Here is a 57,671-nt window from a genome sequence, read left to right as displayed (position 1 = left end):
TTCTGGCGAGAGCTGCCCGCCTTCAGGCTCGCGCAGGTTCGCGTGCAGGCCGACAAGAAAGTGTACGAAGGCCCGGCCTTCCAGGTGGTGGTCGGGAATTGCCAGTTCTACGGCGGGGGGATGCGGATCTCCCCCCGGAGCTATCCGGGTGACGGCGTGCTCGACACGCTCGTGTTCAAGGGGCCGAAGTCCGAAGCCTTCACGATCCTCCCCAAGGTCTACAAGGGCGACCATCTGCCGCACGACCACATCAAGGAACTCCGCTCGAAGATCGGCGTCAAGGTCGAAGCCGACCGCCCGCTGCCGATCGAGGCCGACGGGGAGGTCTTGGGAACCACGCCGGCGACCTTCACGGTGATCCCGCAGCGGATCCTGATGAAGTTGTGAGCCACCCCGAGCGCCTCGCTCGTGCCGCCGGCGACCTCGCGAGCTCGGGGCTCGACGCGATGATCGTGGCGCCATCGCCGGACCTGTCCTGGCTCATCGGCTACGATCCGCCTCCGCTGGAACGCCTGACCGCCCTGGTCGTGCGTCCCGGCACCGACCCGGTCCTCGTGGTCCCCGAGTTGGAACGCGCCTTGGCCGCGGACGCGACCGCAGGCTCCCCGACGGACCTGATCGGCTGGCGTGACGGCGAGGATCCGTATGAGATCGTCGCCGACCTCACCGGAGGCGCCTCCCGTGTGGCGCTCGCCGACCGGACGTGGGCCTCGCACACGCTCGCCCTCCAGCGAGCGGTTCCGACGGCGAGGTTCGAGGCAACGTCCGAGGCGCTGCCCTCCCTGCGCGCGATCAAGGACGACGCGGAGGTCGACGAGCTGGCGAGCGCCGGTCACGGGGCGGACACGGCGTTCAGCGCGATCGTACGCGAGCCGTTCGCCGGCCGAACGGAGCGACAGATCGCGGCCGGCCTCGCACACCTGCTCCGCGAGCACGGTCATCGCGAGGTGACGTTCACGATCGTGGGGAGCGGTCCGAACGGTGCGTCCCCGCACCACGAAGCGACCGACCGCGTGATCGGTCCGGGGGACGCGGTCGTCCTGGATTTCGGGGGCCGGGTTCCCGCGGGCTACTGCTCGGACATCACGCGCACGGTGCACGTGGGGGAGGCGTCCGCCGATGTCGCCGAGGTGCATGCGATCGTGCTGGCGGCCCAGCAGGCCGCGTTCGACGCGGCTGGCCCGGGCGTGCCCGCCGAGGATGTCGATCGGGCGGCTCGCGCGGTTATCGAGTCTGCGGGCTACGGGGAGCGGTTCGTCCACCGGACCGGCCACGGCATCGGTCTGGAGGAGCACGAGCCCCCCTACATCGTGAGCGGGAACGCGACGCCGTTGCAGGCCGGGATGTGCTTCTCGATCGAGCCGGGGGTCTACCTCGAGAACCGTTTCGGCGTGCGGATCGAGGACATCGTCGTGGTGACCGACGACGGTGCCCGGCGCCTGAACAAGGCTCCTCGCGAGCTCCTGCGGGTCGACTAGAGCGCCGGGTCAGGCGCGGGGCCGGACCTTGGTTCCCTCGGGGGAGTCCATCACCTCGAGGTCCATCGCGGTGAGCCGGGCGCGGAGCTCGTCGGCCTTGGCGTAGTCCTTCGCCGCACGGGCCTGGTCACGCTCGCTCATCAGGGCGCGCATCTCGGCGTTCGGCTCCCATGTCCGAACGGCTTCTCGCTCGAGGTCGAGTCCGAGCACCGCATCCCAGGAGGCGAGGAGCTGGTACTTCTCGCCGTCGGCAAGCCCGTCGCTGCGCACGGCCTCGTTGAGGACCACCAGGGCGCGCGGCATGTCGAGGTCGTCGGCGACCGCATCGCGGAAGTGCCGGTCGAACCCCGCGGCGACCTCGGTCGGCACGTCAGGACGGTCCGCCGTCGCCCAGCCCTGCATCCGTTGACGGAGCTGCTTCACGCGCCGGTCGGCGACGTCCATCGCCTCGTCGGTGAAGTCCATCTCGCTCCGGTAACGCGTCTGGAAGGTCAGCAGGCGGAACGCGAGCGGGTCGTATCCCTGCGTGGCGAGATCGATCACGCGGGTCACGTTTCCCGTGGACTTCGCCATCTTCTGACCGCGCATCCGCAGGTGCCCACCGTGGACCCACGTCGAGATCACCCGATGACCCACGGCGCCGTCGGACTGGGCGATCTCGTCCTCGTGGTGCGGGAAGATCAGATCGGCGCCGCCCGTGTGGACGTCGAACCGGTCGCCCAGGTAGCGCATCGACATCGCCGAGCACTCGACGTGCCAGCCCGGAAACCCTTCTCCCCAGGGAGAGTCCCATTTCATCAGGCGCCCGGCGCCCGCCTTCTTCCACAGGGCGAAGTCGGCATGGAACCGCTTGTTCGGGTCGATCTCCAGCTCCTGCCGGTGCCCGGATCGCAGCTGCTCGAGGGTGTTGCCCGACAGGGCCCCGTAGTGCGGGAAGCTCGTGACGTCGTAGTAGACGCTGCCTCCCGTCTCGTAGGCGTGCCCGCGATCGATCAGCAGCTGGGTGATATCGAGCATCTCGGGGATGTGACCGGTCGCCGTCGGCAACTCGTGGGGAGGAAGGATCCCGATCGCCGCAGCGTCCTCGAGGAACGCCTCCGTGTACTTCGCGGCGATCTCCAGCGGCGCCAGGCCCTCGTCGGCCGAGGCCAGCTGCATCTTGTCGACGGCCTCGGCCGAACTCTCGTCGACCATGTGGCCGACATCGGTGATGTTGATCACCTGCGTGACCGCCAGTCCCTCGAACTCCGCCGCGCGCCGGACGAGATCGGACAGCAGGAACGTTCGCAGGTTGCCGATATGCGCGTAGCGATACACGGTCGGACCGCACGTGTAGACCTTGAGACGGCCGGGCTCGACGGGAACGACATCGTCGACCCGGCGGGTAAGGGTGTTGTACAGGCGCATCGAGGGGAGCATACCGTCGGCCCCCGACGGCCCGTCGTCAGGGCTGGAGCGGACGATCCTCGAACGGCGTGGAGAGCACCACGGTCGTTCGGGTGTGCACGCCGGCCTTCTCGCGCAAGCGGCGGATCAGCTCCTCGAGCCCTTCGGTCGTTCGGGTGCGGACCTTCAACACGTAGTTCGACTCGCCGGCGACGCTGAGGCAGTCCTCGATCTCACGGAACTCCTCGACCCGTTCGGGGAGGTCGTCGGGCTGGCCGGCGTCGAGTGGGCTGACGGCGATCAGCGCGGTCACGAACAACCCCACTGCCTCCGGATCGACGATCGCCCGATAGGCGCGGATCACGCCTCCCTGTTCGAGCTTGCGGACCCGATCGTGGACCGACGAAGGCGACAGGCCGACCCGGCGCGCGATGTCGGCGTAGGTGGCGCGCGCATCGTCCTGCAGCGCTGCGATGATGTCGAGATCGCGTTCGTCCAGCATGGGCCGCATGCTACCCGCTTGCACCCCGTGAACGCCCCTGAGGAACGGCCCGGGGGATGGGTTCGACCGGATCCGGCCGATTGCGGTCCGGGGCGCGGACCGGATACAACCACCGTTCCGGCGATGCGGTCGCCCGGCGAGTGACGGCCCACCTCCTCTCCCGAGGGCTATGAGAGGAGAGTGTCCGTGTCGATCGAGATCGAGCACGTGCCCAAGCCCGGGGGCGGGTCCCGCACGATCGTGCGACCCTCGCCTGACCTCCGCCGGGCCTTGACCGCCGCGATCGCTCCGCACACCGAGCGCATCGAGGCCGCCCTCGGGCCCGAGGCCCACGCGAACCGCGCCGGCGGGCACGCTCGGGTCTTGGAGCCATGGCGACCCGCACGCGCCCGGTTCGAACGGGCGGCACGACGACTCGTGGCCGACGTGGCTTCCGCCGCCGGCACAGTGGCGGTCACCGACGTCCGTCGTTGCTACGCCTCGATCTCGCCGGAGGTGGTGGAGGCGCGGCTGCGCGCCCTGCGGATCGAGCCGGCAGAGGTGTTGCGGCGGCTCGCGCCGTTCGAGCGGGCGGGAGTGCCGGGACTGCCGGTCGGCCCGGCGGCGTCGGCGATCATCGCGAACGCCGTCCTCGCCCACGTCGACGACCGGATCCGGAGCCCCGACGTACGCCACCTGCGGTGGGTCGACGACATCGTAGTGGTGGCTCGCAACCCCGGCGCCTTCGGTCGGGCCCTCGACCGCATCGAGGATGCGCTCGGCGAGCTCGGCCTGACCATCGCCGAGGAGAAGACCGCGATCGCCACCGGGCCCGGAGCGGCACGACTCCTCGCGTGGTCGCGCAGGTCGGGCACGGGTACTCCACTATGATCGGCCGGTGAGAACGCTCTATCGGGCGTCGATCGTCCACACCTTCTCGCTCCCGCCGGCGGGGGAGTGGCTCCTCGTCGACGAACGCCACATCCAGCGCGTCGGGGTCGGCGATCCGCCAGATGCCGACCGCATCGTGGAACTCCCCGGAGCCACGATCCTGCCCGGGTTCGTCGACACCCACGTGCACCTGACGGGATCGGGGATCGCGTCCGCCCATCCGGAGGTCGCCCGGACACGGTCCGCTGCAGCGTTGCTGGAGGTCCTGCGAACCATCGTCGACCGGGAACCGGGGGCGATCTTGGTCCACGGGTTCGATGAATCGACCTGGCCCGGAAGCGCGTCGGGCGTACGGGTGCCCACGGTCGCGGAGCTGGACGAGGTCTCGTCGGATCCGCTCGTCGTGGTCCGGGTCGACGGCCATCTGTCGATCGGGAACCGGGCAGCACTCGAGCCCTCGGGGGCACTCGAGGAACAGGGCGTCGATCGCGACGCGGCCGACGCCCCGACGGGCGTCCTGACGCGCCGAGCGAACGAGCGACTGAAGCGCTGGCTCGCCTCCACGCTCTCGGAGCACCGGATCCAGCAACTGCAACTGTCGGCGGCGGCGACGGCCGCCTCCCGGGGGGTCACGAGCGTCCACGAGATGTCGCTGCCGGCCGAGCGAGGCCTGCGTGATCTCGAGGTGTTGCTCGCGCACCGCTCGAACCTGCCGGTCGACGTCGTCACGTACCTCGGAACCCTCGATGTCGCCCAGGCGATCGAACTCGGGTTGCCGCGCGTCGGGGGCGACCTGCCGGTCGACGGCTCGCTCGGAGCGCACACGGCGGCGTTGAGCGCTCCCTACGAGGATCGGCCGGGCGAGTACGGGGTCTTGTACCACGACGATGAGGGGCTCACGCGATTCTTCCGGGCCGGGCATGCCGCCGGACTGCAGGTCGGGGTCCACGCGATCGGAGACCGGGGGATCGAGCAGGTTCTGGCCGGATGGGAACGGGTCTACCAGGGCCTGGATTCCCGGGAGCGCAGGCATTTCCGAGCACGGCGCCACCGCGTGGAGCACTTCGAGATGGCGACGGCCGTGCACGTGGAGCGTGCCGCGATGCTCGGGCTGGCGATCTCGTTCCAGCCGGCGTTCGACACGGCCTGGGGGATGCCGGGCGGGCTGTACGAGCAGCGGCTCGGCGCGCTGCGGACGCGCCCGATGAACCCGTTCCGCTCCTGTCTCGAGCGGGGGATCGAGCTCGGCGTCGGATCGGATGCGCCGATCACCCCGCTCGATCCGATGGCCTCGATCGTCGGGCTCGAACGCCACCACGACCGCGAACAGCGACTCACGCGCGCGCAGGCGCTGCATCTGTCGACCTATGGCGGCGCGCGGCTCGCGCGTCAGGACTCCAAGAAGGGCTACCTTGAGCCGGGGATGCACGCCGACTTCGTCGCGTTCGATGTCGACCCGGCGACCGAACCCGACTTGGACGAGGTCCGGCCGATCCTCACCGTGTCGCTCGGCCGCGAGGTGTTCGCGAGCTGACCGCGATCGACACGGCGGCGAACGCCGATCGAACGGGAGGCATCCTCCTGCGCGTTTGACGCGCGCTCGCGGGCCGCCCTAGAGTGGCGCTCGCGTCACCGCCTCGGCGGAGGCGCATGGAGGACCCAAGAGGCTGAGTAGAGAACGCAGCGCCCCGGCGTTGCGGCCCCAAAGGTCTCTTGGGTCCTCTCCTATTCCTCCCTCTCCCGCCACCCATCGCGGCCTCCGGCGACGAACACGCTGCCGACTCGTCTGCTCCGGGGCATGAACTCGGGAATACTCCTGCGGCCGGCGATGTTCCACGGGCCGGTACGCGCCTGCGTGGCCCGTGCCGACGGCTTGGTTGCGAGCGTGGCAGCAGGCAGTATGATGCGGCGCTCGTGGTTTCGAATCGACGATACGGACGGACCGGACCCCCCACCACGCTGCGAGCATGCCGATGAGCGCGACGGACGACACAGACCAAGAGCTGGACGAGGACGGGCCCGACGCGGCCGGGGACAGCGACGCGTCGGAGGCCTCCGACGACGCCCCCGCGACGCCCCCGAACCGGGCACGTTCGACCGGCGACGAGGACGTCGAGTCGATCGACCAGATCGTCAAGAAGGAGGCGCGCGCCGGCGGCGACGAGGAGGACGATGCGTCGCTTACGCTCGGACGCGAGGAGAAGCTCGAACCCCTCGCGGTTAAGGTCGTTCCGCCTCAAGAGACCGAGTTCGTATGCAAGAAGTGCTATCTGGTCAAGCACCGGAGCCAGCTGAAGGACGCGAAGCGGAAGCTCTGCCGGGACTGCGCGTAGGCGCTCCGACTCCACCTCTGTCCGTCTCCCTGGTGATCGCCGCGCTGGGCGGGTTCCTGCTCTCGCTCGCGTTCCCTCCGGTCGGGTTCTGGCCCGTCTCGCTCGTCGCGCTCGCACCGTTGCTATGGCTCGCGCGCGACGCTCGGCCCCGTCGCGGCTTCCTGCTCGGGCTCGTGTTCGGCCTTGCGTTCTTCGGCACGACGCTGGACTGGATCGCGCTGTTCGGCGAGTTGGCGTGGTTCTCGCTCACCCTGGTCCTGGCGCTGTTCGTGGCCCTCTTCTCCGGACTGCTGCCGCTGGTCTGGCGGTTCCGGCGTCCCGGGTGGTCCGCGGTCGCGGCCGCCGCCGCGTGGGTCGTAGTCGTGGAGTGGGTGCGAGCAACGGTGCCGCTCGGTGGGTTCGGGTGGGGGAGCCTGGCGGCCCCCCAGGTCGACGGCCCCCTGCTCCCGATCGCCTCGATCGTCGGCTCCTGGGGCATCGCCTTCGTCGTGGCACTGGTGAACGGGCTCGTGGTCGCCACGATCGACGCCCTCACCTGGGATCGGCATCCGGTTCGGCCGATCGTTGCGCTCGCGGTCGCGGTTGGCCTGCTCGTGGTGCCCGTCGCCGTCCCCTCCGCCCCCGAGGATGGCGACCCTTTGGAGGTAGCCGCGATCCAGGTCGACGTGCGTTCCGCGGAGCAGCTCGATCGGGTGGGGGAGGACCGCGCGATCGCACGCCTGCACACCGACCTGCACCGGACCCTGGCCGTCGACCCACCCGACCTCGTCGTGTGGGGTGAGAGCTCGCTGGACCCCGGCGCGGTGGACGAGGCGACACTCGCGCAGGTACGCGAGGCCGTTGTCGACGTGGCGGCCCCGACGCTCGTCAGCACCACGCAGCCCGGCGCCTCCGGAGGTCTGGAGCGACAGGCGAACCTGCTCGACGCGACGGGGGAGCAAGTCGACAGCTATTCCAAGGTTCGTCTCGTTCCGTTCGGCGAGTACGTGCCGTTCCGCGGTGCTCTCGATTGGGTGACAGCGCTCCGACAGATCCCCTACGACCTGACCCCGGGAACGCGGGTACACGCCCTTCGGGGCGCCGGACTGCCTCCGCTCGGCGTCTCGATCTGCTTCGAGAACACCTTCGAACGCGTACAGCGCGAGCTCGTCGCCGACGGTGCCGAGGTGCTCGTCGTGACGACGAACAACGCTTCCTACGAGGACACGGCCGCGTCGGCCCAGCACGTCCAGATGAGCCGTCTCCGTGCGGTCGAGACGGGTCGTCCGCTGGTTCACGCGGCGATCTCGGGGATCGGCGCCGTCGTCGATGCGAACGGTGCGGTGATGGATCGCATCGGACTGTTCGAACCGGGTGTGCTGCGCTCCACGGTGACGACCGGCGACCACCGCACGCCCTACGTACGATTCGGCTACCTCGTCCCGTGGCTGTTCCTCGCGCTCGTGATCACGGCGATCGCGCTGCCCCGTCGCCGGCGTCGGGAGTGGCCCGAGCCCGTCCGGCTGGCAGACAGGCCCCGCACGCTCGTCGTGTTGCCCACCTACGACGAGCGGGACACGATCGGAACGGTGATCGAGGAGCTCCTGTCGCTGCCCGAGCACGTCGAGCTCCTCGTGATCGACGACTCCTCGCCCGACGGGACCGGCGAGCTGGTGCGTGTCCGCGCGGGAACCGAGCCGCGCGTTCGTCTGCTGGAGCGGCCCGGTAAGGCCGGACTCGCGAGCGCCTACCTCGATGGGTTCCGGACCGCGCTCGAGGAGGGGTACGACCTGATCGTGGAGATGGACTCGGACCTGTCCCACCAGCCGGAGGAGCTCCATGGGTTGCTGGCGGACGCAGACACGCATGACCTGGTTATCGGCAGCCGGTACGTCTCGGGCGGCTCGGTGACCAACTGGAGCCGGACCCGCGTCGCCCTGTCCAGGATGGGCAACCTCTACGCGCGACTCGCACTCGGCCTTCCGGTCCGCGATGCGACGAGCGGGTTCCGCGTGTACCGCCGGGCGCTGCTTGCCGAGCTGCTCTCCCGGCCGATCACCTCGGAGGGCTACGGGTTCCAGATCGAGCTCGCGTTGCGTTCCTGGGCGCTCGGAGCGTCCGTGGGGGAGGCACCGATCAGCTTCCGCGAACGCGAGCACGGACACTCGAAGATCTCCCGCCGGATCGTGGTCGAGGCGTTGTGGCTCGTGGCGGTCTGGGGGTTCCGGGCGCGCCTGCGGGGCGATCCGTTGCTGGCCGACCGTCCGCTCGGCGACGCCAAACAAGGAACGGGGACGTCCGCATGAAGATGGGCGTGGCCAGGGCTCGATATCTGGCGACCGCGGACGTGGCCGTCGAGCTGATCGTGGCCGGCGAGGTCGCCCCCGCCTGGGATCGGCCGAGCGTGTTGGACGAGCTGCCGACCGGGGGGTTGGCGGCGCACCTGGCGCGCTCCGTCCTCCAGGTGGAGTGGTACTTGGATGCTCCCGTACCCGACCGGGACCCGATCACGGCGGCCGCGTACTACGCGCGACTGGAGGGGGCGAACGATCTGCGCTCGCCACTGAACACCGGGGTGCGAGAGCGCAGCCTCGAGACGGCGGAGGAGGGCCCGACGGCGCTCGCCCGCAGGACCCGCGAGGCCCTCCAGCGGCTGCGACAGCGTCTCCTCGCAGAGCCAAGCGACCGGCGCCTCGAGGCGTTCGGACGGATCCTGTTGCTCGACGAGTACCTGCGAACCCGACTCGTCGAGCTCGTCGTCCACATCGAGGATCTGGCGCTGTCGCTCGGCGTGGACCCGCCCGACGTACCGCCGGACGCGCAACGCGATGCGATCGCGGTACTCGTCGACGCCGCGGTCCTTCGCCACGGAGCTCCCGAAGTCCTACACGCCCTGACACGCCGGGAACGAGACCCGTTCGAAGCTCTGCGTGTGCTCTAGGGAGTCCCCGAACCCCTTGCGTGTCTCCATTCCCCTAACCCCCGATAATGTACGTTATGTAAAGTGCGCACGAAACTCGGACCACTGGCCAATTACGCAGAACCGTCCGAGGGACGGCCCAGGGTGCTCCCCCGGACCGTCCCTTCGCCGCACGGGTCGGTCAAGCGACCTTGATCGTTCCGATCATCCAGGGATGGATGAAGCAGATGTACCGCACCCGCGTCCCCGCAGGGGCGGAGACGACAGAGGTGATCTTCGCGCCGGGGTTCAGCCACAGGGAGTCTCCGGGCCCGTCGAGCCCGAACTCGCCGTCGTCGTCGTCCTCGACCTTGCGCACGAGGCCACCACCCGCGAAATGACCTTCCGCGGCCTGGTCACACGAGGCGCATTCACCGGCGAAGACCTCACCGATCGACTCGGGCACTTCCGAGGCCTTCACGATCGTGATCGAGTGCGGGTCCGGGTCCGAGTCTCGGTGCACCCAGCGGACCTGGTCCCCCGACTCCACGACGATCCGACCGGTGCCGAATCGCAAGGTGCTCACGACGTTCGCGTTCGGCTCGAACGTCGTGGCCCCCTTCGTCGCGACCGCATGTCCCGCCCCGATATGGTCCCGAGGCCTCGTCTCCGCGACCGAGCCGGATCCTGCCCCGACCAGGCTCGCGACCACCAAAGAGCTCACCGCGACCAACATCCATGTGCGTCGCATCCCACTCCTCCTCCCCTGCGCGGGCCCTCGCCCGCGCTCGCCGATCCGGCCCCTTGCCTACCCCGCCGGATGCTCGGGGCGCAAGGGGGGAGCCCGATCTTCGTCCGTTTGCCTGTTGCTGATCGAAGGGGGCGGAGGTGCTCCTACACTCACGCCCGTGCTCGGATGGACCGGGCGATCGACGATCTCGTCGGGAGTGACGGGATGCATCCGCCGATCGCCTCCAGCGTTGACGGCCGGTCAGGACCGGGCCGGATGCCATCCGGACATGGAAGAGGCCCCGGACGCACCCGGGGCCTCTCGCCGTTCCCACGGGGGGAACGCACGCGTCGATCGCGCGAGTTCAGCCGTAGAAGATCAGCGTCACCCAGTGGTTGCCGCGCCTGTCGACGTCGAAGCCGATACCGACCTTTTTGAACGAGCGATCCAGGATGTTCCGCTTGTGCGGCTTGCTCCGCATGAAGGCCCGGTAGAGGCCATCGATGCTCGGGCCCACGCCGACGTTTTCGCCCACCACGCGCCAGCGCACCCCGCGGACCTGACGAGCGAGTGGATCCGAGTGGTAGAGGCGGTTCTTGCGGTCCATCGCCCGGCTGTGTCCGGCAGCCCGGCGCGCGACGATGGATTTCACGTCGAGGCGCCGCACATCGCGGTTCGTGCGAGCCTTGTTGAGCAGCGAGAGCATCTGATCGCGGCGGCCGTGCTTACCCGCGGAGGCGGGCGCCGTCCCGAGCACCCCGAGCCCCAGCGCCAGCACCAGGGTCGAGACGAGGACGATGCGGGTCGCCCCTACGCTCCTGGTCGTTCGCATGTCTCCCCTCCCCTTCGAGGGGCCCCGATCAAAGCTCCAGAACCGGTGGTCGATCCTGGTCCTTCGGTAGCTCGGCCGCCTTCGCCGCCGCGACCTTCACGAGGTCGTCGGAGCGGTGAGGCCCGATGCTTTGCGTCCCACCGTTCCCGGTGGTTAGCCCTTCTCGGGACCGCTATGTCGTTCCTCCCACACGCACCATCGGCGCGAGGGCGATGGAACTTGAGTGGAACTGCCCATTCCGTAGTAGCCCGTGCTGGCTACCCCGTACCCACCAACCGCCGGATAGGATCCTCCCGGTGCGGCCGCCCGGGGTGGCCCCCTGCTCCTACCAGCGCAAGCGGAGGTTCCGAGCTGCGCGGGCCTCGTCGAGCCGTCGCACGGGGGTGGTCACCGGCGCTTCATGGAGCAGGTCCGGGGCGGTTGCGGCTTCCTCGGCGACCTGGCGCAAGGCCGCGGCGAAGGCCTCGAGGGTCTCCTTGGTCTCGGTCTCGGTGGGTTCGACCATCATCGCTTCGTCCACCACCAGGGGGAAATACACCGTGCTCGGGTGGTAACCGAGGTCGATCAGACGCTTGGCCACATCCATCGCGCGGATGCCGTGCTCCTGTTCGAGCGGGAGGGCGGTCGCGACGAACTCGTGCATCGGTGGGAGATCCGGGTACGCAGGAGGGAACACCTCCTCGACGAGCCGCGCCAGGTAGTTCGCGTTCAGCACCGCGCGTTCGCTCACCTGACGGAGTCCGTCCCCCCCGTGGAGGAACACATACAGGTAGGCGCGGACGAGGACACCGAAGTTGCCGTGGAACCCGTGCATCCGCCCGATCGAGTCCGCGGCGTCGTGTTCCAGCCGGAACGTTCCGGTGTCCTCGTCCCGCTCGACGCGGGGAACGGGCAGGTACGGGACCAGGCGCTCGATCACGCCCACGGGACCGGCGCCCGGACCTCCCCCGCCGTGGGGGGTCGCGAAGGTCTTGTGGGTGTTGATGTGCACGATGTCGAAGCCCATGTCCCCCGGCCTGCACCATCCGAGGATCGCGTTCAGGTTCGCCCCGTCGTAGTAGACGAGCCCGTCGACCTGCTTGACGATCCGCGTGATCTCCTCGATGTCGCGCTCGAAGGCGCCGAGCGTATTGGGGTTCGTGAGCATCAGACCGGCGACCTCGTCGTCCACGAGGCCGGAGAGCGCCTCCACGTCGACGAGCCCACGATCGTCGCTCGGTACCGAAACCGCCTGGAACCCGGCGAGCCGCACACTCGCGGGGTTGGTCCCGTGCGCCGCATCCGGGATCAGCACCTTGGTCTTGTGGCTTCCACGGTCCCGGTGGTAGGCGCGCATGATCAGCAACCCCGTCAGCTCGCCGCACGCGCCCGCCGGCGGCGTCATGCTCGCGCGGGACATCCCCGTGATCTCGCAGAGCGCCTGTTCGAGGCGCCAGAGCAGCTCGAGGGCCCCTTGCGCCGTCGCGTCGGGTTGCAATGGATGCATCCGGCGGAAGCCGGGAAGGGCCGCCGCCTCCTCGGCGGACTTCGGGTTGTACTTCATCGAGCACGACCCCAGCGGGTAGAACCCGGTATCGACCCCGTAGTTCATCTGCGCCAGACGCGTGTAGTGCGTGACGAGATCCCGTTCGGCAACCTCCGGGAGCACCGCCGGTCGCCCGCGCAGGTGTTCGTCGGGCAGCACCGCGTCCGGCACGTCCAGCTCGGGGAAGCTGCTCGCTCGCCGGCCCGGGCGGGAGTGCTCCAGGATCGTGCCCTCGTGCACCGGCGGTCCCTGACGGCGCACGGGAGCACCGACGGGCGCCGGGACGCGGGGAGGTGCTTCGGCGGCGGGATCACTCACCCGGTTCCCCCGGACACCACGTGAGCCAATCCGGCGGCGAGCGCATCGATCTCTTCGCGCGAGCGGCGCTCGGTGACCGCAACCAGGAGAACGTCCTCCCCGGCGCCGCTCAGCGGCACGCCCGCGAGGAACCCGCGTTCGACCAAGGCGTCACGCACCTGCTCCGCGGGCACGGGCAACCGGAGCGCGAACTCCTTGAAGAAGGGCGCATCCGGGTAGAGCAGCTCGACCCCGGCGACCGCGGTACACCGCTCGGCCGCGTACGACGCCTTCGCGGCGCTCTGGGAGCCGACCTCTCGCAACCCTTGGGGTCCGAGCCACGACAGGTACACGGTCGCCGCCACAGCCATGAGCGTCTGGTTCGTACAGATATTGGAGTTGGCCTTCTCGCGCCGGATGTGCTGCTCTCGGGCCTGCAAGGTCAGCACGTAGCCCGTTCGGCCGTCGGCGTCGATTGTCTCACCGACGATGCGCCCGGGCATCCGACGAACATCGGCTTCGCGTGCGGCGATCAGCCCGAGGTAGGGTCCACCGAAGTTCAGGTGGTTGCCGAGCGCCTGCCCCTCCCCCACCGCGACGTCGGCGCCGAGCTCCCCCGGGGGCGCCAGGACGCCGAGCGACATCGGATCGAAGACCTGGACCGCGCGCGCTCCGCCAGCATGCGCCGCGTCGAAGATCTCCCTGGCCGGTTCGAGGATCCCGAGCACGTTGGGATGCTGCACGATCACGCACGCCACATCGTCATCGACCTCGGGGACGACGGCGCGCCCTCCCGATGATGCGAACGGCTCCGGTTCGTAGCCCGCCCCCGTGCCGTACGCGCGCAGGGTGTCGATCGCCCGCGGGTCGACGGTGTCGGCCACGAGGACGCGTCTGCGGCCTCCACTCCGCGAGAGGTTCACTGCCTCGACGAGCGCCGTCGCGCCGTCGTAGAGGGACGCGTTGGAGACCTCGAGCCCCGTGAGCGAACAGATCATCGACTGGAACTCGAACAACGTTTGGAGCACGCCCTGAGACAGCTCCGGCTGATAGGGCGTGTAGGAGGTCTGGAACTCCGACCGTCCCGCGAGCGCCCAGACGACGCTCGGAACGTAGTGGTCGTAGGCCCCGGCTCCCGCGAAGCACACGAGGCCGTCGACGTCCCGATTGCGTCCCGCGAGCCGGGCGAGGTCGTCGAGGATCTCCATCTCGGACACGCCGAGGGGCAACGCCAGCGGACGCTCGAGGCGAACCCCGGGCGGGATCGACGAGAACAGGTCCTCGAAGGACCCCACCCCGATCCGGCCGAGCATCTCGCGGACGTCGTCCTCGGTGTGCGGAGCGAATCGCATCGGCGGTCAGTCTACGGTCCGCGCCGGGGGCCCCGTGCCGGGGGCCCCGTGCCAGCGGGCGGCCGAGCGCTCAGCCCGTCAGATCCTCGAGTCCGTACTTGGTGACGAGGGAGAGGTAGTCGCGCTGGTAGAAGATCTTGCACTTCACGTCGGGGTACAGCTCCCGGAGCCGACGGACCTTGCGGTTCTTCTTCGTGACGAGCTTCTGGTTGAGGGTCGTGATCTCGATGTAGAGGTCGTATTGGGGCAGGTAGAAGTCAGGAGTGAATCGTTGCGTGACCTTTCCTGTGGCGTCCCAGTCGATGTCGAACGAGGTGGGCTCGTAGTCCCAGGCGATCTGATAGAAGTCCAGCAGCCTCGCGAACTGCCGTTCGCTCGCGTGCGCGAAACCGACCGTGTCGCTCTTGAGAACGGTCGGATCAGCCGCGGCCGGTGGAGCGGCCGCGGCCTCGGCGGGGCTCACGCGCTCCCGGCCCGTGCTTCCTTGGTCCGAGTGCTCCCCTTCGCCACGGTTCCCTCGAGATCGGTCCATACCTTGTCGACGGCGATCGCGAACACGCCTTGGCCACCGGAGAGAAGGTCGACGACTTCCTCGCGCGACGACGCCTCGTAGATCCGGTTGCCGTCGGACATCAGGGTCAACGACTGGGGGGCCTTGCGCAGGCCGCGCAGGTGCTCGACCGCCTTGCGGACCCGCTGCAGGGAAACCCCCGTGTCGAGCAGGTTCTTGATGACCTTCAGGGAGACGAGGTCTTGGAACGAGTAGAGCCGCTGGCTCCCCGACCCCTGGGCGTCCTTGATCGAGGGACGGACGAGACCCGTGCGCGCCCAATAGTCGAGCTGGCGGTAGCTGATGCCGACCAGCTTGGTGACTTCCGGGACGCGATAACCGACCTGTTCAGTCATGACAACTCCGTAATTACGGGGACGTGAGCACCCTAGCCGAGCGGGCCCCGCGGGGTCAAGGATGCCTCCCCCCTGGGGCGTCCCGAGGGGGTTGGGGAGATCTTTCTATGAGAAAGTTCGGAACCCTCAGACACCGCCTCTGAGCTGCTGCTTCGGTGGGCTTCCTGGTGCTTCCATGGCTCACCTGCGGGTTCGCGTGGGCCCCCGAGGGCCATGCCGAGGGGGTTCCGGACCAAATCCCCACGGGCGCGAAGGGGCCTTGGTAGGGTGCGCCGCATGCCACGAACCGGGAAGCCCGCTCGGGCGATCCTCGCGGCGATGCTCATCACCCTCACCCTTGTCGCATCGACCTCGTCGTTCACCCCTGCCTCCGCCTCCGCCCTTCGGAGCCGCATGCTCCGTCAGATCAACGAGATCCGCGACCGCAGAGACGTCCGGACCTTGAAGATCGACCGACGCCTCTCGCGGAAGGCCGCGCGGCACACGCGAGCGATGATCCGCAAGAACTCGATGTTCCACACACCCAACCTCAGCGGCTACATGGCGAACCGCAGCCTGACCCCCTGGGGGGAGAACCTCGGGTGCGGCGACACCGTCAATCAGGTGCTGCGGCGGCTGATGCGGAGCTCCGCCCACCGGCGCAACATCGTCTATCGCAAGTTTCGAAAGATCGGGCTCGGCGTCGTCGACGCGGGGCGGCGCCGCAACATGTGTGGACGGCGCTCGGTCTGGACCACGCAGATCTTCTACGCCCGCTGACTGGCTGCGGGCGGCGCGTTTCCCGGACGGCGGCGCTGACCACGACGGACCTCAGGCTTGGAAGTCCTCCGGGTTGACCTGCTCGAGGAACTCGCGGAACTTCTCGACCTCCTCTTCCTCATCCCCGTCGGGGATCAGGATCGACGCTTCGGTCAGCACATCCTCCGCGGCGAAGATCGGCACGGAGAGCCGGACCGCCAGGGCGAGGGCGTCACTCGGCCGAGACGAGATCTCGTAGCTCGAGCCGTTCCGCGACATCTCGATCGTCGCGTAGAAGGTGCCCTCGCGGAGCTCGGTGATCGAGATCTTGCTCACACCGACGGCGAGTTCCTCGAGCATGTTCTTCACCAGATCGTGGGTCATCGGTCTCGGGGTGACGACCCCCTGCAGGGACAAGGCGATCGCCGCCGCCTCGGACGCGCCGATCCAGATCGGCAGGTAGCGCTCGCCGTCGCGCTCCTTCAACAGCACGATCGGCTGGTTCGTCGGAAGCTCGACACGCACACCGGCGAGGTCCATCTCGATCATCTTGGCGACCGTACCCCCTCCCCCGGGGTCCGACAACCTGCCGGCGTCTTAGGCCGGTTCCCCGCCCGTATCCCCGTCGAGCAGTGGAACCAATGCGTCCGGATCCGCCTGCAGAGCAGCCATATCGTCGACCGCGAGGATGTCGGCCAGGTTGCGGTATCGCTGCCGGAAGTCCAACCCGTACCCGATCACGAACCTGTCGGGGCAGTCGAATCCCACGTAGCTGGGTTCGACCGGCGCGATGCGCCGCACCGACTTGTCGAGCAACGCGCAGACGCGCACGGAATCCGGACCGCGTCCCTCGAGCGTCGACAACAGGTACGCGAGGGTCAACCCAGTGTCGACGATGTCCTCGACCAGCAACACGTCGCGACCGGCGATGTCCGTGTCGAGGTCCTTGAGGATGCGCACGCGGCCCATCGATTCGTCGCCGTCGCCGAACCCCGAGATCGAAAGGAAGTCGATCTCCAGGGGACGGCTCACGGAGCGCATCAGGTCGGCGAGGAAGATCGTGCCGCCCTTGAGGACCGAGACGAGGATCGGATCGCGGGCACCGTAGTCACCGGCGATCTCACGACCGAGTTCGCTGATCCGCCGGCCGATCTCCTCGCGAGCGAACAGGACACTGGCGATCTCCGACATGCGGCGGCATCGTAGCGCACACCCCACGACGCACCGCTGCGACCGGATGCGGCCGCAGCGGCACCCCTCCTATCCGAGCAGGCCACCGACGAGGCCGCCGACGGCGTCGCCGACCGAGGAAAGGGTCCTGCGCCACCACGGACCGTCGTCGGCCGGCGGTGGGGGCGGCACCTCGGACACGACCACCGGTACCGTTCCTAGGTCGAGCGGTCCCGCGGCGACCTCGAGCTCGCCGATCACCTCACCCGGCTCGGGCGGGAACGCCACACCCCCCGCGGGGACGAAGCGTCGCTCCACCTGCCCGAGGTCGGCGCTCGGGATCAGGGCGTCGAGGCTTCCCTCGGTCCTGCCGGAGACCGATCCACCCGGCAGCCGTAGCGACCCGAGGAGCTCACCCTCGTCCACGAAGGTGCGGCGTTCGAACGCAGCGAACCCGTAGTTCAGCAACGTGGCCGAGTCGGAGAACTGCCCCTCGGGCGTGGGGGCGCCCAAGACGATCGAGACCAGACGCAGGCCGTCGCGCTCGGCGGCCGCGACGAGGCAGAACCTCGCGCCCACCGTGTAGCCGGTCTTCACGCCGATCGCTCCCGGGTACAGCCACAGGAGGACGTTGCGATTCTGAACCCGACGGGCCTTCCCTTCGGGACTTGGGATCTCGGCGAACTTCGTCCGGACGATCCGCGCGAGGGAGGCCTGCTCCATCACCTCGCGGGTGAGGACGAGCAGGTCGCGTGCGGTCGACCGCCCAGCGTCGTCCAGTCCGCTCGACGAGGCGAAGCTCGTGTCGCGCATGCCGAGCCGGCGCGCCCTCCTGTTCATCATCGACACGAACCGGTCGACCGATCCTCCGACGTGCTCGGCGAGCGCGACGGCCGCGTCGTTCGCGGACTGGATCAACGCTGCCGTCAGGAGATCCTCGACCGAGATGCGCTCTCCCGGACGCAGGTCGAGCTCCGAGCCGTGGTAGCCGGTCACGCGTGGCGCCGCGTTGGGGCTGACGGTGACGACCTCGTCGAGCGCGGACCGCTCGATCGTGATCAAGGCAGTCATGAGCTTGGTCACGCTGGCGATCGGCCGGGCATCGTTCAGGCCCTTGGAGAACAGCACCTGCCCAGAGTCCAGGTCCGCGAGGACGCCCACAGGTGCACGGACGCTGGGGGCCTCGGGTGAGGGCTTCGGCGTCGAGAGATCGGTGACGAACGGTGACGGCTTGCCGTTCACCGGCGTCGGAGGTGGTGCCTCGATGGCTCCGGCCCCGCTGGACGTGAGGCAGGAGAGCGCGATCGCCAACGCGAGGGCGAGGCTCGTGATGCCACCCGAGGCCCAGCGTGCCCGCGGGCCGGGCCCGGCGGGGCGGAGACGACGATCGGCTCTGGCGTTCACCGAGGCATCGTACGGGCCGCAGCGGGCGAGATTACGCAAGCACTCGCCCCGGAGCCGAGGGGAAGGGTCGGCTCCGGGGGCTCAGCCCTCCTGCAGGTACTCGCGGAGGTTGACCCGGAGCAACGCCGCCTTGAGCTTGCGCGAGATCTTCGACAGGTCGTTCAGCGTGTCGACCGCCGCGCGGCGCGCGTCCGGGTTGCGCTGCCGCAGGGACGGCATCACGATCGTTTCGAAGAACGAGGCCTCGCGTTCGACGAAGTTCTTGTACATGCCCAGGTGTCGAGGCTCGATCCCATAGCGGAACATGTCGCGAAGGATCGTCAGGATGATGTAGTCGTCGCCGTCGTAGAACCGCGCGGAGTCCGGGCCGTGCGCATGGACCAATCCGTACTGCTCGAGCTCGAGGATCCGCTCGCGTTCCACCCCGGTCGCGGCCGACATCTCCTCGATCGACATCTGGAGCCCGGTCGCGGGCTGGGCGATCTCGTCGTCGGTGCCGTCGTCGACCGTCACCTCCTCCGCGTCCGGCGCGATCGCGTTGCCGTCCGTGTCCACGGCCTCGCCGGCATCCTGCTTCGCGAGCCGCTCCTTGATCACCTTCAAAGGGAGGTACTCGTCGCGTTGCATCTTCAGGATGTGGCGCAGGCGCTCGACGTCCTGTTCGTAGAACTTCCGATACCCGGAGGGAGTGCGCTCGGGCTCGATCAGGCCCTCGGACTCGAGGAAGCGGATCTTCGAGATCGTGATGTCCGGGAATTCGGTCTTCACGGCCACGAGGACCTCTCCGATCGACTGATAGTTGCGCGTGGTCGCCATCTGCTGGTCCGTCCTCACTCCCCGGCCGCGAAGAACACGAGTTTGAACTTGCCGACCTGGATCTCGTCGCCGGAGGCGAGCTTCGTCTCGTCGACGCGCTCACCGTTCACGTAGGTCCCGTTCAGGCTGCCGAGATCGGTCACGAAGAACGCTCCGTCGCGTCGTTCGACACGCGCGTGCGATCGCGAGACCGTCACGTCATCGAGGAACACATCGCTCTCGGGCACGCGTCCGATCGTCGTTGCGACCGCCTCGATCAAGAAAGTCGAGCCGGCGTTCGGGCCACGCTTGACCAGAAGGAGCGCCTGCCCGGTCTCGAGTTGATCGTGCGGGAAGGGGAACTCTTCCTCACCCGCGGCTTCGTCTTCGACGGGTGTCAGCGACACGGTCGTCTCGTCCTGGAGCGGAGCTCCACATTGGGCGCAGAAACGCGCCTCGTCCTTGTTGGGATGTCCACAGCGGGTGCAGAACACCGTTCGCTTGCCCTTCTGGTCGGTCTCCACCTGAAGGTCGAGGTCGACGTTGAGACACCGGCCTCGACCGACAGCGGACGTTACTGTAGGCAGGCAGGCGGGTCAACGGCACATCAGGTCGAGGCTCGACCTCCCCGCGTGGGCACCCTGGACCGGAGGCCTGGGGTCGGGACACTCGAGGTCGAGGTCGGAGTCCAGATCACCGCGGGCAGACCCGAGCGGTTCAGCCGCCCTCCGCCTGCCTGACGTGGTCCTCGTAGCCGGCGGCATCCATCAGGGATGCGACCGCGTTGGGGTCGGAGGGGCTGATCAGGACGAGCCAGCCATCCGTGTACGGGGATCGATTCACGAGCTCGGGCTTGTCGTCCACGCCGGTGTTCACCTCCGTCACCGTTCCGGTAACGGGTGCGTACACGTCCGAGACCGACTTGGTGGATTCGACCTCACCCATAGCCTCGTGCGCGGTCACCGCCGTGCCGGCCGCAGGCAGGTCCACGTACACCACATCGCCGAGAGCGTCCTGGGCGAAGTCGGTGATCCCGACGCGCACGACGCCGTCCTCGAGGCGAACCCATTCGTGTTCCTTCGTGTAGCGAAGATCCTGCGGGAGATCCATCGGGCATCCCTTCTCGCGGGTCCGGGCGCGGGTCTGTCCGTCACGCCGCGTCGAGACTACCGGGCGTCGCCCGGGCTTCCCGCACGTCCCGCGCGTACAGGACGGTCGCGACGTAGTACTCGACGATCGCGACCGCGTAGGCGATCCATCCGACGGCCGTCGCGGCGCCGGCCAGCGGCAGATCGAAGCTGCCCCAGGCGATGCACGTCACTGACGTCATCAACCCGAAGGTGGCGACCTTCCCGATGTACCGGACGTCGATCCGAACCCTCGACCTCGTGAGCAGCACCAGACCCACGACGAACACCGCGACGTCGCGGACGAGGATCAGGAGCGCCGCCCACAATGGGAACGCGTCCGCGACCACCAGAGCGATCAGACCCGCACCGATCGCGAGCCGGTCCGCGACCGGATCCAGCACCTTCCCGAGCTCGGAGACCGAACCCGTGCGTCGGGCGATGAAGCCGTCGACCCAGTCGGAGGCCGCGACGATCGCGAACAACAGCACACCCGCCCACTCGGTTCCGTCCCCGAGGAGCAGCACGACGAACACCGGGATCAGGGCGATGCGGATCGCGGAGATCACGTTCGGAACGGTGAGGATCGCCGTACTCGCGCCCGCCTGCTGTCGCTGCGAGGTCATCGGGCGGGCAACGTATCACCCGTTCACCGTGGTCGGGACGGCGGGATTCGAACCCGCGACCCCTGGTCCCCCAGACCAGTGCGCTACCAGGCTGCGCCACGTCCCGTTCGCGGCTCATCCTAGCGGGTCGCCCTCAGGACGAGCGGCGCTTCGGGCGGAACGTGAGCTTGACCGGAACACCGGCGAGCTCGAACCTCGACCGGAGACGGTTCTCCAGGTAGCGGCGGTACGTCGGGTTCGGAACCTTGCCCCCGAACACGACGAAGGAAGGCGGTCCGGACGAGACCTGCGTCGCGTAGCGGAACGTCCCCACCCCTCGCGGCGCCGGCCGTTCCTGCTGGGCCGCCTGCAGGACCTCGTTGACCTTCGAGGTCGAGGCTCGGAAGGTCCATCGCTCGTGGACGGTGAGCAACGCGGGCGGCAGTCGCCGCGTCCCGCTCCCCCGGACCGCCGAGGTGCGCACCACCTGCGCATGGGCGAACGGGCCGACGAGCTCGGTCAGGCGACGGAACGTCTGGTCCTTGTCCTCGACGAGGTCCCACTTGTTCGCGACGATCAACAGGCCGCGTCCGAACTCCATCACCCGCGCCGCGATCCGCTTGTCCTCCGACGTCAGGCCGTCGTCGGCATCGATCACGAGCGCCGCGACGTGGGACCGTTCGATCGCCTGCTGGGTCCGAAGGGAGCTGTAGTAGTCGACCCCCCGCTGACGGGAGGAACGGCGGAGTCCCGCCGTGTCCACGAAACGGACGGGGCCGTCGGGCCATTCGACGAGGGCGTCCACCGCGTCCCGCGTCGTACCGGCCTCCTCGAACACGACCGAGCGCTCCTCCCCGACGAGCCGGTTGAACAACGAGGACTTCCCGACGTTGGGCCGCCCGACGAGCGCGAACCTCGGCTCCAGGTCCATGTCCCGGCCCGTTTCGTCGAACGCGTCGCGCGGCGGCAACAGGTCGACGATCCGATCGAGCAGGTCGCCGCTGGAGCGACCGTGCAGGGCCGAGACCGGCAGCGGCTCACCGAGACCGAGCGCGTAGAACGCCCCGACGTCGAGCTCCTCGCGCTCGGCGTCGACCTTGTTCACGACGAGGAGGACCGGAACCTGCCCGCGACGGAGCCGGCGCGCGAGCATCGCGTCCTCCTCCTGGATACCGGTATGCCCGTCGACGACGAGCACGACCACGTCCGCCTCGTCGGCGGCGCGTTCCGCCTGGGTCGCGACGAGCTGCTCGATCCCGTCGGCGCGATGCGCGAAGCCGCCGGTGTCGACGAGCCCGAAGGTCCGCCCACGCCACGAGGTCTCCAGCTCGATCCGATCGCGGGTCACGCCGGGGCTCTCGTGTGCGATCGTCTCCCGCCGACCGAACAGCCGGTTGGCCAGGGTCGACTTGCCCACGTTCTGTCGTCCGACGATCGCGACGCGCGCCGGCCGAGGGCTGCTCACCCCGGCCCTCCCCCGGTGAGATCCGGTCCGGCCACCCCGGCGGCACGAGCGATGTCGAGGGCAAGCGCCAGGACCTGCTCGATCGAGCGTTCGGAGGCGTCGATCACGACGGCTCCGGGCGCCGGATCGAACGGGTTCGTCACGGCGTCGCGCCGGTCCCGCCGCTGGAGATTTTCCGCCACGACGGCCTCGTCGGCCGCGCCTGCGCGCTCGATCGCCCGTCGCTCCGCCCGCGCCCGGGGGTCGGCGGTGAGGAAAAGCTTCACCGGCGCGTCCGGGAACACGACCGTTCCGATGTCTCGACCCTCGACGACCGCGCCGGGCCCAGCGAGGGCGCGCTGGCGCTCGACGAGGACGGCCCGGACCTCGGGGTGCCGGGCGACGCCGGACACGATCGCCTCCACCTCGGGAGTCTCCAGGTCCGGACCCGGTGGCGAACCCTCGACCTCGATCCCCGAGACCCCGTCGGCGCCGTGCGGACCGAGCGTGAATCGCAGCCTGCCCGCCACGGAGGCGAGGGCGGGGCCGTCCGAGGGATCGATCCCCTCGTCGAGCGCGGCGCGCGCGAGCGCACGGTACATCACGCCGGTGTTCACGTAGGGCAGATCAAGGGTCCGGGCCAAGCCTCTCGCGAGCGTCGACTTCCCCGATCCCGCGGTCCCGTCGATCGCGACGACAGCCACGCGATCACGCTTCCTCGAGGTCGGCGCCGAGCGCCCCCAGGGCGGGGGCGAACCCCGGGAACGACACCTCGGTGTGTTCGATCCCCTCGACCTCGCTCGTTCCCGACGCGGCGAGCGCCGCCACCACGAACGCCATCCCGATCCGATGATCGCCGCCGGACCCCGCGTTCCCGCCGGGAAGACCGCCCCCCGTCACCGCGAGGTCCTCGTCCTCCACCTCCGCGTCGCCCCCGAGACCTCGCAGGCCCTCCACGACCGCGGAGAGCCGGTCGCTCTCCTTCACCTTCAGCTCGCCCGCGCCCCGGAACCGCGTGACCCCGTCCGCGTGCGCGGCCACCGCCGCGAGCACGGGGACCTCGTCGATCACGAGGGGGAGCTCGTCCACGTCGACGGTCGTTGCCCGCAACGCTCCGGCGCGACCGACGTGGATCGCTCCGACGGGCTCTCCGACTTCCTCCCCGTCGAGCTCGGTCGTCAGCGGGATGCCCATCCGTTCCATGACGGCCAGGAACCGGGTCCGTGTCGGGTTGAGTCCGACCCCCTCGATATGCAGCTCCGCGCCGGTGAGCGCGGCGGCCGCGACCAGGAACGCCGCCGAGGATGGATCGCCGGGGACCGTGCCCGAGAACCCCTGGTGCTGGAAGGCCTCGACGGTGACCGAGCGCCCCTCGATGCGGACCGGACCGCCGAGGGCCTGCAGGGCCCGCTCCGTGTGGTCGCGGGTCGTCACGGGCTCCACCACCGTCGTAGAACCGCTCGCCGCCGTGCCCGCGAGCAGGATCGCCGACTTCACCTGCGCGCTCGGAGTGCCGTCCTCCCACGTGATGCCGTGCAGCTCGCCGACGGGATCCACCCGCACCGGCGGGTGGCCGTCGGTGGTGTCGATCACTGCTCCCATCGCGCGCAACGGTTCGGCGATCCGCTCCATCGGACGGGCGTTGAGACTTGCGTCCCCGGCAAGGAGCGAGGTGAACGGCGCCGGAGCGAGCAGTCCGGTCAGGAGCCGGAGGGTCGTCCCCGAGTTCTCGCAATCCAGACGCTTCGGAGGCTCGGCCAGGGCGTTCCTGCCATCACCCTCGAGGACAAGGTCGAGGGTCGAGGCGTCTGGAGGGTTCTCGCCAGCGTTCAAGTTCCATGTGAAACCTCGACCCTGCCGTTCGTCTGCACCCCGGTCTCGATGAAGGTGCAGCCACGTCTCCAGTGCAGGTCGAGGTTTCGGTGCCAGCACCGCCATGCAGGCCGCCGTGGAACGCACATCGAGCCCGCCCGGCATCCCGGCCAGCCGGCTCCGACCTCTCGCCGTCGACGCGAGGATCAGCCATCGGTGCGCGATCGACTTGTCCCCCGGAACGCGCGCGTGGCCCCCGACGGCCGAACCGGGACGGATCCGGAGTCGCATCGCCCGGGCCTCAGGCGATCCTCGTCGGCTCGAAGCTGCGCGCCCCGAGCACCTCCGCCGCCGACCCGGACTCGGACGCCGCGACGGTCACGTGAACCAGTCCTCGGCCTCCTTCGGGCGAGTGGACGATCTGCAGGTCCTCGATGTTGATCCCGGCCTCGGCCATCGTCGCGGTCAGCTCGGCCAGGGCGCCCGGGCGGTCAGGGATCGGTACCTGGAGGATCGCCACCCCGGAGCGAACGAGAGGCTTGGCGGCCATCGTGAGACGGGCCGCCTTCGCGGCCGCGAACGCCTCCTCGACCTCGCCGGCCCGTTGTGCGGCGACGAGCTCGCGCATCGCACTCAGACGCGCGAGGTAGAGGTCGATCGCGGCCAGGATCGCGTCCCGGTTCGAGAGCAGGATGTCGCTCCACAGGGTTGGGCTCGAGGCGGCGAGGCGGGTCAGATCCCGGAACCCTCCGGCGGCGAGCAAGAGCAGTTCGGGCTCGTCCGCCTCCTCGGACGCCGCCAGACCCATGAGCACCGTCGACGCGATCTGCGGCAGGTGCGACACGATCGCGACGAGGCGGTCGTGCCGCTCCGGGCTCAGCAGCACCGGCCGGCTCCCGAGAGCGCCCACGAACGCCTCGAGCCGGCCCACAGCATCCGGCGCGCTGACCTCCGAGGGGGTGATCGCCCACACGATCGAATCGACCACGCTCGGAGCCGCCCCGTCCGGACCCGAGCGCTCGCTGCCACCCATGGGGTGCCCGCCCACGAAACGTTCGGCTCCCGTACCCGCCGCGTCCCGTTCGATCTCGCGGACGACCGCGGTCTTCACGCTCCCGGCATCGGTCACGACGGCCTCCGGAGCCGCGTCGAGGACCGCGCGGACCGTGGACGGGATCGCAGCAGTGGGGGTACAGACCACGACGAGCTCGGCGCCTCGGACGGCCGAGGGCAGATCGGGCGCGGCGACGAACCCACCGTGCTCCGAGGCCCTCGCCAGCACCTGAGGATCCGCGTCGGTTCCCCGGACCGCGATCCCGGCCCGCAGCGCGGCCATCGCGATCGATGTCCCCATCATCCCGGTCCCGAGCACCGCGATCCGGGCGGGAGCCGCATCGAGCTTGGGGGCATCGGGCCGCCCGGGGGGGTCAGTCGAGGTCATCGCGCAAAGACTCCGCGCCATCCAGGTAGACGTGCTCGACCTCGTCGAGGCCGCGGTCGGAGTGGAAGTGGACGAGGATGCGGATCACGTTCGGCATCGCTCCCTCGACGGGGATCTCCCGGGCACACAGCAGCGGGACCCGACCCAGACCCATCCTGCGCGCCGCCTCGGCCGGGAACACCGAGGAGAGCCCGTCCGTGGTGGTGAACAGCATGCTCACGAGGTCGTCCGTCGCGATCGCGTTCCGGTCGAGGATCTCGCCGACCAGGCGACTGGTGGCCTCGAGGACGACCTCGGACCGATCTTCGGGAACGCGGATCGCTCCCCGTGCGCCGCGAACCCGCATGCCCCTCCTCTCGCGTCGCAGGGCCGGCGCCGGGCCGGCGACTTCGGTGCGGCGAGCACCGCCCACGAACCGACGATGCGTCCGACGGTTCCCAAGACGGGCACCGTGAACGGAGGCTACCGCTTAGAGACCGGCGGCACGGTACAGCGCACGGACTTCGGCGTGGTCCAGCTCCCGGATCTCGCCGGATCGCAACCGTCCGAGACGCAGGGGGCCGATCCGGAGCCGGACGAGGCGGGTGACGGGTAGTCCCACCGCGTCGAGGATCCGGCGGACTTCCCGCTTCCGGCCCTCCGCCATCACGACCCGCAGTGCGCTGCGGTCGGGGCGGCGGTCGACGGTACGGACCGCGATCACCTTGGCCGGCCCGTCCTCCAGGTCGACCCCCTGTCGCAGCGCTCCGAGTGCGCGGTCTGTGGCCGCTCCATCGACCTCGGCCAGGTACTCCTTCTCGATCCCGTACCGGGGATGGGTCAGGCGATTCGCGAGCTCACCGTCGTTCGTGAGCACCAGCAGGCCCTCGCTATCCAGGTCGAGTCGCCCCACCGGGAAGACGCGAGGGCCCTCGGGGAGGTAGCTCCGCAGATCCGGCCGCCCGCGTTCGTCGGACATCGAGGTCACGACTCCGGTCGGCTTGTTGAAGGCGTAGTACCTCGAGTCGGGATCGAGGTTGAGGGTTGAGCCGTCGACGGCGACCGTATCGTGCTCCGGATCGGCCTTGTCCCCGAGGGTTGCGAGCTTGCCGTTCACCGTGACGCGTTCCTGGCGGATCAGGTCTTCACATGCCCTGCGCGAGCCGAACCCGGCGCGTGCCAGGGTCCGCTGGAGCCGCTCCTGGGCCACGGCGCCGGATCAGTCGCCGGGAGCGCCGCCGGGTCGACCGTCCGACCCCTCGGCACCGTCTGCGGCGCCCGCGTCGGGCTCGTCGTCGCCGTAGGTCTCCTCGACCGGGCCGGCGTCCTCCGCGCCGTCGGCCGGAGCGGGAGGCGCATCCCGGCCCGGGTCCACCTCGTCCACTTCGCCCAGCAAGGGTGCGAGGGACGGAAGGGAGGTCACCGACGGCAACCCGAGACGTTCGAGGAACGCCGGACTCGTGCCGTACAGCACCGGCCGCCCCGGACTCTCCTCTCGTCCCACCTCGACGACGAGCTCGCGCTCGGTGAGGGCGCGCAGGACCCCGTCGGAGTTGACCCCCCGCACCGACGAGACCTGATGGCGGGTGACCGGCTGCTTGTAGGCGACGATCGCCAAGGTCTCGAGCGCGGCCTTCGTCAAGCGCGCCTGACGAGAGCTCAGCACGAAGCGTTCGACGATCGGTGCGGTATCGGGGTGGGTGAACAGCCGCCATCCCCCGGCGACGTTACGCAGGACCACGCCCGAGCCCCGCGCCTCCAGGGCGGCGGCCAGCTCCTCGCATGCCCGGTCGACGGCGCGGCGGTCGGTCTCGAGGACCCCGGCCAGCACCGACGCGGCAACGGGCTCGTCGGACACGAAGAGCAAGGCTTCGATCGACCGCGCCAGGTCCCCCGCACCCCGCGGCTCGGTGACCGCGCTCGGCTCGCGGTCCGCCCGTTCCTCCAGGGGATCGACGGCCGGCATCGGCTCGTCGCTCACGGGGCCCACCGGATCCGCAGCTCGCCGAAGGTCTCGGCCTGCTCCACCTCGATCTTGCCGTCCCGGTACAGCTCCAGGAGCGCCAGGAAACGCACGACGACGTGGATCCGCTCCTCGCAGTCCGCCACGAGCTCGCGGAACCGCGCCTCACGCACATCGGTCAGCGACCGCTCCACATCGGCCATCGCGTCCGACACCGTGAACCGGATCGGGGTCACGTGGGACAGATCCAGCACGGGCGGGGGCTTCAGCAGCGCTGCGGCCAACCGCTGCAGCCGTTCGGGCGTGACCTTCTCCATCACGTCGGGGTACAGGTGGGCGAACTCCTCCCCCGGTCCCGCGTCCCGGGTGAAGTACTCGGCCTCGCCCGCGGCTCGCCGGGCGAGCTCCGCGGCGATGCGGCGGAACGCCTGCAACTCGAGGCTGCGCGCGTAGACGAGGTCGGGGTTGCCGCCGAGCAGGTCGTCCTCGTCGAGCTCGGTGTGCTTGGGCATCAAGCGCCCCACCTTCAACTCGAGGAGGATCGCGCAGATCGCCAGGAACCACGTGGCCTCCTCCAGGTCCCAGCGCTCGGTGTCGCTCGAGTACGAGAGGAAGGCATCCGTCACGGTCGCGACCGGCACGTCGCACACATCGACCTTTTGCTCGAGGATCAGGTCGGAGAGCACGCGGAAGGGCCCCGTGAACACGGGGAGCTCGACCGCGAACACCGGAGCCTCCGCGGAGGTCGTGTCGTTCGTTGCGCTCACCGCGTTCCTCTCATCTGAGATGCATCGCTTCGCGGACGGCCTCGAGCGTGCGCTGCGCCACCGGCCGGGCCCGCGCCGCTCCGTCGGCCAGGGTCCGCTCGACCACGTCGGGCGTGGACTCCAGCTCCGCGCGCCGTTCCCGGAACGGACGGTAGTACTCCACGATGCGGTCCGCGAGGTTCCCTTTGCATTCCACGCACCCCAGCGCGCCCGAACGGCAGTTCTCTTCGGTCCACTCGAGGATGTCGGGCGAGAACAAGCGGTGCAACGAGAAGACCGGACAGATCTCCGGGCGCCCCGGGTCGTGCTTGCGAACCTTCTGTGGATCGGTCAGGAACGAGCGAACCTTCGCACGGATCTGGTCCTCGTCGTCGCGCACCCCGATCGCGTTGTCGAGCGACTTGGACATCTTCCGGCCGTCGCTGCCCGGGATCAGCGGGGCCTCGGAGAGCAGCTCCTTCGGCTCGACGAGCACGTCCCCGTAGATCCGGTTGAAGCGCCGAACGATCTCCCGCGAGAGTTCGAGGTGCGGCAGCTGATCCTCCCCCACCGGCACGAGCTCTCCCCGCACGATCGTGATGTCGACGGTCTGGAGCACCGGGTAGCCGAGCAACCCGAGGTTGGCGATGTCGCGTTCGGCGAGATCGCGCAGCCGTTCCTTGAAGGTCGGGACGCGCTCGAGCCACCCGATGGGGGTCAGCATCCCGAGCAGCAACGACATCTCGGCGATCTCGGGGATGTCGGATTGCCGGTAGATCGTGGCGCGCGTGGGATCCAGGCCCGCGGCGAGCCAGTCGAGCACGAGACCTGCGACGTTGCCCGGGAGCGCTTCGGTCCGGTCGTAATCGGTCGTCAGGGAGTGCCAGTCGGCCACGAAGAAGAAGGCGTCATGTTCGACCTGCAGGTCCAGCATCGTGCGGATGTTGCCGAACCAGTGCCCGACGTGCAGCGGCCCGGTCGGCCGGTACCCCGTCAGCACGCGGGCACGAACCTCGGCGCCGGCCCCGGATCCCGCGTTCACCACGATGCTCTTCCCACGATGGAGCGGATGATAACGCGGGCGTGCTCCACACCCGGGAGGGCACCGGCGGGCCGCGGGCTCGTGGTCAGAACCGGCCGCAGGCGGCCGAGCCGGCGACGATGTCGCACACTGCTGCCGCCAGTCCCTCCACGATCGCGAGCAGCGGACCGGCGAACAGGAAGAAGATCACCAGCATGAACAGGACCAGGTACTGATCGAGGTTGCGGTAGATCTCGCGGGCATGCACCGGCAGCACGAGAGCGAGCATGCGTGCGCCATCGAGACCCGGCACCGGCATCAGGTGGAACACGAACATGATCAGATTGGTGAACAGGAACGCCTGCGCGACCAGCAATATTTCGAACGACTCGATACCCAGCCGGAGGGCGAACCCCGCCACGATCGCGAGCGCGAGGTTGGCCGCGGGCCCGGCGATCGAGATCAACACCGTGTCGCGTGTCGGCTTCTTCAGGTACGTCGGATCCGAGGGCAGCGGCTTCGCGTACGCGAACGGCGGTGGGCGGAACGCCGCGGCCGAGCCCCACAGGATCAGGATCAATGCCGGCAGGATCAGCGTCCCGAACGGGTCGACCATCGATGCCGACGGCCACAGGCGGCCCCAGCGACGCGGCGTCGGGTCACCGAGCTTGTCGGCGACCAGCGAGCGCGCGGTCTCCCTCGCCACCAGGCCCACCACGAGTGCGAGGGCGAGGTAGAGCGCGTACCGCAGTGCAACCATCTCCGTTCCTCCTATCAGAACCCGATCTCACCGGCGAAGCTCATGCCCGCCCCACCGTCGATCGATGCAACCCCGAGCAGCTCCGCTGCGGTCGCGCCGAGATCGGCGAACGTCGGCCGTTGCCCCACGTCGTGGGGCCCGCCCGGCACGCCGGCGGCCAGCATCGGGACAAGCTCCCGAGAATGATCCGTCGACGGGGTCGTCGGATCGCAGCCGTGATCGCCCGTCATGAGCAGCACGCCCCCATCGAGCGCGCCGATCAGCTCCGGCGCGCGCCGGTCCAGCGCCTCGAGACACCGAGCGTATCCCTGCGGGTCGTTGCGATGTCCGTACTTCGAGTCGAAGTCGACGAGGTTGCAGAAGACGAGCGCGGGCGCGGATCTGCGGAGGTAGGCGATCGCGATGTCGATCCCGTCGTCGTTCGAGGCGGAGTACCGCGCCTCGGAGAGTCCCTGGCCGCTGAAGACGTCTTGGATCTTGCCCACCCCGTAGACCGCGACACCCGCCGCGACCGCCGCGTCGAGGAGGGTGGAACGGGGCGGGGGCACGGAGAAGTCCCGTCGCCCCGGGAGACGCTCGAACGCTCCCGGTGGGCCGGTGAACGGCCGCGCGATCACCCGACCCACCTGATGCGTCCCCGTGAGCAGGCGGCGAGCCACGCGACACCATTCGTAGAGCGTGGCCGTGCCCACGACGTCGGTGTGGGTCGCGATCTGGAAGACGGAGTCCCCGCTCGTGTACACGATCGGCGAGCCGGTCGCCAGATGCTCCTCTCCGAGCTCGGCGAGGATCTCGGTTCCCGACGCGGGACGGTTCCCGAGGATCGAACGCCCGATCGCACGCTCGAACGGTTCCACGATCTCGGGAGGGAATCCATCCGGATACAGGGGGAACGGACGATCGAGGATGATCCCGGTCATCTCCCAGTGGCCGGTGGTCGTGTCCTTGCCCGCGGAGCGCTCGGCCAAGGTTCCATGCGCCGACCCCGGCGCCGCGCTCGGAGGAACACCCGCCACATCGGTGAGCATGCCGATCCCGAGCGCCCCGAGGTTGGGTAAGCGGAGGCCCCCGACCGCCCGCGCGGTGTTCCCGAGGGTGTCCGATCCGCCGTCGCCGTAGGCGAGGGTGTCCGGGGCGGCGCCGACGCCGAGGGAGTCGGCGACGAGGAGCAGGACCCGGGGAACCCGGGCGCTGCTCATGTGGGTCCCCTCATCCGCGTGGGGCTCCGCCGCCGGATCCGGCCTGCTTGCAATCGATGCACAGGATCGCCCACGGCAAGGCTTCGAGACGCTCGATCCCGATCGGTCGTCCGCAGGACTCGCAGGTGCCGTACTCCCCCCGGCCGATCTTCCCGAGCGCACGGTCGACCAGCCGCAGGTTGGAGCGTAGGGCCTTCACGACCGCGATCGCCTGGGTTCGCTCGGTCGTGGAGTGTCCACTGTCGGCGAGATTGCGCTCCATGTCGATCTCCACGTCGTCCGAGTCGGGCGTGCCGCCGCGGTCGGCGATCTCCTTGCGGAGGTTCGCGCGCTGCTCGTGCAGTCCCGAGCGCAGGCGCGCCAGCGCATCATCGTCGATCGTGAACTCATCCGGCACGGCTACGACCCCTCGTCCTCGGTCCGGAACCTCCGGACCGCGACCCCTCCGGGGTCCGCCGCGCTCGCGGGTGCGACGTCGCATAGACCTCCAGGAGGTGTTCCTTGGTGATCAGGGTATAGACCTGCGTGGTCGCCACGCTCGCGTGGCCGAGGAGCTCCTGGACCACCCGTACATCGGCACCGCCCTCCAGCAGGTGGGTGGCGAACGAGTGGCGCAACACGTGGGGGGAGACCGCGCGACGGATCCCGGCCCGGCGCGCGGCTGCGTGCAGGACGTTCGTGACACCCTGACGGGTGAGCCGCCCCCCCCGGACGTTCAGGAACAGGGCGCTGCGGCTGCGAGCCGTCGCGAACTCGGGGCGGGCGGTCGCCAGGTACGCGTGCAGCGCGTCGACCGCGAATCCCCCGAGCGGCAGGTCGCGTTCCTTCCCTCCCTTGCCGAAGACACGAACGCCGGCGTCGTCCAGGTCGAGGTCGTCGACGTCGAGCGCCACGAGCTCGGAGACCCGCAGGCCGGCCCCGTAGAGCAACTCGATGATGGCTCGGTCCCGCCGGCCCGCAGCGGCGACAGGGTCGGGCGCTTCCAAGAGCGCGGCGACGTCTTCGACGGAGAGCGGCCGAGGGAGCCTGCGCGGGAGCTTGGGACGGACGATGCCCCCGGTCGGATCTCGATCGGCGTCTCCCTCGGCCATGACCCAGCGATGGAACGCCCGGACCGCCGACAGCGCGCGGACGACCGACGAGGCCCGGTACGGTTCGCCGTCGTGGTGGGTCGCGGCCGAAAGCTCCGCAACGAACGCCGCGACGTCCGCGTCGGTCACCGACCGGGCATCGCGCACCTCTCGCGCCTCGCAGTGGGTCGTGTACCGGACAAGGTCGCGCCGGTACGCGGCGACCGTGTGCGACGACAGGCCGCGCTCGACCGTCAGGTGATCGAGGTAGGCATGCACCTGCCGCTGCAGGACCGGGGTCGTCATCGCGCCGCTCCGCCGGCCTCAGAGATCGAGCGGTTCGAAGGGGATGCCGTGCGCCTCGGCGACGCCGCGGTTCGTACACCGTCCGGCGTCGACGTTCACTCCCAGCGCCAAGGACGGATCGGCGCGCACCGCCTCGTCGAGCCCGGCGGCGGCGATCCTGCGCGCGTACGGGAGCGTGACGTTCGTGAGGGCATACGTCGAGGTGCGCGGAACGGCGCCGGGCATGTTCCCGACGCAGTAGTGGACGACCCCGTGCGTCACGTAGGTGGGCGCCGAGTGCGTGGTCATCCGCGATGTGGCGAAGCAGCCACCCTGATCGATCGAGATGTCGACGACGACGCTGCCGGGACGCATCGCGGCGATCGTCTCCTCGCTCACGATCCTCGGCGCGCGGGCACCCGGCACGAGCACCGCTCCGATGACCAGATCGGCGGCGAGCACGGCTCGCTCGACGGCGAGCGCGCCGCTCGCGAGGGTCTGGATGCGGCCGCGCATCAGCTCGTCGACGTGGCGCAGCCGCTGGACGTCGAGATCCAGGATCGTGACCTCGGCCTCCATCCCCGCGGCGATCCAGGCGGCGTTCGCTCCCGCCATCCCCGCCCCGAGGACGGCAACGTTCGCCGGGCGCACCCCCGCCGCACCGCCCATCAGCACGCCTCGTCCGCCGGCCGGCAACTCGAGCCACGTCGCCCCCTCCTGGGGCGCCATCCGCCCGGCGATCTCGCTCATCGGCGCCAGCAGTGGCAGCCGTCCGTCGGGCAGCTGCACCGTCTCGAAGGCGACCGCCCGGACGTTCCGCTCCACCAGCATCCGGGTCAGGGACGCGTCGGCGGCGAGGTGCAGGTAGGTGAAGAGGATCTGTCCCGCCCGGAACCGCCCGTACTCGGAAGCCTGGGGCTCCTTCACCTTGACGATCATCTCGGCGGCCGCGAACACGGCCTCGGCGTCGGGGACCACCCTCGCTCCGGCGGCGGCGAACTCCTCGTCGGACAGAGCCGAACCCTCGCCCGCCCCGCTCTGGACGAGCACCTCGTTGCCGTCCGTCACGAGCTCGCGGACGCCCTCGGGTGTCGCGGCGACGCGATACTCGCTGTCCTTGACCTCGGTCGGTACTCCGACGATCACGCGCCCCTCCGTCCGGGACTCCGCAGGCGGAGCCCCGCCGGAAGCCTACCCCGGACCCCCTACGGCGAGGAGGCGGTCAGCAGGACCGCGACCGCGGTCTTGGCATCGACGATCCGTCCGTCCGAAACGGCGACGCGCGCCTCGGCGAGTGGCATCCGAACGACCTCGATCCCGTCCTCGGGAACGCCCTCGGGTTCGGCTGCCGTGTCGACGCGGTACAGCGCGATCCGCTCGTCACTGATCCCCGGGGTCGTCAGGAACGTCCCGAGCCAGACGAGCTCGCCGCCGGGCCGGTACCCGGTCTCCTCGAACAGCTCCCGCACGGCGCACACCTCCGGCGCCTCCCCTTCCACGTCCATCAGGCCCGCGGGGATCTCGAGGATCGCCCTCCGAACGGGCTGGCGGAACTGCCGGACGAGCACCGCCTCCCCCGCGGCCGTCACCGGCAGCACCCCGACGGCTCCCGGCGCGTCGGGGGCGTGGGTCACACGCCGGACGACCTCGTAGCGTCCCGGTCCCCAGTCTTCGACGTCGATCCGCAGGAAGCGCCCGGCGAACCCGGTGTGGACGGCGTCGGGACGATCGTCGGGCACGGCCCGGCTCAGATCGTGACGGTCTGCGAGCTCGTCGCGCTCCGCGCGTGGTGCTGCGCGGCGCTCACGAACCCGCGGAACAGCGGGTGGGGGCGGGTCGGGCGGGACCGCAGCTCGGGGTGGAACTGACCCGCCACGAAGAAGGGATGGTCGGGCAACTCGACGATCTCCGCGAGGCGCCCGTCCTTCGAGGTGCCCGAGATCACCATGCCCGCAGAGGTGAGCGCCTCGTGGTACGCGGGATTGACCTCGAACCGGTGCCGATGCCGCTCGTAGACCACCTCTTCGCCGTACGCCCGTGCGGCCCTCGTTCCCGGCACGAGGTGGCACGGTTGAGAGCCGAGACGCATCGACCCACCGAGATCGGTCACGCTCTTCTGCTCGGGCAGCAGGTCGATCACCGGATGTTCGGTCGCAGGGTTGAACTCGCTTGAGTTCGCTCCCTCGAGGCCGGCGACGTTGCGCGCGAATTCCACGACGGCGCACTGGAGACCGAGGCAGATCCCGAGGAACGGAACGAGACGCTCGCGAGCGAACCGAACGGCCTCGACCTTGCCCTCGACCCCGCGGACGCCGAACCCGCCGGGAACCAGGATCCCGTCCACGCCGGACAACGCCGCCTCGACGCCTGCCGACTCCAGATCGTCGGAGGAGACCCACCGCAGCCGTACGTCCGCCCCCTGTGCGAACCCTCCGTGGTACATGGCCTCCATCACCGAGAGGTACGCGTCCCGCAGGTTCACGTACTTGCCGACGATCGCGATCGTGACGGGTTCGTCCGCCGCGTCGATCCGGTCGATCAGACCGCGCCACTCCTGCAGGTTCGGACGCTCGGTGATGCCGAGCAGGCGAGCCACCTCTTCGTCGAGCCCCTCCTCGTGGAGCACGAGCGGAACCCGGTAGATCGAATCGGCATCGATCGCGGCGATCACCCCGCTGATCGGCACGTCGCACAGCAGCGAGATCTTCTCCTTCAGATTGCGTCCGATCACGCGGTCGGAGCGGCACACGATCACGTCGGGTTGCAGACCGAGCGAGCGCAGCTCTTTGACCGAGTGTTGTGTCGGCTTCGTCTTCAGCTCGCCGGACGGGCCGATGAAGGGCATCAGCGAGACGTGGACGAACGCGCACCGATCACGTCCGACCTCGTTGCGCAGCTGACGGATCGCTTCGAGGAACGGGAGAGACTCGATGTCCCCGACCGTCCCGCCGATCTCGACGATGACCAGATCGGCGTTCTCGGTCTCACCGAGTGCCCGGACACGCTCCTTGATCTCATCGGTGACGTGCGGGATCACCTGGACGGTCTTGCCGAGGTAGTCGCCCCGGCGTTCCTTGGCGATCACCGTGGAGTAGATCGCGCCGGTCGTGACGTTGGACCCGCGATGCAGTTCCTCGTCGACGAACCGCTCGTAGTGCCCGAGATCGAGGTCGGTTTCGGCGCCGTCGTCCAGGACGAAGACCTCGCCGTGCTCGAACGGATTCATCGTGCCCGGATCGACATTGATGTACGGATCGAGCTTCTGGAGAGCGACGCGGAGTCCGCGAGACTTGAAGAGGCGGCCGAGGGAGGCGGTGGTGATGCCCTTGCCGAGTCCGGAGGCAACGCCACCCGTCACGAAGATGTATCTACGCCCCGTATCCGCCACGGGAAGTGATGGTAGCAGAGCGTCACGACACCCCGTCGCCGTTCGCCCGAGAATCTGGTCCCGGGACCCGGATCCGGCCGACCCGGTCGAGCCGCCGCAGCGGCGCGACCCCGTCGATGACGCGCGAAAGCGTGACCGTCTCCGCAACGATCGTCAGGGCCACGACCACGGCCGCCGCGACGACGACCCCGGGACCCGGAAGACGCAGGTAGGCCTCGACGCCGATCACGTAGCCGATCACGTTCGCACCCGTGTCCCCGATCATCCCGCGCTCCCGCACGTCGAACCACGCGAGCACGAGGACGGGTCCGGACGCCGCCAGCAGCACCGCGCCGGGGTCGGCCACCACGAGGGCGACGGCGGCCAGCAGGTACGCCTTCACCGCACGCCCCGGGCGGACGTCCAGGAGGTTCCACAGGTTCGCGCAGCCGGCAACGAGGACCACGCCGGCGAGACGCTCCCACCCGGAACCGCCGGCATCGGCGACCGCGAGCATCGCGGCCAAGACCGCGGCCACGGCCTTCAACAACCCCGTGCCCACGTGGCCATGTCCGAGCTCGGCGAGATGCCCTCGCAGTCCGCGCGCCCGGCCGGGAACGATGTCGTCGACGAATCCCGCCAGCAGGACGATGCTCGCGCCCACGAGCATCGGGACACCCCCCGTCCGCCATCCCCCGTCGACCACGATCCAGCCGGCGACGACGCCGATCGCGACCACGACCCCGGTCCCCATCGCAAGTCCCAGGGTGAGGCTGAGCCGGGCGCCCCGGTAGTTGTCACGGGCGAGCAGATCCCGCGCGCGGGTTCGCTGCAGCAGGACCCAGAACCCGAACGACGCCAGACCGATGAGCGGCCCGACCAGCGCGCCTCCGGCCGGTCTCACCGATCGAACCTCTCGCGCCCGACATTCGATCGACGCTCGGTCACGCGGGACCGCCCGCCGATCCGCCGCCCGAGGGCCGCCGCGATGTCGATGCCCTGCCGCGCCCGGTGCGCGAAGCCCGCCACGTCGCGCCCCGTCGCTCGGTGGCGCAGGGGGGCAGGAACCTCCACGACCGTCATGCCGGCTCGCACCGCGTCGACCGTCATGGCCGTCTCAACCCCGAACCCCGGAGCCAGCGGTCGCACGGCCCGCATCGCCGCGCCGGTGAGGACGCGCTGACCCGACAGCGGCGCGGTCGCGCGGAACCCGCTCAGCCACCGGATCGCGGCCCCGGCGGAAGTCTTCACGAGGCCGAATCCCCCGCCCTGTGGGGGTGGCAGCGCGATCGCGAGGTCTGCCTCCCCGGCGAGCACGGTCGCGATCACCGGAGCGAGTTCCCCGGCCGTCACGCCCAGGTCGCCGTCGGCCAGGATCCACACCCGAGCGGGAGGCAGTCGCCGGAGCGCGCTCTCGAGCACCGATCCCTTCCCCCGCGGTCGCGCGGCCCGCAGTACATGCGCGCCCGCGGCCGAGGCGATCGACGCGGTCGCGTCCTTCGATCCGTCGTCGGCGACCACGACCAGCGTCACGTTCGGCAGACCCGAGAGGGCACGAACGGTCTCGCCGATCGACGCCTCCTCGTCGCGCGCGGCGACCAGCGCGACGACGTCCGCGCGCTCGGGTGCGGCGCTCACCCGCCCGGCCGCAACGGCGGGATAACCTCGGAGGCGTCCGGACCGGGGCCGTAGCTGCCGCCTTCCGCGACGACGCTCCCGAGCCGCTGCATCCCGAGGACGAGCGCGAGCTGGCCGATCGGACGGTCGATCCCGTCGACCGTCACGAGCTCGGTCGACGCCACCGTGCCCGGCTCCCGCACCTCGGCGACGAACGGAACCTCGGAGCCTGCCGGTTGGCCGGCGGCCGTCTGCATCCGTTCGAGACGAAGATCCCCGACGAGTGGGACGAGCACCTCGGATGCGGCCGCGGCCTCCTCGGGCCCGCCACCGACGACGGTCGCGATCGTCTCCGGACCTCCGACCTGGGCCAGCGTCTCGCCGGCGCCCGGTCCGTCCACCGTGACGAATCCCGCCGAGAGCAAGCGTGTGAGGATGTCCTCCTGCACCCGGTTCGCCTGCGGACGCCCCGGACCGAACGCGAGCCGTTCGGCCAGCCGCTCGAGCGCCTTGGCTCGCAACGCCGCCGCGTCGGTGTTCGCCGGTTCTCCGAGGAGCGTCGCCATCTCCGCTCGTGCGTCGTCGTCGCGCAACGACATCCGTGACTGCAGCGTGAAGACGGCCTCCACGGAAGCCCCCCCCACCTCGAGCGCCTCCGAGGCCCGGTCGACCGCGGTGGCGTCCACGAGGTCGTGGGTCAGGACGACGGCATCGTGGTCGGCCAGCTTCGCCGGTGCGAGCGCGACGAAAGCCTGCTCCGCGAATGACTCGGTCGCGGCGAGCTCGTCCGCCTGCGCGTCGATGCGCTCGCGGAGCGTCGCGTTGCCGTCGGCCAAGACCTGGGTCTGGCGCTCCAATCGGTTGACCAGTCCCTCGTCGAGCACCGTCGTGCCCGCGAGCACGCCCAGCCCCAGCGCGAGGAAGACGGCCACGATCGTGACCAGGTGGTAGCGGAACGAGATCACACGAACTCCCGCAGATCGAACAACCACTGGCGGAGCTGCTCGAACATCTGTGTGACGTACAGGCGAAGCGGCGGGGAGACCGCCACCACGATGATCATCGCGAACAGGGCCGACCCGACGAGCAACAGCGTGTCGCGCGCCCGCAGCCGGGAGCCCCCGTAGAGCCGCGACACCCCCTTCGCGTCCATCAGGATCTCCCCAACGCGCAGGCGGACGAGGAACGTGCTGGCCATCCCCCCGCGCCCCTTGTCGAGGAACTCCCGGAGGTTGCCGTGTGAGCCCACCGCCACGATGAGCTCGGCCCCGGATTCGTGCGCGATCAGGAACGCCACGTCCTCACTGGTCCCCATCGCCTCGACCACCGTGTAGGGCACACCGAGCGCGTCGAGCCGGTCCTTCCCGGGCGCCCTGCCGTCCTCGTAGGCGTGCAGCACCAACTCGGTCGGATGCCGGCGCCGCCCGCCGGTGGCGAGTGCGAGCGCCTCGTCCGAGACGCTGTCCATGTCGCCGACGACCAGGTCGGGGACATAGCCCTCGTCCAGCAGCGCGTCCGCTCCCCCGTCGACGCCGACGAGGACCGGTCTCGCGTCGCGGATGTAGGAGCGCAGCGCGGCGAGATCCTCGCGGTACCGGTACCCGCGTACGACGACGAGCACGGATCTGCCTGCGAGGTCGTGGTGCAGTGGCGGCAGCCCCGTGCCCCCGAACAGCAGGTCACGTTCCCGGCGCATGAACTCCAACGTGTTGCGAGCGAAGTCGTCGAACCGCTCGCCCATCCCCCGGTTCGCCGCCTCCATCTCTGCGAGGATCGAGGCCCGGCTCTGGCGGATCCCGACGCCGACCAGTCGATCGCCGACGAACACCCGGTCGCCATCGACATGGACCGGGTCCCCCTCGTGGATCTTCTGCAGCACGAGCGGCCCGACCCGGTCGATCACCGGGATCTGCGCCTCGACGAGGATCAGCGGGCCCAGGTTCGGATACCGCCCGCTGATCGACGGCGCGCCGTTCACGACGGCGGCGACGCCCGCCGCGGCGAGGCCCTCGGCCGAGACCCGATCGAGGTCTTCGTGCAGGATCACCGCGATCTCACCCGGCCGGGCGCGACGGACGAGGTTCTTCGTGCGCCGGTCGACGCGCGCACGACCCGCCTCGGCCCGAGGCCGACGCAGCGCCTTGGGCACCAGGCTCCTCGGGCGTAGCGTGCTCGTGGCACTCCCTCCTCGTCGTTCCTCGGACCGACCCCCAGGTCGGAGCGGTGGCCAGCGTAGCGAACGGTCAGTCCGTCGCGCCCCGGCTGCGCGTCGCCTCGGCCAGGAGCTCCTCGGCATGCACGGCCGCCGAATCGCTGTCCGGCAGACCGGAGAGCATCCGGGACAGCTCGCGGATCCGCGCGTCCGGATCGAGGACGGCGACCCGCGCGGTCCCGCCCCGCTTTCGGACGCTGAACTGCCGGTCGGCGAACGCGGCGATCTGGGGCAGATGCGTGACGACCACCACCTGCCGGGTCACCGCGATCCGCGCAAGCCGCCGCCCGACCGCGACCCCTGCCGTGCCTCCGATGCCGGCGTCGACCTCATCGAAGACGAGCGTCGGGACCTCGTCCAGGTCGGCCAGCACGCTGCGACACGCGAGCATCACGCGCGACAGTTCTCCTCCGGAGGCCGCGGCTCCCAGGGGCAACGCGCGTTGTCCCGGCCCTGCCGCCAGCAGGATCTCGACGTGCTCGGGGCCGCCCACCGAGGGCTCGTCGAGCGGATTGAACGCGAGCTCGATCGTCGCGCCCTGCATCCCGAGATCGACGATCTCGCGTTCGATCGATCGTGCGAGCGCCGGAGCAGCGTCGTGACGACCCGCCGTCACGACCGTGGCCGAGGTTGCGAGCTCGGCCTCCAGACGCATGCGTCGTTCGGTCAGGTCGCGTCGCTCGTCGTCGGCACCCTCGAGCAGCGAGAGACGTGCACGCGCCTCCTCGAGGTAGGCGAGCACCGCGGTCTCGTCGTCCCCGTACTTGCGTCGCAGGTCCCGCAACAGGGAGATGCGCCCGCGGAGTTGCTCCAGACCCTCCGGATCGATCGCGAGCGCCTCGGCGTGTTCGCGCGCGTCACGCGCCAGCTCGGATGCCTCCGCTGCGAGAGCCGCGGCGCGTTGCGCGAGCGGAGCGGCCGAGGCGTCGAGCGCGGCGGCTTCATCGAGCGCGGCGGCGGCCGCCCGCAGGCCGTCACCCGCACCCCCGTCGTCGGCGAGTCCGGCGGTGGCCGACGCCGCCAGCTCGACGAGGCGCTCGGCGTGGGCGAGGCGGGACTCCCCCGCCTCGAGCTCCGCGAGCTCCCCGGTCCCGGGCGCCACCCCTTCGATCTCGCGAACCTGATAGGCGAGCAGATCGATCTCACGCTCGCGATCGCGAGCGATCGTCGCCAGCTCGTCGAGCCGCACGCGGACGACCGCCAGTGCTCGTACCTGTGCGCGGTACCCCTCGAGCACAGAGAGATGGTCCGCCCCCACGAAGCGGTCGAGGAACCCCGCCTGGGCGGCGGGCTGCAGCAGCCGTTGCGCATCGTGCTGGCCGTGCACCTCCACGAGGTCGGGCCCCAGCGCGGCCAGCGCGGTGACCGTGGCCATCTGTCCGCCTATCCGGACCGAACTCTTCCCCTCGGCCGACACCGAACGGGTGAGGACGAGGCCTTCCGCGGGATCGTCGATCCACTCCTCGGCGCCGCCCGGGAGCGCGCCGTCGAACCGCGCACCGACCTTCGCCGCCGCAGTTCCCGAGCGGACGAGCGTGGACGAGGCGCGCCGCCCCAGGAGCAAGGACAGGCCGACGGTCACCATCGTCTTGCCCGCACCGGTTTCGCCGGTGAGGACGTTCAGTCCCGGATCGAGCTCGAGGTCGACGTCGTCGATCACCCCGAGCCCGGCGATGTGCAGCTCGCGAAGCACGTCCGCATCCTAGCCGGGGGCACCGACCGCGACGTGTCCGCACGACGTCCGCGCCACGTGGATCGCCCACCGCATGCGAGAGTCAGTCCCCGGGGAGGTCGAACTTCTCCCGAACGAGGCCGAGGAAGCTCGGGGCGTCGTCGCGCCGCACGAGGCGGAACGGCGTGTCGGCCGCCCGGATCCGCACGCGGGTGCCCACCGGCAGCCCGATCGTCTCTCGGCCGTCGGCGGACAGCAGGCCGTCGACCTCGCCGAGGACCTCGAGGATCACCTGCTCCCCCGGGTCCAGGACGAGCGTTCGGTCGAACACCATGTGCGCGGCCACCGGGGTCACGAGGAGGCAGTCCACGCTCGGCGACACGATCGGCCCGCGAACCGAGAACGAGTAGGCCGTCGAGCCGGTCGGCGTTGCGACGATCACCCCGTCCGCGGAGAACGTCGTGACGTAGGTGCCGTCGACCTCGACACCCAGCCGGACGAGACGGTGTCGCGCCTGCTTCTCCACCATGATCTCGTTCAGAGCCCACTGGGACTCGAATGCACCGGCCTCCGCGGGCTCGGCGACCACCGCGAGGCGCTCCTCGACACGGGCTCGCCCCATCACGGCCCGGCGCAACAACGGCCCTGCCTCGGCCGGCTCCACTTCGGTCAGGAACCCCATCCGGCCGACCTTGACCCCGAGTACCGGAACCCCCGCCCGAGCCGCCAGATGGGCAGCGCGCAGGAGCGTGCCGTCACCACCGACCGACACGATCAGATCCAAGCCCTCGGCGAACGAGGCCGCAGGCGCGCTCTCCTGGGCTCCGACGGCCGCCACGGCAGCCTGGCCCTCGACCTCGACGGTGGCCTCGCCCTCGGCCGCGCACGAGGCCACCAACTCCCGCGCCGCCTGCAGCGCGCGGTCGCGTCCCGCGTGCACGACGAAGCCCACCCGCTTCACGGAGCAGGCTCCCCAGCGAGTGAGCGTGCCGCCGCGATCGCCTCGTCGATCGCGATCCGCGATCCACCCTCCGCGGCGCCCGCGCGTCCCCACAACAGGAACTCGACGTTCCCGGCCGGCCCGAGCACGGATGAAGGCCACACCTGGCGCGGCCCGACGCCGGCCGCGGACAGCGCATCCACGGCCCGCTCGAGCGCGAGTGCCCAGACCCGGGGATCGCGAACGACACCGCCGGCCTCGACCTGGTCGCGCGACGCCTCGAACTGCGGTTTGACCAGCAGCACGAACGTTGCGTCCCGGCAGGCGAGTCCCGCGAGCGTGCCCACGACCGATCCGAGCGACACGAACGACAGATCTGCGACGACGAACGACGGGATGAACGGCAGCGCAGCCCGATCCAAGGTTCGGACGTTCGTCCGCTCGAACACGGTCACGCGCGGATCGGTGCGGAGCGACCACGCGAGGTCGCCGTAGCCCACGTCGACCGCGACCACTCGGGACGCACCGCGCCGCAGCAGGCAGTCGGTGAAGCCGCCGGTCGACGCCCCCGCATCGAGCGCGTCCAGCCCCTTCGGGTCGAGGGAGAAGCGCTCGAACGCGGCATCGAGCTTCTCCCCTCCGCGGGAGACGAAGGCCTCCGTCCGCGGCGCCGAGATCACGACCGCCTGATCGGTTCCCACCATCGTCGCGGGACCGGCCGCAGGGTTCCCGTCGACGAGCACACGTCCCTCGCCGATCGCAGCCTGCGCGGCTGCCGGATCGGAGACGAGGCGGCGGCGCACGAGCTCCGCGTCGAGTCTTCGGCGCATGCGGGTGTCCGCGCGGCGGATCAGCCGGCGCTCCCGGATCCGGCCGAGGAGTCCTTGGCGCTCGATCGCTTCGCCGTCGGCTTCGCACCCGATCGCGACGACGACTTCGTGTTTGAGCGTTTGGCCGCCGATGCCTTCGCGCTCGTCCGCTTGGCCGTCCCCGTTCCGGAGACCTTCTCCAGCTCCCGCACGCGGCGGCGCAGCGACTCCACCTCCTGGCGTGTCGCGAAGCCCGCGTTCTTCAATTGTCGCTTGACCTCTTGCTGGATCAGCTTGAGCAGCTTCTCGCGGTTCCGGGACGACCACTCGACCAGATCGTGCTGCACCTTCTGGAGCTGCTCCCGGCTCGCCCCGCCCTCGAGCAACCCCTTGGCGAGCTCCTTCGCCTTCGTGGGGCTGAGCTTGTCCACCGCAGCTCCCATGAACCTGCGCATGTCGCCTGACTGCATCGGGGCCTCCCGTCCGCTCCGTGGCGCGTCGTCGTGTCTCGGTGCCCACCCGCCGCGCCTGCACCGTTCCCGCACCCCACGGAGCTTCGCACACGGGTTCCGATGCAAGGATACCCCCCGGCCCGATGCCTGCTCACCACGTGCGTCTGCATGCGATCCCCGGTGCCCGGGCGGCGGTACGATCGCGCGGTGCTCCCCCTCCGGGACCGGAACCCCACGACCCGCACACCCTGGGTCACGATCGCCCTGATCGCGGCGAACGTAGCGATCTTCACCCTGTGGCAGCCCACCTTCGGACCCTCCGGAGAACAGACGACCTTCTACTACTGCGAGGGGCTCGTGCCGTGGGAGATCACGAACCGGACGAACCTCGCGAGCGGCGGCACACCGGCGCGCGAGGCGATCGACGACGACCTCGGGATCGGCAGTGGTGCCCCGGTCCAGACGACCTTGCGACGCGCATGTCCTGCCAAGTCGTGGTGGCTTCCCGTGGGCGCGTCGATGTTCCTCCATGCCGGATGGCTGCACCTGCTGGGGAACATGCTGTTCCTCTGGGTCTTCGGCCTCGGGGTGGAGGACCGGCTCGGTCCGTCACGGTTCCTGCTCCTGTACGTCTTCGGCGGGCTCGTCGCGGCCGCGCTCCAGATCGCGGTCGATCCCGGGGCGACCGTTCCCATGGTGGGAGCGTCGGGCGCGATCGGCGCGGTGCTCGGCGCGTACCTGGCGCTGTTCCCCCGCAACCGGATCCTCACCCTCGTGTTCGTGTTCGCGATCGTCGAGCTTCCGGCCGTGATCGTCCTCGTCTCGTGGTTCGTCCTCCAGCTGTTCGGTGGCGTCGGCGGCATCGCGAACGACCTCAGTGGGAACGTCGCGTACTGGGCCCACGTCGGCGGGTTCCTCGCCGGACTCGCGGTCGCATGGTTGCTGTTCGCCCGCCGCTCGGATCCGATGATCGGAGCTCCTCCGCGTCCGGACTAGGCCGGCCTCCGGTCAGGACGCACCACGCGGTCGGGCTCCGGGTCGGACAACAGCGCCCCGAGCGTCTGCGCCACATACGTCGGTATCACCGGACTCGCGCGTACCTCCTCCTGCGTGGACACACCGGTGAGGACGAGGAGCGAGTCCCACCCCAGACCGACGGCGCCGGCCACGTCCGTGTCGAGGCGGTCGCCCACCACCAGCACCGGACCTCCGCCCCCGGTCGCGGCCACCGCGGCCTCCAGCAACGCCGGGTGGGGCTTGCCGATGACCTCGGCGCGCGAGCCCGTCGTCGCCTCGATCACCGCCAGGAGCGCTCCCGCTCCCGGGGCGACCCCACCGGGCACCGGGTAGGAGGTGTCGGAGTTCGTCGCGACCAGCGTGGCGCCGCGCTGCACCTGCTCGGCGGCCACCCGCAGATCGGCGTAGGTCGTATCGCGATCGAGCCCGACGACGACGACGTCGACCGCGGACCCGTCCGAGGAGGCATCCCGCACCTCGATCCCGGCCGCCTGCAAGCTCGCCCGAAGCGCCGTCTCGCCGATCACGTAGGCCGATCGAACCGCCCGGGCGGCGAGCGTCTCGGCGGTCGCGATCGCGGACGTGACGACCTCCGCGGGATCCGCCTGAACACCGGCGCGCGCCAGGTGCCGTGCGACATCATCGGGTGCACGCGTAGCGTTGTTCGTCACGAACGCGATCCGTGACCCATGCTCCCGCACCCCGGCGATCGCCTCCGCGGCCCCGGGGATCGGCTCGTCACCGCGCACGATCGTCCCGTCGAGGTCGAGCAGCAGCACCGGGTATCGATCGACGAGGGCCATGGGATCGTCAGGCCGTCAGCCTGCGCAGCGCCCGACCGTAGGCGGGCACCGCGGGGTTCATCGCCTGCGCGAGCTTGGCATGGCCCAACGCCCGGGATCGCTGGCCCGTGCGCTCGCACGCCAACGCGAGCGCGAAGTGCGCGTAGTCGTCGGTCGGTTGCAGGGCGACGGCCTTGGTGAACTCGCGACGGGCGCGCCGAGCGTGACCGCTCATGAACAGGGCTCGACCGAGCGCCTCGCGGATCGACACCTTCTCGGGTTCCCTGGCCTTCGCGCGCGCGAGCACGGTCACCGCCTGATGGGGATGCCCGTCGCGCAGCAGCGCGACCCCACGCGCGTACAGGTCGTAGACCGAGCCAGGAGCGGCGAGTTCCGACCGCTCGGGCGCGCCAGGTCGGATCCCGCTCGGGGGCCACAGCGGATCGCTGCTGCTATACACGGGGTCCATGCCAGCGATCACGCCCTTCACCGGCCTTCTCTACGACGCCCGCCTGCTGGGGCCCGGTTCGTCCCTCACCGCGCCGCCGTACGACACCGTCGGTATCGACGCGCGTCGCGCGCTCGCGACCGATCCGCACAACGTCGTACACATCGATCTGTCGGAGGAACGACCCGGAGACGACGAGCACGACAACAAGTATACGCGTGCGGCCTCGCTCCTCGAGACCTGGCGACGGTCGAGGGTGCTGTGCCCGACCCCCGTCCCATCGACGTTCGTCTACGAGATGCGGTTCGAGCTCGACGGGGCGCCGCGCAGTATCCGGGGGTTGATCGCCACGGTCGAGTTGACCCCGTGGGGAGAGGGAGTGCTCCCCCACGAGGAGGTGATGCCCGGTCCGGTCGAGGATCGACTGCGTCTGCTCCGCGCACTTCGGGCGAACGTGTCGCCCGTGTACGCGTTGTATCCGGGCCCGCGACCCGCACTCACCGCCGCGCTCGACGAGGCCGCCAGAACCCTGCCGGCGATCGAGGTCACCGACGGGAGCGGTACGCGACATCGGCTGTGGACCCGACCCGGCCCCGCTCCCGATCCCCCGTCGGACGACGTGCTGTTGGTCGCCGACGGACACCACCGCTATACGACGGCGCTGCGCTACCGCGACGAGATGGGGTCCGCGCACGGTCCCGGTCCTTGGGACCGGCTGATGATGTTGCTGGTCGACGGGGCTACCGAGGATCCGCCCGTGCTGCCGATCCACCGTGTCGGCACCGCCGATCCTCCCGGCGACGTGGAGCTTCGACCGGCGAGGAACCGTGCCGAGGCGACCAGAGCGCTCTCCGACGGACCCGTCCCCACAATCGCGGTGCTCACCTCGGACGAGGGACGCGGGGGCGGCGAACCGATCTGGCACACCCTCGTCCTGCACGGACCCGCGCCCGCGGTCCGCGCGCTGCACCAGGTCCCGGGGTTCGCCAGACAGGTGGAGCAGGGGGAGATCCGGTTCACCCACGACGCGCAAGAAGCGGAGCACGCGGTGCGTGCCGGCGCGGCCAGGACCGCGTACCTGTTGCCCCCCACCACACCCGAACGGATCCGCGACGTCGTGGCGACCGGCCGCCGCATGCCGCAGAAGTCCACCTTCTTCTGGCCGAAGCCGCGAACCGGCATGGTGCTCCGCCCGCTGGAGGTCTAGGGCTCCCCTCCGTCGGCACCCGGATCGATGGGGGTGATCCGGGCGTCGCCGCGCTCCAGCTTCCGGATCCCTGGGCGACCACCTCCGTGATGCTCCGGGCCCCGGAACCGCTTCGGTAGAACCGACGGACGAGTTGCCCGTGCACGAGCACCGGGTCACCCTTCCCGATGCGCTCGAGCTCGGCGGGTCCGGTCGTGGCGTGCCACACCGCGACCGGGAGAGGGAGGAGCCGCCTGCCCGACTCGGGAACGGAGATCCTGAGCTCGGTCACCTGATCGCCGGACGGCAGCCGGCGGACCACCGGTTCCGCGGCGACGGTGCCCGCGAGGACCCTCACGGATCGGTTTGTGGCACCGGATCCTCCTGGGGGGACGGCCGCCTCGACAACCCATCGTGGCAAGAGCCTACGGATCACCGAGTCGGCTCATCACGATGTCGAGTGCCGGCCACGGCGGACCCTCGCGTAGGGCGCGTAGGAGTTCCCGCGCGGCTGGTTGCCCGTTCGGGAGCTGGTCACCTGGGTCCCAGCGCCACGCTGCGACCATCGCGAGAACCAGGATGCGGCACTCGCGGAGCAGGTCTTGATCAGCGTCCGGATAACGCCCGCTGACCTCTTCGGGCACATGGGCGAGGTCGAATTCGACAGGCCCACGGCAACACGTCTCGAGGTCGATGAACCGCAACCCGTTCTTCGTGCTGAGCACGTTGCCCGGATGCGGCTCGCCGTGCAGCAGCTGCTCGGGTGCGCCGCGGTCCTCGATCGCTCGTCTCGGGGTTCGCAACATGTTGCTGAGAAGCTCGCGGTCCGCGGCGGCGAGCGCCGGAGTGCGGTCGCTGCTCGCAACGAGCTGTTGAGCCTCCGCGACTCGATCCGTGAAGTGCGGCGCCGTGATATCGAGCGTCCGCATGCCGTCATGAAGCCGCTCGAGCGCATTTGCGTAATCGGCTGGTGAGACCTCGGGAGGTGCAACCGATTCGTAGTACGTCCACAGCGTTACCACGAAGCCGTCACGCTCGTAGACGCGCGGCTCCACTCGTGGCTCCAGAGCAGCCACAGGGCTCTCGGTTTCGGCGAGCCGTTGAGCAAGCTCGACCTCGAACTGTGCGACCTCCTGCCCTACATGTGCGACTCGCGCAAGGACGTCACAAGGCAGCAGACGGAGTGCGAGCTTGTTCGAGTCGTGAAGAACGACCGCGTCGTTGACTGTCAGGTCAAGCGCTGACGCGACCGACATGGCCGCAGCCACCGCACGCGGAACCTCTGATGCCTGAATCTTCGCCTCACCCCTCGTTGCTTTGCGCCGCGTCCGTCGTGTCCACGCATAGGCATGTTCGAACATGTTCGAGGTCACATGGGCCTTCAACGACCCGCGAGCACGACGACGTTGACCGTCACCATCGAAAGCTCCCTCCCTCGACGTTCGATGGAAGCTTACCGACCGGCACCGACGCACTCGTGTACCACCGGACTCGTGCACCGCCGCGTCGATGCGCACCCCGCGACTACACTCGACCCGATGCAGGACACGTTCGACGTCGCCCCGGGGATCTCTGCGATCGACACCCACATGCTCGACCGCTATCAGGTGACCTCCGCGTATCTCGTTCGCGGAGCCGAGCCGGCGCTGATCGAGACCGGTCCGGCAGCCTCCGCACCGTCGGTGCTCGCCGGTCTGCGGATGCTCGGGTTCGATCCCGGCGACCTCGCCCACCTCATCGTCACCCACATCCACCTCGACCACGCCGGCGGCGTCGGAACGCTCGCCGATGCGTTCCCGAGTGCGACGATCTGGGTCCATGAGCGCGGAGCTCCCCACCTCGCCGATCCGACGAAGCTCGTCGCCAGCACCGCGCGCGCCTACGGGGGGCTCGACCGGATCCGAAGCTTCTACGGTGATGTGCTCCCCGCCCCGGCGGACCGGATCCGCGCCGCCGGGGAGGGAGAGCGGATCTCGCTCGGGGACCGAACCCTCGACGTGTTCGAAACCCCCGGTCACGCGTCACACCATCTGTGCCTGGTCGACTCCGACACCGGCGCGGTGTTCACCGGTGACGCTCTCGGCGTGCACATCCCCGATGTCGGGGTCTTGCGACCCGCCGTTCCGCCGCCCGATGTCGACGTCGACGCCGGCGTGGCGAGTATCCGGCGGATCCGCGAACGCGGCCGCCTCTTGCTTCTGTCCCACTTCGGCTCGGTTGCCCCGGTCGAACACTTCTGCGAGCTCGCGGAGAAGCGGCTCCTGGCGTGGAGCGAGACCGTTCGCCGGGCGCTGCTGACAGACGCCGACGTCGAGGAGATCACCGACCTGCTCACCCAGCAGGGATCGCGGGAGTACGAAACCGATGCCGGCGAACCGATCGACATGGAGAAGTACGACGTGCTGTCGAGCATCCGGATGAACGGGGCAGGCTTGGCCCGCTACTGGTCCAAGCGACCCGATACCGACCCACCCTCGACGCCGGCGTAGACGTCCGGGCAGACCGTTCAGCCGCGGTCACGACCGCCTCGAGCCTTCGTACGGGACCGGGATCCTCGTCCTTGCCCGCGGGGCGGTCCCGAGCGGGCCCCGGCGGCCTCCAGCCGTGCGACCCGTTCCAGCACGTCGAACGCGCCGGCGTCGTGGCGGGCGACCTTCCTGAACTCGGTGAGCGCTTCGTCGAGCCGCCCGGCCTGTTCGAGGACGCTTCCGGTGACGTACCACACGCGGAGGGCCGGCCCCCTCCCGACCTCGGCATCGGTCTTCGCACGACGGAGCATCGCGAGTGCTTCGTCGTAGCGTCCCTGATCGGCGAGGGCGGAGGCCCCGACCACGATCGCTTCCGCCTTCACCTCGATCCCTAGCTCACGATCGCGCAACGCCTCGGTCACGAGAGCCACGGCCTTCTCGGGATGGCCGAGGGCTCGCTGGCAGTCGGCGATCACGTGGTTCTGGTCCTGCCGGCCGGAGAGTCGTCGGTACGCCTGGAGCTCGGTGAGCGCCTCGTGCCACTGCTCCTCTCCGTAGTGCGCCAGTCCGAGCACCTCTCGGACGACCCCGGCCCGGGGAGCCGATCGCTTGGCCTTGTCCGCCTCCCGGGCGGCGGCGCGGGGATCCCCGCGCTCGAGGAGCACGGTCGCGCGCTCGAGGTCGGCGATCGCCTCGTCGGCGCGTCCCGGCTTCGCCGCACGCCGAATCTCGCCCACCACGTCCTTCGGCAGGGTCGAGACCGCCGTCGAACGGCTCGGGCCGGCGGGACCGCGGCCACGACCGCGCGCCGGGCGAGGTTGGGAGGGGCGGGGCATGGGCCCCAGCCTACCTGCGGTGGACGGACACCTCCCGGCGCCGCGTCCGGGGAACCTGCCGGGCGAGGTGGCGACGAGCGCCCGATCGGCGCCCGGTCACACGCAGGATCCGGTTCCCTCGTCGAGGACGTTGCCCGCGATCGTCTCGAAGGCCCACGCGTACGAGCCCTCGGACAGCTCTAGGTGCAAGATCCCGTGTTTGCGGATCCGGCGCTCACTGTTCGGCGCGACGAAGTCCTGCTGGTGGATGTCCTTGCCGCCGGTCCCCACGATGAACTGCCGTATCCCCTTCGTGCTGTTCGCGACGAGCTTCGGGGTCATCGGTGCGAAGCGTTCGTAGGTGTGCTGATGCCCCACGAGGATCAGATCCGCGCGATCGCGGAACAGCGCCCGCCAGAACGTCTTCACCTTGGGGAACGACGGATCCCCCGCCGGCCCGACCGACGCGATCAGGGGGTGATGGAAGAACGCGAGGGTGCACGCGGAGTCATCCTCGGCGAGGTCGTCACGCAGCCATTCGACCTGCGGCGAGTCCACGGCGCAGTTGACGGGCGGGCACGTCGAGTTCAGCGAGACGAGATGCCAGGGACCGACGTCGGCCGAGTACCAACCCGGGGGTTGTGCCACCGAACCGAAGTAGTCGAAATAGCCTTGCGCTCCTGGCGTCCGATACTCGTGGTTGCCCGGGGCCGGGAGGGTGACACCGATCCCGCGGCCCCACGAAGGATCGTAGGAGCGCTCGAACTTCCGTAGCTTGCCGTCCTCGTACTGGACATCGCCGAGGATCAGCGCGGCCTCCACGTCGGGAGCGTCCACCCAGAGGTCGCTCGTGGCCATCTGCTTGCACCGGCCGTCTTTCCCCTGGCCCCCGTTGAAGTCCTCGTCGCGTGGATCGCACGCGATGTCCCCGGCAGCGATCACATGAGCGGACTCGGCGACGCCCATGGGGGCGGCACCTCGGCGCGTCGCATCGCCCGGTCCCTCCCCCGTCGCCCACGAGGGGGCCGAGAGCAGCCCGGCCGACACTACCGCGAGCAGCATCAATGCGAACGCACGTAGGCTGCGACGATCCCGCGGAACGATGGTCATCTCCCGCGCTCCGCTCAGACGCTCGTCAGCTCGAGGATCTGGTTCTCGTCGCTGAAGTAGATCGTTCCGTCCGGCCCGACCTCGACCGCCAGCACGGGACCACTGTTCGTCAGGATGTTCGTCCGCGACACGATCTTCCGGCGCATCTCGTTCGGCTCGAGCATCCGGATCCGTCGATCGTTGAACGAGCCCGCGAAGAGCATCCCCTCCGCCTCGGCGCCGAGACCGCACCCGTCGCAGAACGCGATGCCGGTCGGGGTGACGACCGCCTTGAAGAACGAGGCGGGCAGCACCGGGTTCGGGCCATCCTGGTTCGTGTTCCGAGGCGCCTTCGGCGGCGTGACGCACGTCGCGTTCTGCCCCCACCCGAAGTTGCGGCCCTTGAGCAGCCGGTTGATCTCGTCGTTGCACTCAGGGCCCGCCTCTGTCTGCCAGATCTTCCCGGTGAGGGGGTCGGTGGTCAGACCGATCCCGTTGCGCATGCCGTAGGCGTAGATCCGCGCGTCGATCCCGGCCTGCCCGACGAACGGGTTGTCGGCGGGGGTCGTGCCGTCATCGTTGAGACGCAGGACCTTGCCGAACGGGTTGGCGCGGTTCTGCGCGGCCGTCGCGATCCCGTGGTTACCGACGAAAACGTAGAGCTTGCCGTCGGGACCGAAGTGCAGGCGCCCGCCGTTGTGCGCCGGGCCGGGGGTGCTGACGAACAGGACCGTGGGCTTGCCCATCGCGACCCCACCGACCGACGTGTAGCGGAGCAGCTGGTTGCGGATCTTCGTCCCGCCGCCCTGTTTCGGAAGGATCCGCGTCGCGAAGGCGTACACGTACGGGGTCGCCGGGTAGTCCGGGTGCAGCGCCACGTTGATCAGACCCTGCTCCTGCTCCTCCCCGACGGTGCCCACGTCCACGAAGAGCGTGTCGGAGTCGTCGGTGGGATCGAACCAGCGGATCTCGCCCGTGAACCGTTCCCCGTACAGGAACGTGCCGTCGTCGGCCACGTCGAAGGTAACCGGGATGTCCAGGCCACCGGCGATCTCCTGCGCGCCGATCGCCGCTCCGGCCGACCCCGGTGCCGTCAAGAGAGCTCCGACGATCCCCAGGGCGGCGATCGATCCGATCAAACGGCGCCGAGCGCCTCGCGTGTGACGTCCCATGATCTCCGATTCCTTCCGCGGGTAACCGCTGGCTCGCATGTTCTTTGCGGTCGGGGTGAACCCCCGGCCGTCCCCGCCCGACCGCGGGGAAAACCTCGTCCCGATCGACCGGGACGCACCCGACCATCCTCCCGGGTCGGGGCCCCGGATGACAAGGGACCAAGGGCTAGGTCTTCCGGCCGATGGACCGAGGCGCGACACCTCAGAGGCGTGCCCATCACGAACGAAAGCCGCCCGACGTCTGGGCGGCGTGCCCACCACGAACGAAAGCCGCCCGACGTCTGGGCGGCTTTCGTGAAGATGTCCGGCGGCGACCTACTCTCCCACCCCGTCACCAGGGCAGTACCATCGGCGCTGGAGGGCTTAACGTCCGGGTTCGGGATGGGACCGGGTGGATCCCCTCCGCCATTGCCACCGAAACCCTTGCTCGAAAGCGACGCCGGCAGGTGCCGGCGACGCCTCGAAGAAGGAGGGTGCGAGTCCCGATGACCTCGGAACTCCAGAGCGAGCGCGAGTAAGAGTCAAGTCCTCGGCCTATTAGTACCGGTCGGCTCAACACGTCGCCGTGCTTCCACCTCCGGCCTATCAACCTCGTGGTCTACGAGGGGCCTTACCTGGTTTCCCAGTGGGAGATCTCATCTTGAGGCGAGCTTCGCACTTAGATGCTTTCAGCGCTTATCCCTTCCGAACGTGGCTAACCAGCCGTGCCGCTGGCGCGACAACTGGCACACCAGAGGTTCGTCCGCCCCGGTCCTCTCGTACTAGGGGCAGCTCCTCTCAGATCTCCTGCGCCCACAGCGGATAGGGACCGAACTGTCTCACGACGTTCTAAACCCAGCTCGCGTGCCTCTTTAACGGGCGAACAGCCCGACCCTTGGGACCTGCTCCAGCCCCAGGATGAGACGAGCCGACATCGAGGTGCCAAACCATCCCGTCGATATGGACTCTTGGGGAAGATCAGCCTGTTATCCCCGGGGTACCTTTTAGCCGTTGAGCGACGACCCTACCACTAGGCGTCGTCGGATCACTAGGCCCTGCTTTCGCACCTGCTCGACCCGTCGGTCTCGCAGTCAAGCTCCCTTGTGCCCTTGCACTCGCCGTCTGATTGCCAACCAGACTGAGGGAACCTTTGGGCGCCTCCGTTACTCTTTAGGAGGCAACCGCCCCAGTCAAACTGCCCACCAGGCGCTGTTCCCCACCCGGATCACGGGCGAGGGTTAGGGTCTCAACAAGTGTAGGGCGGTATTTCAAGGGTGGCTCCACCCTCACCGGAATGAGGGCTTCGCAGCCTCCCGCCTATCCTACGCAACACATGCCAAAACCCAACACCAAGCTGCAGTAAAGGTCCCGGGGTCTTTCCGTCCTGCTGCGGGTAACGAGCATCTTTACTCGTAGTGCAATTTCGCCGAGTCTCCGGTTGAGACAGCGCCCAAGTCGTTACGCCATTCGTGCAGGTCGGAACTTACCCGACAAGGAATTTCGCTACCTTAGGACCCTTATAGTTAGGGCCGCCGTTTACCGGCGCTTAGATTCGGAGCTTCGATCCGAAGATCTAACCCCTCCTCTTAACGTTCCGGCACCGGGCAGGCGTCAGTCCGTATACGTCGTCTTACGACTTAGCACGGACCTGTGTTTTTAGTAAACAGTCGCTTGGGCCTGGTTTGTGCCACCGCATCGCGCTTCGGACGCGAAGTCCTACACGCTAGCGCGGTCCCCCTTCTCCCGAAGTTACGGGGGTAATTTGCCGAGTTCCTTAACCAGAGTTATCTCGATCGCCTTCGCATTCTCTGCGTGCCCACCTGTGTCGGTTTGGGGTACGGGCACCTCATCCACTCGCTAGAGGCTTTTCTCGGCAGCATGGGATCACTCGCTTCACCTAGAACGGTTCGGCATCGCGTCTCAGGGTTGACGGCCTCCCGGATTTGCCTGGGTGGCCCCCCTACACGCTTACCCCAGGACAACCAACGCCTGGGTCGAGCTACCCTCCTGCGTCCCCCCTTCGCTGGCCTAGTACCAGGTGGGTCGGTAGCCCCCGAAGGGGTTCCCTTAGCGACCTGGATTCGGCCGGGGCGCGGATGAAGTGGTACTGGAATATCAACCAGTCGTCCATCGCCTACGCCTCTCGGCCTCGGCTTAGGTCCCGACTAACCCTGGGCGGATGAACCTTCCCCAGGAACCCTTGGGCATCCGGCGGACGGGCTCCTCCCCCGTCTCTCGCTACTCATGCCGGCATTCTCACTTCCCAGGCGTCCACGACTGGGTTGCCCCGCCGCTTCACTCGCCTGGGAACGCTCCCCTACCGATCGACCGATCTGGACGCATGGGGCCTCCCCCGTGCGCCGAACCATCTGGCCGATCCCGCAGCTTCGGTGTCGTGCTTGAGCCCCGTTACATTGTCGGCGCAAGACCACTTGACCAGTGAGCTGTTACGCACTCTTTCAAGGGTGGCTGCTTCTAAGCCAACCTCCTGGTTGTCTGGGCGATCTCACATCCTTTACCACTTAGCACGAACTTAGGGACCTTAGCTGGCGATCTGGGTTGTTTCCCTCTCGGACACGGAGCTTAGCCCCCGCGCCCTCACTCCCGGGCTCTGGTCCAGCGGCATTCGGAGTTTGCCTGAGTTCGGTAAGCTTGTAGGCTCCCTAGCCCAAGCAGTGCTCTACCTCCGCTGGAGAACGCCCGAGGCTGCCCCTAAAGGCATTTCGGGGAGAACCAGCTATCACCGAGTTTGATTGGCCTTTCACCCCTAACCACAGGTCATCCCCCAGGTTTTCAACCCTGGTGGGTTCGGTCCTCCACGAGGTCTTACCCCCGCTTCAACCTGCCCATGGCTAGATCACTCGGTTTCGGGTCTTGGACCCGCGACTGTGCGCCCATTTCGGACTCGCTTTCGCTTCGGCTTCGTCAGGAGACTTAACCTCGCCGCAGATCGCAAACTCGCCGGCTCATTCTTCAAAAGGCACGCCGTCACTCTAACTGGTTGCCCAGCAAGAGCTCCGACAGCTTGTAGGCTCACGGTTTCAGGTACTCTTTCACTCCCCTCCCGGGGTACTTTTCACCTTTCCCTCACGGTACTGGTTCACTATCGGTCGCCAGGGAGTGCTGAGCCTTAGGGGGTGGGCCCCCCAGATTCACACGGAATTCCACGGGCTCCGTGCTACTCGGGATCCCCGCGAGGAGGCCGATCGCCTTTCGCCTACAGGGCTGTTACCTGCTGCGGCGGCCCTTTCCATGGCCTTCGGCTAGGTGTCGGCTTTGTAACTCCTTCGATCCACCGGTATGGATCGGTGCGGGTCCCACGACCCCGACACGGCAACGCCACCGGGCTATCACACCGTGTCGGTTTAGGCTGTTCCCCGTTCGCTCGCCACTACTAGGGGAGTCGCGGTTGCTTTTCCTTCCTCGCCCTACTGAGATGTTTCACTTCGGGCGGTTCCCTCCTCGTGTCCTATGTATTCAGACACGGGTGACTGGGCATGACCCCAGCCGGGTTTCCCCATTCGGACACCCCCGGATCAAAGCTCTCTTAGCAGCTCCCCGAGGCTTTTCGCAGCTAGACGCGTCCTTCGTCGGCTCCTGGCGCCAAGGCATCCACCGTAAGCCCTTAATAACTTGACTGTAGATGCTCGCGCTCGCTCTGTAGTTCTCAAGGTGCAATCGAGAGCTCGCACCCTCGGAGCTGAACAGTGTGCCGACCCAGTGCGCCCTCAACCAGGTGCCTTCCCGCGAGCCGCCGGACGGATGCCGGCGGTGCGGATGTGCCAAAGGCTCCTTAGAAAGGAGGTGATCCAGCCGCACCTTCCGGTACGGCTACCTTGTTACGACTTCACCCCAATCGCGAGTCCCACCTTCGACGGCTCCCTCCCAAGGGTTGGGCCACCGGCTTCGGGTGTTACCCACTTTCGTGGTGTGACGGGCGGTGTGTACAAGGCCCGAGAACGCATTCACCGCAGCGTTGCTGATCTGCGATTACTAGCGACTCCAGCTTCACGAGGTCGAGTTGCAGACCTCGATCCGAACTGAGCGTGGCTTTGTGGGATTCGCTCCCCCTTACGGGATCGCAGCCCTCTGTACCACGCATTGTAGCATGTGTGCAGCCCTGGACATAAGGGGCATGATGACTTGACGTCATCCCCACCTTCCTCCGGTTTGGCACCGGCAGTCTCCCTAGAGTTCCCGGCATGATCCGCTGGCAACTAAGGACAGGGGTTGCGCTCGTTGCGCCACTTAAGGCAACACCTCACGGCACGAGCTGACGACAGCCATGCACCACCTGTGCGGGCTCCGTAGAGCACCGTGTTTCCACGGCTTTACCCCGCATGTCAAGCCCAGGTAAGGTTCTTCGCGTTGCGTCGAATTAAGCCACATGCTCCGCCGCTTGTGCGGGCCCCCGTCAATTCCTTTGAGTTTTAGCCTTGCGGCCGTACTCCCCAGGCGGGGTGCTTAATGCGTTAGCTACGGCACGGACGGGGTTGATAACCGCCCACACCTAGCACCCAACGTTTACGGCTAGGACTACCAGGGTATCTAATCCTGTTCGCTCCCCTAGCTTTCGCACCTCAGCGTCAGGTAAGGCCCAGAGATCCGCCTTCGCCACCGGTGTTCCTCCTGATATCTGCGCATTCCACCGCTACACCAGGAATTCCGATCTCCCCTACCTACCTCGAGCCCGGCAGTATCGGGTGCAGTTCCGGAGTTGAGCTCCGGGATTTCACATCCGACTTACCGGGCCGCCTACGCGCGCTTTACGCCCAATGAATCCGGACAACGCTCGCTCCCTACGTCTCACCGCGGCTGCTGGCACGTAGTTAGCCGGAGCTTCTTCTGCAGGTACCGTCACTTTCGCTTCGTCCCTGCCGAAAGGGGTTTACAACCCGAGGGCCTTCATCCCCCACGCGGCGTCGCTGCGTCAAGCTTTCGCTCATTGCGCAAGATTCCCCACTGCTGCCTCCCGTAGGAGTCTGGGCCGTGTCTCAG

The 57,671-nt window shown here is 69.2% G+C and carries 55 protein-coding genes, 1 tRNA gene, 3 rRNA genes, 2 pseudogenes and 1 riboswitch (1 of these 62 running past the window's edge); of the genes and pseudogenes, 11 read left to right on the top strand and 50 right to left on the bottom strand.

The window, feature by feature from the left end; genetic code table 11:
* Both WEF05_06020 and WEF05_06015 read left to right on the top strand, forming a co-directional pair.
* Nucleotides 1–387, top strand: partial view of a diacylglycerol kinase family protein gene (locus WEF05_06020; protein MEX1101440.1) — the 3' portion only. The gene continues 549 nt to the left of window position 1, outside the view; 387 of the gene's 936 nt are visible here — the last part of the coding sequence; the start codon falls outside the window, past its left edge; its stop codon occupies nt 385–387.
* Entirely contained in the window at nt 384–1,478 is a 1,095-nt protein-coding gene (locus tag WEF05_06015; GenBank protein ID MEX1101439.1) for a Xaa-Pro peptidase family protein, read from the top strand. Before WEF05_06020 ends, WEF05_06015 begins: the two co-directional genes overlap by 4 nt.
* Before the next feature lie 9 nt (nt 1,479–1,487).
* On the opposite strand, the gene cysS is transcribed toward WEF05_06015, so the two are convergent.
* Both cysS and WEF05_06005 read right to left on the bottom strand, forming a co-directional pair.
* The gene (cysS, locus tag WEF05_06010; GenBank protein ID MEX1101438.1) at nt 1,488–2,885 is read right to left on the bottom strand and encodes a cysteine--tRNA ligase; all 1,398 of its coding nucleotides are present in this window, start codon (nt 2,883–2,885) and stop codon (nt 1,488–1,490) included.
* A gap of 37 nt (nt 2,886–2,922) precedes the next feature.
* Complete coding sequence (locus WEF05_06005) at nt 2,923–3,363, bottom strand: Lrp/AsnC family transcriptional regulator (GenBank protein MEX1101437.1); 441 nt, start codon at nt 3,361–3,363, stop codon at nt 2,923–2,925.
* Between the two features lie 189 nt (nt 3,364–3,552).
* Here WEF05_06005 and WEF05_06000 point away from each other — a divergent pair, with 189 nt between their 5' ends.
* From WEF05_06000 to WEF05_05980, 5 genes are all read left to right on the top strand, one after another.
* Nucleotides 3,553–4,236 carry an RNA-directed DNA polymerase gene (locus tag WEF05_06000; GenBank protein MEX1101436.1) on the top strand — a complete coding sequence of 228 codons (684 nt, stop codon included), beginning with the start codon at nt 3,553–3,555 and terminating at the stop codon, nt 4,234–4,236.
* Nucleotides 4,237–4,243: 7 nt separating this feature from the next.
* Nucleotides 4,244–5,770 (top strand): amidohydrolase family protein, encoded by a 1,527-nt coding sequence (locus WEF05_05995; protein MEX1101435.1) that lies wholly within the window; start codon nt 4,244–4,246, stop codon nt 5,768–5,770.
* Between the two features lie 439 nt (nt 5,771–6,209).
* Nucleotides 6,210–6,569, top strand: a complete 360-nt coding sequence (locus WEF05_05990; protein MEX1101434.1) for a DUF4193 family protein — start codon at nt 6,210–6,212, stop codon at nt 6,567–6,569.
* Nucleotides 6,570–6,601: 32 nt separating this feature from the next.
* Complete coding sequence (lnt, locus tag WEF05_05985) at nt 6,602–8,854, top strand: apolipoprotein N-acyltransferase (GenBank protein ID MEX1101433.1); 2,253 nt, start codon at nt 6,602–6,604, stop codon at nt 8,852–8,854.
* Nucleotides 8,851–9,489 carry a maleylpyruvate isomerase N-terminal domain-containing protein gene (locus tag WEF05_05980; GenBank protein MEX1101432.1) on the top strand — a complete coding sequence of 213 codons (639 nt, stop codon included), beginning with the start codon at nt 8,851–8,853 and terminating at the stop codon, nt 9,487–9,489. The genes lnt and WEF05_05980 overlap by 4 nt, the downstream gene beginning before the upstream one ends.
* Nucleotides 9,490–9,649: 160 nt before the next feature.
* Here the strand turns inward: WEF05_05980 and WEF05_05975 are convergent, their stop codons facing one another.
* The 6 genes and pseudogenes from WEF05_05975 to WEF05_05950 all read right to left on the bottom strand — a co-directional run bounded on the left by WEF05_05975 (nt 9,650) and on the right by WEF05_05950 (nt 15,041).
* Nucleotides 9,650–10,198 carry a hypothetical protein gene (locus tag WEF05_05975; protein ID MEX1101431.1) on the bottom strand — a complete coding sequence of 183 codons (549 nt, stop codon included), beginning with the start codon at nt 10,196–10,198 and terminating at the stop codon, nt 9,650–9,652.
* A 343-nt stretch (nt 10,199–10,541) separates the two neighbouring features.
* The gene (locus WEF05_05970; GenBank protein ID MEX1101430.1) at nt 10,542–11,009 is read right to left on the bottom strand and encodes a CAP domain-containing protein; all 468 of its coding nucleotides are present in this window, start codon (nt 11,007–11,009) and stop codon (nt 10,542–10,544) included.
* 62 nt (nt 11,010–11,071) lie between these two features.
* Nucleotides 11,072–11,178, bottom strand: a riboswitch (cyclic di-GMP riboswitch).
* 156 nt (nt 11,179–11,334) lie between these two features.
* Nucleotides 11,335–12,774, bottom strand: coding sequence for an aminomethyl-transferring glycine dehydrogenase subunit GcvPB (gene gcvPB / locus WEF05_05965; GenBank protein MEX1101429.1), 1,440 nt, complete (start codon nt 12,772–12,774; stop codon nt 11,335–11,337).
* Nucleotides 12,775–12,848: 74 nt separating this feature from the next.
* A complete protein-coding gene (gcvPA, locus tag WEF05_05960) occupies nt 12,849–14,183 on the bottom strand; it encodes an aminomethyl-transferring glycine dehydrogenase subunit GcvPA (GenBank protein ID MEX1101428.1) in 1,335 nt (444 codons plus the stop codon).
* A 70-nt stretch (nt 14,184–14,253) separates the two neighbouring features.
* Complete coding sequence (locus WEF05_05955) at nt 14,254–14,646, bottom strand: hypothetical protein (protein ID MEX1101427.1); 393 nt, start codon at nt 14,644–14,646, stop codon at nt 14,254–14,256.
* A gap of 41 nt (nt 14,647–14,687) precedes the next feature.
* Nucleotides 14,688–15,041, bottom strand: a pseudogene (locus tag WEF05_05950) (MerR family transcriptional regulator).
* Between the two features lie 324 nt (nt 15,042–15,365).
* On the opposite strand from WEF05_05950, the gene WEF05_05945 reads away from it, so the two are divergent.
* Nucleotides 15,366–15,848, top strand: a complete 483-nt coding sequence (locus WEF05_05945; protein ID MEX1101426.1) for a CAP domain-containing protein — start codon at nt 15,366–15,368, stop codon at nt 15,846–15,848.
* A gap of 51 nt (nt 15,849–15,899) precedes the next feature.
* Here the strand turns inward: WEF05_05945 and WEF05_05940 are convergent, their stop codons facing one another.
* The 32 genes from WEF05_05940 to WEF05_05785 form a co-directional block, all read right to left on the bottom strand.
* On the bottom strand, nt 15,900–16,376 hold the full coding sequence (locus WEF05_05940; protein ID MEX1101425.1) for a bifunctional nuclease family protein: 477 nt from the start codon (nt 16,374–16,376) through the stop codon (nt 15,900–15,902).
* Between the two features lie 48 nt (nt 16,377–16,424).
* Nucleotides 16,425–17,018, bottom strand: a complete 594-nt coding sequence (hpt, locus tag WEF05_05935; GenBank protein ID MEX1101424.1) for a hypoxanthine phosphoribosyltransferase — start codon at nt 17,016–17,018, stop codon at nt 16,425–16,427.
* A 69-nt stretch (nt 17,019–17,087) separates the two neighbouring features.
* Nucleotides 17,088–18,401, bottom strand: a complete 1,314-nt coding sequence (locus WEF05_05930; protein ID MEX1101423.1) for a D-alanyl-D-alanine carboxypeptidase family protein — start codon at nt 18,399–18,401, stop codon at nt 17,088–17,090.
* An 81-nt stretch (nt 18,402–18,482) separates the two neighbouring features.
* Nucleotides 18,483–19,217: a MerR family transcriptional regulator gene (locus tag WEF05_05925; GenBank protein MEX1101422.1), complete on the bottom strand. Its 735-nt coding sequence runs from the start codon at nt 19,215–19,217 to the stop codon at nt 18,483–18,485.
* Nucleotides 19,218–19,231: 14 nt separating this feature from the next.
* Complete coding sequence (locus WEF05_05920; GenBank protein ID MEX1101421.1) at nt 19,232–19,720, bottom strand: FHA domain-containing protein; 489 nt, start codon at nt 19,718–19,720, stop codon at nt 19,232–19,234.
* Nucleotides 19,721–19,913: 193 nt separating this feature from the next.
* Nucleotides 19,914–20,306 (bottom strand): glycine cleavage system protein GcvH, encoded by a 393-nt coding sequence (gcvH, locus tag WEF05_05915; GenBank protein ID MEX1101420.1) that lies wholly within the window; start codon nt 20,304–20,306, stop codon nt 19,914–19,916.
* A gap of 40 nt (nt 20,307–20,346) precedes the next feature.
* Nucleotides 20,347–20,949, bottom strand: a complete 603-nt coding sequence (locus tag WEF05_05910; protein ID MEX1101419.1) for a CDP-alcohol phosphatidyltransferase family protein — start codon at nt 20,947–20,949, stop codon at nt 20,347–20,349.
* 29 nt (nt 20,950–20,978) lie between these two features.
* A tRNA-Pro gene (locus WEF05_05905) sits at nt 20,979–21,055 on the bottom strand.
* A gap of 27 nt (nt 21,056–21,082) precedes the next feature.
* Entirely contained in the window at nt 21,083–22,393 is a 1,311-nt protein-coding gene (gene der / locus WEF05_05900; protein MEX1101418.1) for a ribosome biogenesis GTPase Der, read from the bottom strand.
* A complete protein-coding gene (cmk, locus tag WEF05_05895) occupies nt 22,390–23,076 on the bottom strand; it encodes a (d)CMP kinase (protein MEX1101417.1) in 687 nt (228 codons plus the stop codon). Before cmk ends, der begins: the two co-directional genes overlap by 4 nt.
* A gap of 4 nt (nt 23,077–23,080) precedes the next feature.
* The gene (locus tag WEF05_05890) at nt 23,081–24,475 is read right to left on the bottom strand and encodes a 3-phosphoshikimate 1-carboxyvinyltransferase (GenBank protein ID MEX1101416.1); all 1,395 of its coding nucleotides are present in this window, start codon (nt 24,473–24,475) and stop codon (nt 23,081–23,083) included.
* 10 nt (nt 24,476–24,485) lie between these two features.
* A complete protein-coding gene (locus WEF05_05885) occupies nt 24,486–25,625 on the bottom strand; it encodes a prephenate dehydrogenase/arogenate dehydrogenase family protein (protein MEX1101415.1) in 1,140 nt (379 codons plus the stop codon).
* Entirely contained in the window at nt 25,612–25,971 is a 360-nt protein-coding gene (aroH, locus tag WEF05_05880) for a chorismate mutase (protein MEX1101414.1), read from the bottom strand. The genes WEF05_05885 and aroH overlap by 14 nt, the downstream gene beginning before the upstream one ends.
* 123 nt (nt 25,972–26,094) lie before the next feature.
* A complete protein-coding gene (locus tag WEF05_05875; GenBank protein MEX1101413.1) occupies nt 26,095–26,814 on the bottom strand; it encodes a pseudouridine synthase in 720 nt (239 codons plus the stop codon).
* 9 nt (nt 26,815–26,823) lie between these two features.
* On the bottom strand, nt 26,824–27,585 hold the full coding sequence (gene scpB / locus WEF05_05870) for an SMC-Scp complex subunit ScpB (protein ID MEX1101412.1): 762 nt from the start codon (nt 27,583–27,585) through the stop codon (nt 26,824–26,826).
* Nucleotides 27,582–28,334, bottom strand: a complete 753-nt coding sequence (locus WEF05_05865; protein ID MEX1101411.1) for a ScpA family protein — start codon at nt 28,332–28,334, stop codon at nt 27,582–27,584. The genes scpB and WEF05_05865 overlap by 4 nt, the downstream gene beginning before the upstream one ends.
* Nucleotides 28,335–28,344: 10 nt before the next feature.
* Nucleotides 28,345–29,355: a tryptophan--tRNA ligase gene (gene trpS / locus WEF05_05860; protein ID MEX1101410.1), complete on the bottom strand. Its 1,011-nt coding sequence runs from the start codon at nt 29,353–29,355 to the stop codon at nt 28,345–28,347.
* 85 nt (nt 29,356–29,440) lie between these two features.
* Nucleotides 29,441–30,094, bottom strand: coding sequence for a site-2 protease family protein (locus WEF05_05855; protein MEX1101409.1), 654 nt, complete (start codon nt 30,092–30,094; stop codon nt 29,441–29,443).
* Nucleotides 30,095–30,108: 14 nt separating this feature from the next.
* Nucleotides 30,109–31,293: a phosphopentomutase gene (locus WEF05_05850; GenBank protein MEX1101408.1), complete on the bottom strand. Its 1,185-nt coding sequence runs from the start codon at nt 31,291–31,293 to the stop codon at nt 30,109–30,111.
* 10 nt (nt 31,294–31,303) lie between these two features.
* Nucleotides 31,304–31,690, bottom strand: coding sequence for a TraR/DksA C4-type zinc finger protein (locus tag WEF05_05845; GenBank protein ID MEX1101407.1), 387 nt, complete (start codon nt 31,688–31,690; stop codon nt 31,304–31,306).
* Nucleotides 31,680–32,669 (bottom strand): site-specific tyrosine recombinase XerD, encoded by a 990-nt coding sequence (gene xerD, locus WEF05_05840; GenBank protein MEX1101406.1) that lies wholly within the window; start codon nt 32,667–32,669, stop codon nt 31,680–31,682. Before xerD ends, WEF05_05845 begins: the two co-directional genes overlap by 11 nt.
* Nucleotides 32,670–32,687: 18 nt before the next feature.
* Nucleotides 32,688–33,794 carry an alanine dehydrogenase gene (gene ald, locus WEF05_05835; GenBank protein ID MEX1101405.1) on the bottom strand — a complete coding sequence of 369 codons (1,107 nt, stop codon included), beginning with the start codon at nt 33,792–33,794 and terminating at the stop codon, nt 32,688–32,690.
* A 59-nt stretch (nt 33,795–33,853) separates the two neighbouring features.
* Entirely contained in the window at nt 33,854–34,387 is a 534-nt protein-coding gene (locus WEF05_05830) for an NUDIX hydrolase (protein MEX1101404.1), read from the bottom strand.
* An 8-nt stretch (nt 34,388–34,395) separates the two neighbouring features.
* A complete protein-coding gene (locus tag WEF05_05825) occupies nt 34,396–36,036 on the bottom strand; it encodes a CTP synthase (protein MEX1101403.1) in 1,641 nt (546 codons plus the stop codon).
* 22 nt (nt 36,037–36,058) lie between these two features.
* On the bottom strand, nt 36,059–36,919 hold the full coding sequence (locus tag WEF05_05820; protein MEX1101402.1) for a hypothetical protein: 861 nt from the start codon (nt 36,917–36,919) through the stop codon (nt 36,059–36,061).
* Nucleotides 36,916–37,653, bottom strand: a complete 738-nt coding sequence (locus WEF05_05815; GenBank protein MEX1101401.1) for a glycosyltransferase — start codon at nt 37,651–37,653, stop codon at nt 36,916–36,918. The genes WEF05_05820 and WEF05_05815 overlap by 4 nt, the downstream gene beginning before the upstream one ends.
* A complete protein-coding gene (locus WEF05_05810; GenBank protein ID MEX1101400.1) occupies nt 37,650–38,597 on the bottom strand; it encodes a copper transporter in 948 nt (315 codons plus the stop codon). Before WEF05_05810 ends, WEF05_05815 begins: the two co-directional genes overlap by 4 nt.
* Entirely contained in the window at nt 38,594–39,781 is a 1,188-nt protein-coding gene (gene steA, locus WEF05_05805) for a putative cytokinetic ring protein SteA (protein MEX1101399.1), read from the bottom strand. The genes WEF05_05810 and steA overlap by 4 nt, the downstream gene beginning before the upstream one ends.
* Nucleotides 39,782–39,875: 94 nt before the next feature.
* Nucleotides 39,876–41,537: a DNA repair protein RecN gene (recN, locus tag WEF05_05800; protein ID MEX1101398.1), complete on the bottom strand. Its 1,662-nt coding sequence runs from the start codon at nt 41,535–41,537 to the stop codon at nt 39,876–39,878.
* 82 nt (nt 41,538–41,619) lie between these two features.
* Nucleotides 41,620–42,477: an NAD(+)/NADH kinase gene (locus WEF05_05795; GenBank protein MEX1101397.1), complete on the bottom strand. Its 858-nt coding sequence runs from the start codon at nt 42,475–42,477 to the stop codon at nt 41,620–41,622.
* Entirely contained in the window at nt 42,474–43,286 is an 813-nt protein-coding gene (locus WEF05_05790; protein MEX1101396.1) for a TlyA family RNA methyltransferase, read from the bottom strand. The genes WEF05_05795 and WEF05_05790 overlap by 4 nt, the downstream gene beginning before the upstream one ends.
* A 20-nt stretch (nt 43,287–43,306) precedes the next feature.
* Nucleotides 43,307–43,735, bottom strand: a complete 429-nt coding sequence (locus WEF05_05785; protein ID MEX1101395.1) for a hypothetical protein — start codon at nt 43,733–43,735, stop codon at nt 43,307–43,309.
* A gap of 189 nt (nt 43,736–43,924) precedes the next feature.
* Between WEF05_05785 and WEF05_05780 the strand changes: the two genes are divergently transcribed.
* Entirely contained in the window at nt 43,925–44,713 is a 789-nt protein-coding gene (locus WEF05_05780) for a rhomboid family intramembrane serine protease (GenBank protein ID MEX1101394.1), read from the top strand.
* Here the strand turns inward: WEF05_05780 and WEF05_05775 are convergent.
* Both WEF05_05775 and WEF05_05770 read right to left on the bottom strand, forming a co-directional pair.
* The gene (locus WEF05_05775) at nt 44,710–45,537 is read right to left on the bottom strand and encodes an HAD-IIA family hydrolase (GenBank protein ID MEX1101393.1); all 828 of its coding nucleotides are present in this window, start codon (nt 45,535–45,537) and stop codon (nt 44,710–44,712) included. The two genes, WEF05_05780 and WEF05_05775, sit on opposite strands and share 4 nt — an antisense overlap.
* Nucleotides 45,538–45,544: 7 nt before the next feature.
* Nucleotides 45,545–46,006: a tetratricopeptide repeat protein gene (locus tag WEF05_05770; GenBank protein ID MEX1101392.1), complete on the bottom strand. Its 462-nt coding sequence runs from the start codon at nt 46,004–46,006 to the stop codon at nt 45,545–45,547.
* On the opposite strand from WEF05_05770, the gene WEF05_05765 reads away from it, so the two are divergent.
* The gene (locus WEF05_05765) at nt 45,984–47,171 is read left to right on the top strand and encodes a DUF1015 domain-containing protein (protein MEX1101391.1); all 1,188 of its coding nucleotides are present in this window, start codon (nt 45,984–45,986) and stop codon (nt 47,169–47,171) included. The two genes, WEF05_05770 and WEF05_05765, sit on opposite strands and share 23 nt — an antisense overlap.
* 82 nt (nt 47,172–47,253) lie before the next feature.
* On the opposite strand, the pseudogene WEF05_05760 reads toward WEF05_05765, so the two are convergent.
* Nucleotides 47,254–47,508, bottom strand: a pseudogene (locus tag WEF05_05760) (single-stranded DNA-binding protein).
* Between the two features lie 67 nt (nt 47,509–47,575).
* On the bottom strand, nt 47,576–48,445 hold the full coding sequence (locus WEF05_05755; protein ID MEX1101390.1) for an aminoglycoside phosphotransferase family protein: 870 nt from the start codon (nt 48,443–48,445) through the stop codon (nt 47,576–47,578).
* A gap of 243 nt (nt 48,446–48,688) precedes the next feature.
* Here WEF05_05755 and WEF05_05750 point away from each other — a divergent pair, with 243 nt between their 5' ends.
* Nucleotides 48,689–49,639 carry an MBL fold metallo-hydrolase gene (locus WEF05_05750; GenBank protein MEX1101389.1) on the top strand — a complete coding sequence of 317 codons (951 nt, stop codon included), beginning with the start codon at nt 48,689–48,691 and terminating at the stop codon, nt 49,637–49,639.
* 17 nt (nt 49,640–49,656) lie between these two features.
* Here the strand turns inward: WEF05_05750 and WEF05_05745 are convergent, their stop codons facing one another.
* The 6 genes from WEF05_05745 to WEF05_05720 form a co-directional block, all read right to left on the bottom strand.
* Nucleotides 49,657–50,454: a tetratricopeptide repeat protein gene (locus WEF05_05745; GenBank protein ID MEX1101388.1), complete on the bottom strand. Its 798-nt coding sequence runs from the start codon at nt 50,452–50,454 to the stop codon at nt 49,657–49,659.
* 96 nt (nt 50,455–50,550) lie between these two features.
* Entirely contained in the window at nt 50,551–51,543 is a 993-nt protein-coding gene (locus WEF05_05740; GenBank protein MEX1101387.1) for a metallophosphoesterase, read from the bottom strand.
* 14 nt (nt 51,544–51,557) lie between these two features.
* Complete coding sequence (locus WEF05_05735) at nt 51,558–52,694, bottom strand: PQQ-dependent sugar dehydrogenase (protein ID MEX1101386.1); 1,137 nt, start codon at nt 52,692–52,694, stop codon at nt 51,558–51,560.
* Nucleotides 52,695–52,996: 302 nt separating this feature from the next.
* Nucleotides 52,997–53,113 (bottom strand): 5S ribosomal RNA (gene rrf / locus WEF05_05730).
* A 98-nt stretch (nt 53,114–53,211) separates the two neighbouring features.
* Nucleotides 53,212–56,312: ribosomal RNA gene (locus WEF05_05725) — 23S ribosomal RNA — on the bottom strand.
* A 158-nt stretch (nt 56,313–56,470) separates the two neighbouring features.
* Nucleotides 56,471–57,671 (bottom strand): 16S ribosomal RNA (locus WEF05_05720); the annotation flags it as partial.

The organism is Actinomycetota bacterium (assembly GCA_040881665.1).
Lineage (GTDB): Bacteria > Actinomycetota > UBA4738 > UBA4738 > HRBIN12 > JBBDWR01.
This window is presented reverse-complemented; position numbering and strand designations above follow the sequence as displayed.

Bases quoted from the DNA above. Each gene is read 5' to 3' on its own strand.
- cysS (MEX1101438.1), bottom strand. From the start codon at position 2,885: ATGCGCCTGTACAACACCCTTACCCGCCGGGTCGACGATGTCGTTCCC.
- WEF05_05990 (MEX1101434.1), top strand. From the start codon at position 6,210: ATGAGCGCGACGGACGACACAGACCAAGAGCTGGACGAGGACGGGCCC.
- WEF05_05980 (MEX1101432.1), top strand. From the start codon at position 8,851: ATGAAGATGGGCGTGGCCAGGGCTCGATATCTGGCGACCGCGGACGTG.
- WEF05_05975 (MEX1101431.1), bottom strand. From the start codon at position 10,198: ATGCGACGCACATGGATGTTGGTCGCGGTGAGCTCTTTGGTGGTCGCG.
- WEF05_05970 (MEX1101430.1), bottom strand. From the start codon at position 11,009: ATGCGAACGACCAGGAGCGTAGGGGCGACCCGCATCGTCCTCGTCTCG.
- gcvPA (MEX1101428.1), bottom strand. From the start codon at position 14,183: ATGCGATTCGCTCCGCACACCGAGGACGACGTCCGCGAGATGCTCGGC.
- WEF05_05945 (MEX1101426.1), top strand. From the start codon at position 15,366: ATGCCACGAACCGGGAAGCCCGCTCGGGCGATCCTCGCGGCGATGCTC.
- WEF05_05940 (MEX1101425.1), bottom strand. From the start codon at position 16,376: ATGATCGAGATGGACCTCGCCGGTGTGCGTGTCGAGCTTCCGACGAAC.
- hpt (MEX1101424.1), bottom strand. From the start codon at position 17,018: ATGTCGGAGATCGCCAGTGTCCTGTTCGCTCGCGAGGAGATCGGCCGG.
- WEF05_05925 (MEX1101422.1), bottom strand. From the start codon at position 19,217: ATGGCGACCACGCGCAACTATCAGTCGATCGGAGAGGTCCTCGTGGCC.
- gcvH (MEX1101420.1), bottom strand. From the start codon at position 20,306: ATGGATCTCCCGCAGGATCTTCGCTACACGAAGGAACACGAATGGGTT.
- WEF05_05910 (MEX1101419.1), bottom strand. From the start codon at position 20,949: ATGACCTCGCAGCGACAGCAGGCGGGCGCGAGTACGGCGATCCTCACC.
- WEF05_05890 (MEX1101416.1), bottom strand. From the start codon at position 24,475: ATGCGACTCCGGATCCGTCCCGGTTCGGCCGTCGGGGGCCACGCGCGC.
- WEF05_05885 (MEX1101415.1), bottom strand. From the start codon at position 25,625: ATGACCTCGACTGACCCCCCCGGGCGGCCCGATGCCCCCAAGCTCGAT.
- aroH (MEX1101414.1), bottom strand. From the start codon at position 25,971: ATGCGGGTTCGCGGCGCACGGGGAGCGATCCGCGTTCCCGAAGATCGG.
- WEF05_05855 (MEX1101409.1), bottom strand. From the start codon at position 30,094: ATGGTTGCACTGCGGTACGCGCTCTACCTCGCCCTCGCACTCGTGGTG.
- WEF05_05850 (MEX1101408.1), bottom strand. From the start codon at position 31,293: ATGAGCAGCGCCCGGGTTCCCCGGGTCCTGCTCCTCGTCGCCGACTCC.
- xerD (MEX1101406.1), bottom strand. From the start codon at position 32,669: ATGACGACCCCGGTCCTGCAGCGGCAGGTGCATGCCTACCTCGATCAC.
- WEF05_05790 (MEX1101396.1), bottom strand. From the start codon at position 43,286: ATGCGCCGAAGACTCGACGCGGAGCTCGTGCGCCGCCGCCTCGTCTCC.
- WEF05_05785 (MEX1101395.1), bottom strand. From the start codon at position 43,735: ATGCAGTCAGGCGACATGCGCAGGTTCATGGGAGCTGCGGTGGACAAG.
- WEF05_05775 (MEX1101393.1), bottom strand. From the start codon at position 45,537: ATGGCCCTCGTCGATCGATACCCGGTGCTGCTGCTCGACCTCGACGGG.
- WEF05_05765 (MEX1101391.1), top strand. From the start codon at position 45,984: ATGCCAGCGATCACGCCCTTCACCGGCCTTCTCTACGACGCCCGCCTG.
- WEF05_05750 (MEX1101389.1), top strand. From the start codon at position 48,689: ATGCAGGACACGTTCGACGTCGCCCCGGGGATCTCTGCGATCGACACC.
- WEF05_05745 (MEX1101388.1), bottom strand. From the start codon at position 50,454: ATGCCCCGCCCCTCCCAACCTCGCCCGGCGCGCGGTCGTGGCCGCGGT.
- WEF05_05740 (MEX1101387.1), bottom strand. From the start codon at position 51,543: ATGACCATCGTTCCGCGGGATCGTCGCAGCCTACGTGCGTTCGCATTG.
- WEF05_05735 (MEX1101386.1), bottom strand. From the start codon at position 52,694: ATGGGACGTCACACGCGAGGCGCTCGGCGCCGTTTGATCGGATCGATC.